General features: G+C 41.8%; 56 protein-coding genes and 1 other RNA gene (2 of these 57 cut by a window edge). 31 read left to right on the top strand and 26 right to left on the bottom strand.

Going from position 1 to position 57671, the window contains the following annotated elements:
• Positions 1–708: the end of an EAL domain-containing protein gene (locus MTF64_RS09950; protein WP_248451266.1), read on the top strand. 2313 nt of this gene lie to the left of the window's left edge; 708 of the gene's 3021 nt are visible here — the last part of the coding sequence; its start codon lies off the left edge, out of view; its stop codon occupies positions 706–708.
• Between the two features lie 73 nt (positions 709–781).
• Entirely contained in the window at positions 782–1672 is an 891-nt protein-coding gene (locus MTF64_RS09955; RefSeq protein ID WP_004589125.1) for a LysR family transcriptional regulator, read from the top strand.
• Here MTF64_RS09955 and MTF64_RS09960 read toward each other — a convergent pair.
• A complete protein-coding gene (locus MTF64_RS09960; protein WP_248451267.1) occupies positions 1669–2631 on the bottom strand; it encodes a YihY/virulence factor BrkB family protein in 963 nt (320 codons plus the stop codon). The genes MTF64_RS09955 and MTF64_RS09960 overlap by 4 nt on opposite strands.
• Positions 2632–2762: 131 nt before the next feature.
• Here MTF64_RS09960 and MTF64_RS09965 point away from each other — a divergent pair, with 131 nt between their 5' ends.
• From MTF64_RS09965 to MTF64_RS09985, 5 genes are all read left to right on the top strand, one after another.
• Positions 2763–3833 (top strand): mechanosensitive ion channel domain-containing protein, encoded by a 1071-nt coding sequence (locus MTF64_RS09965; protein ID WP_052026279.1) that lies wholly within the window; start codon positions 2763–2765, stop codon positions 3831–3833.
• Between the two features lie 521 nt (positions 3834–4354).
• Entirely contained in the window at positions 4355–5626 is a 1272-nt protein-coding gene (locus tag MTF64_RS09970; protein ID WP_248451268.1) for a dicarboxylate/amino acid:cation symporter, read from the top strand.
• Between the two features lie 33 nt (positions 5627–5659).
• Positions 5660–6721, top strand: coding sequence for a putative porin (locus tag MTF64_RS09975; protein WP_248451270.1), 1062 nt, complete (start codon positions 5660–5662; stop codon positions 6719–6721).
• Positions 6722–7213: 492 nt separating this feature from the next.
• The gene (locus tag MTF64_RS09980) at positions 7214–8920 is read left to right on the top strand and encodes a transporter substrate-binding domain-containing protein (RefSeq protein ID WP_198401352.1); all 1707 of its coding nucleotides are present in this window, start codon (positions 7214–7216) and stop codon (positions 8918–8920) included.
• Complete coding sequence (locus MTF64_RS09985) at positions 8917–10329, top strand: sigma-54 dependent transcriptional regulator (RefSeq protein ID WP_248451271.1); 1413 nt, start codon at positions 8917–8919, stop codon at positions 10327–10329. Before MTF64_RS09980 ends, MTF64_RS09985 begins: the two co-directional genes overlap by 4 nt.
• A gap of 75 nt (positions 10330–10404) precedes the next feature.
• Here the strand turns inward: MTF64_RS09985 and rnpB are convergent.
• An RNA gene (gene rnpB / locus MTF64_RS09990) (RNase P RNA component class A) lies at positions 10405–10769 on the bottom strand.
• Between the two features lie 43 nt (positions 10770–10812).
• Positions 10813–11670: a 16S rRNA (cytidine(1402)-2'-O)-methyltransferase gene (gene rsmI / locus MTF64_RS09995; protein WP_024033320.1), complete on the bottom strand. Its 858-nt coding sequence runs from the start codon at positions 11668–11670 to the stop codon at positions 10813–10815.
• A gap of 61 nt (positions 11671–11731) precedes the next feature.
• Here rsmI and MTF64_RS10000 point away from each other — a divergent pair, with 61 nt between their 5' ends.
• From MTF64_RS10000 to dolP, 4 genes are all read left to right on the top strand, one after another.
• Complete coding sequence (locus MTF64_RS10000; protein WP_055252729.1) at positions 11732–13615, top strand: penicillin-binding protein activator; 1884 nt, start codon at positions 11732–11734, stop codon at positions 13613–13615.
• Between the two features lie 12 nt (positions 13616–13627).
• The gene (locus MTF64_RS10005; protein WP_004589112.1) at positions 13628–13999 is read left to right on the top strand and encodes a YraN family protein; all 372 of its coding nucleotides are present in this window, start codon (positions 13628–13630) and stop codon (positions 13997–13999) included.
• Between the two features lie 68 nt (positions 14000–14067).
• Positions 14068–14661 carry an SIS domain-containing protein gene (locus MTF64_RS10010; RefSeq protein WP_004589111.1) on the top strand — a complete coding sequence of 198 codons (594 nt, stop codon included), beginning with the start codon at positions 14068–14070 and terminating at the stop codon, positions 14659–14661.
• The gene (dolP, locus tag MTF64_RS10015) at positions 14654–15220 is read left to right on the top strand and encodes a division/outer membrane stress-associated lipid-binding lipoprotein (RefSeq protein ID WP_004589110.1); all 567 of its coding nucleotides are present in this window, start codon (positions 14654–14656) and stop codon (positions 15218–15220) included. The genes MTF64_RS10010 and dolP overlap by 8 nt, the downstream gene beginning before the upstream one ends.
• A 71-nt stretch (positions 15221–15291) precedes the next feature.
• On the opposite strand, the gene MTF64_RS10020 is transcribed toward dolP, so the two are convergent.
• The 8 genes from MTF64_RS10020 to zapE form a co-directional block, all read right to left on the bottom strand.
• Positions 15292–15729: a ClpXP protease specificity-enhancing factor gene (locus MTF64_RS10020; protein ID WP_138684909.1), complete on the bottom strand. Its 438-nt coding sequence runs from the start codon at positions 15727–15729 to the stop codon at positions 15292–15294.
• A complete protein-coding gene (sspA, locus tag MTF64_RS10025; RefSeq protein ID WP_004589108.1) occupies positions 15729–16355 on the bottom strand; it encodes a stringent starvation protein SspA in 627 nt (208 codons plus the stop codon). The genes MTF64_RS10020 and sspA overlap by 1 nt, the downstream gene beginning before the upstream one ends.
• Before the next feature lie 80 nt (positions 16356–16435).
• A complete protein-coding gene (locus MTF64_RS10030) occupies positions 16436–17185 on the bottom strand; it encodes a cytochrome c1 (RefSeq protein ID WP_024033324.1) in 750 nt (249 codons plus the stop codon).
• Positions 17182–18447: a cytochrome b N-terminal domain-containing protein gene (locus tag MTF64_RS10035; RefSeq protein WP_248451272.1), complete on the bottom strand. Its 1266-nt coding sequence runs from the start codon at positions 18445–18447 to the stop codon at positions 17182–17184. Before MTF64_RS10035 ends, MTF64_RS10030 begins: the two co-directional genes overlap by 4 nt.
• Entirely contained in the window at positions 18447–19037 is a 591-nt protein-coding gene (gene petA / locus MTF64_RS10040) for a ubiquinol-cytochrome c reductase iron-sulfur subunit (protein ID WP_004589105.1), read from the bottom strand. Before petA ends, MTF64_RS10035 begins: the two co-directional genes overlap by 1 nt.
• 555 nt (positions 19038–19592) lie before the next feature.
• Positions 19593–19985 (bottom strand): 30S ribosomal protein S9, encoded by a 393-nt coding sequence (rpsI, locus tag MTF64_RS10045; protein ID WP_024600778.1) that lies wholly within the window; start codon positions 19983–19985, stop codon positions 19593–19595.
• A gap of 8 nt (positions 19986–19993) precedes the next feature.
• Positions 19994–20422 carry a 50S ribosomal protein L13 gene (gene rplM, locus MTF64_RS10050; protein WP_004589103.1) on the bottom strand — a complete coding sequence of 143 codons (429 nt, stop codon included), beginning with the start codon at positions 20420–20422 and terminating at the stop codon, positions 19994–19996.
• Positions 20423–20707: 285 nt separating this feature from the next.
• Positions 20708–21796, bottom strand: a complete 1089-nt coding sequence (gene zapE, locus MTF64_RS10055; protein ID WP_024033326.1) for a cell division protein ZapE — start codon at positions 21794–21796, stop codon at positions 20708–20710.
• 135 nt (positions 21797–21931) lie between these two features.
• Here zapE and MTF64_RS10060 point away from each other — a divergent pair, with 135 nt between their 5' ends.
• The 3 genes from MTF64_RS10060 (at position 21932) to MTF64_RS10070 (ending at position 25060) form a co-directional block, all read left to right on the top strand.
• Complete coding sequence (locus MTF64_RS10060; protein ID WP_004589101.1) at positions 21932–22375, top strand: YhcB family protein; 444 nt, start codon at positions 21932–21934, stop codon at positions 22373–22375.
• A gap of 149 nt (positions 22376–22524) precedes the next feature.
• On the top strand, positions 22525–23877 hold the full coding sequence (locus MTF64_RS10065; protein WP_004589100.1) for a Do family serine endopeptidase: 1353 nt from the start codon (positions 22525–22527) through the stop codon (positions 23875–23877).
• 100 nt (positions 23878–23977) lie between these two features.
• Complete coding sequence (locus MTF64_RS10070) at positions 23978–25060, top strand: trypsin-like peptidase domain-containing protein (RefSeq protein ID WP_024033328.1); 1083 nt, start codon at positions 23978–23980, stop codon at positions 25058–25060.
• 146 nt (positions 25061–25206) lie between these two features.
• Here MTF64_RS10070 and murA read toward each other — a convergent pair whose 3' ends face one another.
• Genes murA through MTF64_RS10105 form a run of 7 tightly spaced genes read right to left on the bottom strand, consistent with a single transcriptional unit; the run spans position 25207 to position 29847 of the window.
• Complete coding sequence (gene murA, locus MTF64_RS10075; RefSeq protein WP_248451273.1) at positions 25207–26466, bottom strand: UDP-N-acetylglucosamine 1-carboxyvinyltransferase; 1260 nt, start codon at positions 26464–26466, stop codon at positions 25207–25209.
• A 13-nt stretch (positions 26467–26479) separates the two neighbouring features.
• Positions 26480–26737, bottom strand: coding sequence for a BolA family protein (locus MTF64_RS10080; protein WP_004589097.1), 258 nt, complete (start codon positions 26735–26737; stop codon positions 26480–26482).
• Positions 26738–26742: 5 nt separating this feature from the next.
• Positions 26743–27036 (bottom strand): STAS domain-containing protein, encoded by a 294-nt coding sequence (locus MTF64_RS10085; RefSeq protein ID WP_138577852.1) that lies wholly within the window; start codon positions 27034–27036, stop codon positions 26743–26745.
• Positions 27029–27709: an ABC transporter substrate-binding protein gene (locus MTF64_RS10090; RefSeq protein WP_138577854.1), complete on the bottom strand. Its 681-nt coding sequence runs from the start codon at positions 27707–27709 to the stop codon at positions 27029–27031. Before MTF64_RS10090 ends, MTF64_RS10085 begins: the two co-directional genes overlap by 8 nt.
• A 5-nt stretch (positions 27710–27714) precedes the next feature.
• On the bottom strand, positions 27715–28263 hold the full coding sequence (gene mlaD / locus MTF64_RS10095) for an outer membrane lipid asymmetry maintenance protein MlaD (RefSeq protein WP_004589094.1): 549 nt from the start codon (positions 28261–28263) through the stop codon (positions 27715–27717).
• A gap of 13 nt (positions 28264–28276) precedes the next feature.
• Positions 28277–29056: a lipid asymmetry maintenance ABC transporter permease subunit MlaE gene (mlaE, locus tag MTF64_RS10100; RefSeq protein WP_024033330.1), complete on the bottom strand. Its 780-nt coding sequence runs from the start codon at positions 29054–29056 to the stop codon at positions 28277–28279.
• Positions 29056–29847 (bottom strand): ATP-binding cassette domain-containing protein, encoded by a 792-nt coding sequence (locus MTF64_RS10105; RefSeq protein ID WP_223230609.1) that lies wholly within the window; start codon positions 29845–29847, stop codon positions 29056–29058. The genes mlaE and MTF64_RS10105 overlap by 1 nt, the downstream gene beginning before the upstream one ends.
• 266 nt (positions 29848–30113) lie before the next feature.
• Here MTF64_RS10105 and MTF64_RS10110 point away from each other — a divergent pair, with 266 nt between their 5' ends.
• From MTF64_RS10110 to mgtE, 12 genes are all read left to right on the top strand, one after another.
• Positions 30114–31082, top strand: a complete 969-nt coding sequence (locus MTF64_RS10110) for a calcium/sodium antiporter (RefSeq protein ID WP_004589091.1) — start codon at positions 30114–30116, stop codon at positions 31080–31082.
• A gap of 2 nt (positions 31083–31084) precedes the next feature.
• Entirely contained in the window at positions 31085–32056 is a 972-nt protein-coding gene (locus MTF64_RS10115) for a KpsF/GutQ family sugar-phosphate isomerase (RefSeq protein ID WP_004589090.1), read from the top strand.
• Positions 32057–32608: a 3-deoxy-manno-octulosonate-8-phosphatase KdsC gene (gene kdsC, locus MTF64_RS10120; protein WP_054982306.1), complete on the top strand. Its 552-nt coding sequence runs from the start codon at positions 32057–32059 to the stop codon at positions 32606–32608.
• Positions 32605–33159 carry an LPS export ABC transporter periplasmic protein LptC gene (lptC, locus tag MTF64_RS10125; RefSeq protein WP_004589088.1) on the top strand — a complete coding sequence of 185 codons (555 nt, stop codon included), beginning with the start codon at positions 32605–32607 and terminating at the stop codon, positions 33157–33159. Before kdsC ends, lptC begins: the two co-directional genes overlap by 4 nt.
• Positions 33149–33697 carry a lipopolysaccharide transport periplasmic protein LptA gene (gene lptA, locus MTF64_RS10130; protein WP_004589087.1) on the top strand — a complete coding sequence of 183 codons (549 nt, stop codon included), beginning with the start codon at positions 33149–33151 and terminating at the stop codon, positions 33695–33697. The genes lptC and lptA overlap by 11 nt, the downstream gene beginning before the upstream one ends.
• Positions 33694–34419 (top strand): LPS export ABC transporter ATP-binding protein, encoded by a 726-nt coding sequence (gene lptB, locus MTF64_RS10135; RefSeq protein ID WP_004589086.1) that lies wholly within the window; start codon positions 33694–33696, stop codon positions 34417–34419. The genes lptA and lptB overlap by 4 nt, the downstream gene beginning before the upstream one ends.
• Positions 34420–34488: 69 nt before the next feature.
• A complete protein-coding gene (locus MTF64_RS10140; protein WP_004589085.1) occupies positions 34489–35988 on the top strand; it encodes an RNA polymerase factor sigma-54 in 1500 nt (499 codons plus the stop codon).
• Positions 35989–36015: 27 nt separating this feature from the next.
• Complete coding sequence (gene hpf, locus MTF64_RS10145; protein WP_004589084.1) at positions 36016–36303, top strand: ribosome hibernation promoting factor; 288 nt, start codon at positions 36016–36018, stop codon at positions 36301–36303.
• 4 nt (positions 36304–36307) lie between these two features.
• A complete protein-coding gene (locus MTF64_RS10150; protein WP_004589083.1) occupies positions 36308–36760 on the top strand; it encodes a PTS sugar transporter subunit IIA in 453 nt (150 codons plus the stop codon).
• A gap of 19 nt (positions 36761–36779) precedes the next feature.
• Positions 36780–37625: an RNase adapter RapZ gene (gene rapZ / locus MTF64_RS10155; protein WP_004589082.1), complete on the top strand. Its 846-nt coding sequence runs from the start codon at positions 36780–36782 to the stop codon at positions 37623–37625.
• Positions 37626–37665: 40 nt separating this feature from the next.
• Entirely contained in the window at positions 37666–37938 is a 273-nt protein-coding gene (locus MTF64_RS10160; protein ID WP_004589081.1) for an HPr family phosphocarrier protein, read from the top strand.
• Positions 37939–38197: 259 nt separating this feature from the next.
• The gene (gene mgtE / locus MTF64_RS10165) at positions 38198–39556 is read left to right on the top strand and encodes a magnesium transporter (protein ID WP_004589080.1); all 1359 of its coding nucleotides are present in this window, start codon (positions 38198–38200) and stop codon (positions 39554–39556) included.
• Between the two features lie 46 nt (positions 39557–39602).
• On the opposite strand, the gene MTF64_RS10170 is transcribed toward mgtE, so the two are convergent.
• Positions 39603–42032 carry a zinc-dependent metalloprotease gene (locus tag MTF64_RS10170; protein WP_248451274.1) on the bottom strand — a complete coding sequence of 810 codons (2430 nt, stop codon included), beginning with the start codon at positions 42030–42032 and terminating at the stop codon, positions 39603–39605.
• A 155-nt stretch (positions 42033–42187) separates the two neighbouring features.
• On the opposite strand from MTF64_RS10170, the gene MTF64_RS10175 reads away from it, so the two are divergent.
• Positions 42188–43156, top strand: a complete 969-nt coding sequence (locus MTF64_RS10175) for a class 1 fructose-bisphosphatase (RefSeq protein ID WP_248451275.1) — start codon at positions 42188–42190, stop codon at positions 43154–43156.
• 192 nt (positions 43157–43348) lie between these two features.
• On the opposite strand, the gene rpmG is transcribed toward MTF64_RS10175, so the two are convergent.
• From rpmG to radC, 3 genes are all read right to left on the bottom strand, one after another.
• A complete protein-coding gene (gene rpmG, locus MTF64_RS10180) occupies positions 43349–43504 on the bottom strand; it encodes a 50S ribosomal protein L33 (RefSeq protein WP_004587947.1) in 156 nt (51 codons plus the stop codon).
• Between the two features lie 11 nt (positions 43505–43515).
• Positions 43516–43752 carry a 50S ribosomal protein L28 gene (rpmB, locus tag MTF64_RS10185; protein WP_004587946.1) on the bottom strand — a complete coding sequence of 79 codons (237 nt, stop codon included), beginning with the start codon at positions 43750–43752 and terminating at the stop codon, positions 43516–43518.
• Between the two features lie 270 nt (positions 43753–44022).
• On the bottom strand, positions 44023–44697 hold the full coding sequence (radC, locus tag MTF64_RS10190) for a DNA repair protein RadC (RefSeq protein ID WP_024033348.1): 675 nt from the start codon (positions 44695–44697) through the stop codon (positions 44023–44025).
• A 144-nt stretch (positions 44698–44841) separates the two neighbouring features.
• Between radC and coaBC the strand changes: the two genes are divergently transcribed.
• The 3 genes from coaBC (at position 44842) to MTF64_RS10205 (ending at position 49638) form a co-directional block, all read left to right on the top strand.
• Entirely contained in the window at positions 44842–46035 is a 1194-nt protein-coding gene (gene coaBC, locus MTF64_RS10195) for a bifunctional phosphopantothenoylcysteine decarboxylase/phosphopantothenate--cysteine ligase CoaBC (RefSeq protein WP_096740186.1), read from the top strand.
• 97 nt (positions 46036–46132) lie between these two features.
• Positions 46133–46720 (top strand): nucleoid occlusion factor SlmA, encoded by a 588-nt coding sequence (gene slmA / locus MTF64_RS10200; protein WP_004587943.1) that lies wholly within the window; start codon positions 46133–46135, stop codon positions 46718–46720.
• A gap of 158 nt (positions 46721–46878) precedes the next feature.
• Entirely contained in the window at positions 46879–49638 is a 2760-nt protein-coding gene (locus MTF64_RS10205; RefSeq protein ID WP_248451276.1) for a prolyl oligopeptidase family serine peptidase, read from the top strand.
• Between the two features lie 105 nt (positions 49639–49743).
• Here MTF64_RS10205 and MTF64_RS10210 read toward each other — a convergent pair whose 3' ends face one another.
• From MTF64_RS10210 to MTF64_RS19985, 4 genes are all read right to left on the bottom strand, one after another.
• Complete coding sequence (locus MTF64_RS10210; RefSeq protein ID WP_024031368.1) at positions 49744–50901, bottom strand: ROK family transcriptional regulator; 1158 nt, start codon at positions 50899–50901, stop codon at positions 49744–49746.
• 73 nt (positions 50902–50974) lie between these two features.
• A complete protein-coding gene (locus MTF64_RS10215; protein ID WP_248451277.1) occupies positions 50975–52216 on the bottom strand; it encodes a DUF4147 domain-containing protein in 1242 nt (413 codons plus the stop codon).
• A gap of 10 nt (positions 52217–52226) precedes the next feature.
• Positions 52227–53807 carry a sodium:solute symporter gene (locus MTF64_RS10220; protein ID WP_054982291.1) on the bottom strand — a complete coding sequence of 527 codons (1581 nt, stop codon included), beginning with the start codon at positions 53805–53807 and terminating at the stop codon, positions 52227–52229.
• A gap of 185 nt (positions 53808–53992) precedes the next feature.
• Positions 53993–56434, bottom strand: coding sequence for a TonB-dependent receptor (locus tag MTF64_RS19985; protein WP_054982290.1), 2442 nt, complete (start codon positions 56432–56434; stop codon positions 53993–53995).
• A 196-nt stretch (positions 56435–56630) separates the two neighbouring features.
• Between MTF64_RS19985 and MTF64_RS10230 the strand changes: the two genes are divergently transcribed.
• On the top strand, positions 56631–57671 hold the 5' portion of the coding sequence (locus tag MTF64_RS10230) for a trehalase family glycosidase (RefSeq protein ID WP_248451278.1). It continues 261 nt past the right edge of the window; only the first 1041 of its 1302 coding nucleotides appear in the window; the start codon lies at positions 56631–56633; its stop codon lies off the right edge, out of view.

The following is a 57671-nucleotide window of genomic DNA, read 5'->3' on the forward strand; positions in this document are numbered from 1 at the left end:
GATTTGCACATTCATAAAGCCGAAGGGCTTATTCGCTGGCATCACCCTAAAAAGGGGTTAGTCTCGCCGGCGACGTTTATACCGCTTGCAGAGGAAACTAGGCAAATAAATGCGCTGGGCCAATTTGTATTTACACAAGCAATACACACCCTAAAAGAAATAAACACCACCATGGGGGAGCAATTTCAAATTAGTATAAATGTCTCTCCTGTGCAGTTATCAACAATCGATAGCGGAATTGACGATTGGTGTGAGATTTTAAAAGCAGCCAAGCTACCTGCCTCCTCTATTGTGGCCGAGATCACAGAAGGCCTTATGGTTAACCCAGAGCCACTAACTCAAAGTCGCTTAAAAACATTAGTCCAGTCAGGTGTGCAATTAGCGCTAGATGACTTTGGCACCGGCTATTCATCGCTCGCGTACCTGCAAGAAATGGATACCGATTACCTAAAAATAGATAAACGCTTTATTGATAATATTAAAGCTGGGAGCCAAGAGCTTGCTTTATGTGAAGCCATTATTGTGATGGCCCACCAGCTTGGCCTAAAAGTTATTGCTGAAGGAATTGAAACACAGCAACAAATGCAGCTACTGCTAAAAGCAGGATGCGACTACGGGCAAGGTTATTTGTTTTCAAGGCCAGTGCCTAAAAAAGAGTTTATGACGTTACTGAGCAGCAAAAAAATGGTTATTGCCAATAATAAATAAGTAGTTACGCAATAAATAGAGTGCCTACACGGTCAGGTAGTTTAATCAATAGTAAGTAGTAACAAGGTTTAAAATGGCAAAGGCAACACTCGAGCAATGGAGAATGTTTAAAGCTGTTGTAGAGCATGGTGGGTTTGCCGGTGCTAGCAGCGCGGTATTTAAAAGCCAATCAACCGTGCACCATGCAGTGCAAAAGTTAGAGTCGGCACTGCAAGTAAAATTGCTTGAAGTAAAAGGCCGTAAAGCGTATTTAACCGAAAACGGTAAGCTTATATTGCGCCGCGCTGAATTTTTAATAGATGAAGCCAGCAAAATAGAATCGGTTGCTAATACGTTAAGCGAAGGTATTGAAAGCACATTAAAAATAGCAGTAGATGAAGTGTTTCCGCAGCATTTATTGTACCAAGCGCTAAGCCATATTAATGAGCAATACCCACTGGTAAAAATAGAACTGATAGAAAGCGTACTTAACGGCGCAAACGAATTACTTACCAATGCAGTGGTCGACTTAGCAATTACCTCTATTGCGCTTTATGGCATTAATTGCCATAGCTTGTGCGATATAGAATTTATTGCCGTTGCGCACCCGGATCACCCCTTACACCAGCGCACTGAACCACTGACCTACAGAGAGCTTAAATTACACAGGCAAATAGTTGTTCGCGATTCGGCCACCCACACCAGCCACGACGACGGCTGGCTTGGGGCAGATATGCGCTGGACAGTAAGTCACTTACGTAACTCTATTGATATGGTTAGCCAAAACTTTGGTTATGCATGGCTGCCTAGTGCACAAATTAAACCTTATCTTAAAAACAACACACTTAAGCCCCTTAATTTAGAGCAAGGTACAACCCGCTCCTTAAAGCTTTATTTAATGTGCACCGACAATGACCGTTTAGGCCCCGTTGGCCAAGCATTTACTCAACATCTCATAAGCTTGTGCAATAACGAACCGGGCTAAGAGTTTGTCGGCTCATCTACATCAAGGTGATCAGCAACATAGGCGCCGCGTTTACCGCGTTCTTTAGCGGGGCCTTTGGTACTATCTTTCGCTGTTTGTTGTTCGGTTGCCGCATTTATTACCGCCCCAAGCGTAATAATATAGGCACTTATATAGAGCCACATTAGCATAATCACTACCCCGCCTAACGAACCATACGTTTCGTTGTAGCTTGCAAAGTGAGACACATAAAACGAAAAACCAATTGAGGCTAAAATCCATAATACAGTCGCAATACACGAGCCAAGTGTGATCCAGCGCCATTTAGCGGGTTTTCGGTGTGGTGCATAGCGATACAAAAGCACCAATGCAAAATTAAACATAAAGGCGAGTAATGGCCACGATATTAACTTTATTAGTAAGTCTATACTTTCTTTTAAGCCCACTAAATTAAGTACTATGGGTAAAATACCTATAATTAGCAAAGCAAAAATAGCCACTAAAATAGCCCCTACCGAAAATAAAAAACGTACTAACTGAGCATGAAAAAATGAGCGTTTTTCGTATTCATGATAACTAATGTTACAGGCAGTAATAAGCGCTTGGCTGCCTTTAGAGCTACTCCAAATAGTAAGAATAAGTGTACCAATTGCACTTAAGCTTAAACTGGCGTTAGAGGTTTGAGCCAAGCTCGAGACCTGAGATAAAATTAAATCGCTCGTACTTTGCGGTAATAAGGTAACTATTTTACTCAGGTGTTCACTAATATCGGTGGGCGATGAAAAGTACGCATACACAGAAACCATTGCAGCAATAGCAGGAAAAATAGCAAGTAAGGCATAAAACGCAACGCCCGCTGCAACCAGCGATAAGTTGTCTTGGCTCATTTGCTTAAAAATACGTTTGGCTATGTCCCACCAACCAATAACCGGAATGTGCACTGGCTGCTCGGCATATTGTCCCCGTTTAGGTTTGCTCATTGTTTGCTCCTTTTTAGCCTATTATCGAGCAAAAAGTTTGCCAAGCTGTGCTTATGGCATTGGTATTAAACTTGCTGCTTGCTAGATTATTTAAAATACCAAGGTAATACGCCATGAACAGCCTTATAACTATGCTAATTGCAGTGAACACCACGGCTGTGAATGCCTTAAACACCCCAGAAAGCGTGCTCAGTTGGCAGTATTTATACGCCCAAAGTTTGCAATTACTTCACGCAACAGCGCAAATATTACCCACTCTTTTATTAGGTTTTATACTTTTAACTATTAGCTACTTTGTCGCCAGTCCTTTGTCTAAGCTGTTAGTAAAACCGCTCATTTATATGACCGACAGTAAACTTGTGCACTTAGTGGCCAAACGCGGGATTAGCATTTTAATTTTATTGCTGGGCGTGTATTTATTTTTACGTTTAGCAGGACTTACCGAATTTGCTATTGCCATTATGAGCGGTACCGGATTAATAGGCTTAATATTGGGCTTTGCCTTTAGAGACATAGCAGAGAACTTTATCGCTAGCTTGCTGTTGAGCGTTCAACGGCCATTTAAAATAGACGATGTAATAGAAGTCGATGGCCGCTTAGGTGTGGTTAAAAAAGTCACCGCTCGCGCAACCACCTTAGTTGATTACGATGGCAACCATATACAAATACCTAACGCCACGGTTTATAAAAATACCATTAAAAACCTAACTGCAAATCCAAAAATGCGTGCCAAGGTGGTGATTGGCATAGGTTACGATAACGATATTCGTTACTGCCAAACACTCGCCCTTGAAATTGCAAACAAGCAAACGGGTGTGATTACTGAGCCACCAGCACAAGTGCTGATCAATAATTTAGGCAGCTCAACAATTAACTTTAATCTGTTTTTTTGGGTTAACAGCGAACAACATAGTCCGTTAAAAGTGGCCTCGCAGTTAATGCGTGAGCTAGTAACCGAATTTACAGCGCAAAACATCAGTATGCCAGATGATGCCCGCGAGCGTATTTTACTCAGTGCACCTGATGAGAGTGATACACAAAAGCCCACCAACAAAGCTGAGCAACCTTTAACTGCTCAGCAAAGCTCTAAGCAGCTGCAGCAGCAAAATGAAACGGTTGATGATGTAAGTAGTGATACCGACGAAATTCGTGATCAAGCCGAAAAATCACGGGATCCTGAACAGGGTAAAAATATTATCTAAGCTAAACGTATAAGAAAAAATAAAACCACATACAGCCAATTTACAACTTAATAATGTTTTAAACCCTGAAAAATCAAAAAATATGATTAATTAATGCATTAAATATAACTTTTGTTATATCAATAATAAAAGTTATACACCTATCAACTCATTGATTTTAAATGAGTTATTTATAAACCATCATTTAATCCGCCTTTAACCCGTCTTTCATTATTAATAATTATTCAAAAAGTTATATTAACAAACCGCCAACCAAAAACAATAAAATCAATAACATTCAATACGTTATTAACAAAACCGTGCTTGGCATTATTAATGCAATAACAATAATCTAACAACTTTAGAGCTTAATTATGCACGTGTACAAACAACCCCTATCGAAAAAGGCTAACGAAAGCTTGTCCATAAAATTGCAAGCCCCTTGTGTGGCCTGTGCACGTGCCAGTGCAATATACGCGTTAACGCCCTAAGCAAAAGTTAAATAGCTCCCACTAAATATTATAAATAATTGGAATAACACTATGACCAGTACAACAAGTATTAATAACAACGAGCCTAGAAAAATGGCGCTCTGGCTAAAAATACTCATAGGTATGATAACGGGTATTATTGCCGGCATGCTGTTAGGCAATAATGCTGAATATATAAAACCAATTGGCCAGCTATTTATTAGCGCCATTAAAATGTTAATTGTACCGCTTATATTTTGCTCATTAATTGTTGGTGTTACCTCAATGAAAGACACCACTAAAATGGGGCGTATTGGTGTTAAGTCAATCGTATTTTATTTAGCCACCACCGCAGTAGCTATTTCGATTGGTTTGGGTCTTGGGTTGTTGTTTGAACCTGGCGCAGGCTTAAATATGGTTGCAACCACAGTGGCTGATGCTAAACCAAGCCCTACCTTAGTAGACACCATTGTAGGTTTAGTACCAAAAAACCCAGTGGGCTCATTAGCCTCAGGTAATATTTTACAAATTATTGTGTTTGCGTTGAGCTTAGGCATTGCTTTAAACCTAATTGGTGAAAAAGGCGAACCCGCTAGCAAAATGTTTGAAAGCCTAGCCGATGCAATGTACAAGTTAACTGAGCTTGTAATGAAGCTGGCACCATACGGTGTATTTGCATTAATGGCTTGGGTATCTGGCAAGTACGGACTGGATGTTTTACTGCCACTTATAAAAGTAATTGGCTTAGTGTACCTAGGCTGCATTATTCACGTTTTAGTGTTAGGTGGCGGCTTTGTAGGCTTACTAGGCAAGCTTAATCCACAACGTTTTTATAAAGGTATTATTGAAGCGCAAATTATTGCTTTTACCACCACAAGTAGCTCAGGTACTTTACCTGCCAGCATTAAATGCGCCACTCAAAACTTAGGTGTATCGCGTACTGTATCAAGCTTTGTACTGCCAGTAGGCGCCACTATTAACATGGATGGCACCGCTTTATACCAAGGCGTATTAGCACTGTTTATTGCCCAAGCCTTTGGTATTGACCTCACCACAACAGATTACTTAACAATTATAGCTACAGCTACTTTAGCCTCTGTAGGCACCGCTGGTGTACCCGGTGCAGGCCTTATTATGCTTTCGCTAGTACTGACCACCGTTGGCCTACCACTTGAAGGCATTGCAATAGTTGCCGGTATTGACCGAATTTTAGATATGGCGCGCACTACCATAAATGTAACTGGCGATTTAATGGTTACTTTATTAATTGGCAAAAGCGAAGGCGAGCTTGACGAAACCCTTTACAACCAAGACAACACAGCGGCTCAACCCGCTAAGCAATAACCCTCGATTTAGTAATTTTATAGAGAACAAACCATGACTAGTAAACTTATATATTTACCCGTTGCATTAGGTGTTATTGCCTTAGCTAAACCTGCCCACGCAGATATTACAATTGAAGGTTTAAATGGCCTTGAAGCCGTTAAGCTATTTGGCGATATGCGTATGCGCTTTGAGCACACCGAAGGCGATACAATTGACTCAACAAGCCGCGCCCGTTTGCGTGCCCGTTTTGGTATTAAATACGCGGCTACCGAAAACTGGTCAGCGCAAATGCGCTTTAGAACAACCTCAAGCCAACACGATTCAACCCATCAAACTTTTGGTATCACCGATACCAGCGATAACGATGACTTTGGTTTAGACCGCGCCTTTATGAAGTACACAGGGCTTAGTAACACCCAAGTATATATTGGTAAAGCGGCACCCGTTTATATGCATTCATCAGAGCTGCTTTTTCGTGACGATATAGCGCTAGAAGGTGTGCAAGCTAACTGGAGTAACAATACGTTTAGCGTTAATGCGGGGCATATTATTCTTGAAGAAAATGTCGATAATGGCGAAGGCAAGCGCGATGCTAGCTGGCAACAATTACAAGGTGTATATGCTACAAGTTTTAATAACATTAACGTTAAAGCCAGTATTGGCGGAATTTTTGTTAGCGCCTCAGATACGGCCTATGCCAGTGCTGAGTCGGGTCTTGATGATGACCAAGCAGGCAACGTAATGACCTACAACCTTGATGTACGTTATGGCCCAGTGCGCTTTGCAGCCGATTACTACACAAGTGAAGCCGACAGCGAAAATACAGCGTTTACTGTACATGCTCGTTATCAAATTAATAAACAGTTTGGCCTGCGTTTTTACGTGCTACGTACCGAAGCCTATGCATTACCTATGAACGGCGCGTTTACGCAAACTAATACTCCGGGTTCTTATACCAATATTAAAGGCACACGCGTACAGCTAGATTACAAAATTGCAGAGAACCTAAATGCCGATTTAAGATGGTTTAGCGTAGATAATATTAATAACGATATACCCACTAACAACAATGGCCGCGATCGCATTCAAGTAAACCTAAACATGAAGTTTTAGTACTAAGGCATGTTGACCAATCGTGATTAAATTTACAGTAGTGAGTTTAGTATTTAGCAAAAGCGATTATTAAGCCTACTCGCTTAAAAGCCAGCGCCTTGCTTAAACTGCCCTAGCTTGAAAAACGTTAATCTACACAGGTCAACATTCTCTAAATAGGCCCAACCAATAAAAGCGATTTAATAGCCGATATTAAATCGCTTTTATTTTATTAAACAGCCTTAAAAAGACATAACTGCCTTACAAAAAACCTTAATTAACAATTAATTTATTCTTATTTAGTTTAAAGTATAAATAGATAAGACTTAAAACCATGATAAATTCGTTAGTACCTAATTTATATAAAATTAAAATACAGACTATAGTCCCCTGCTGCCAACTAAAAACAACCTTTTTGCGGCTGTAAAAGGAACATAAACGCCATTTTATTTGTACTGTTTAGACAATTTACTAACGCACTACCACAACTAAAAAATGCAGAGGTTTACTCACTTGTTTATTAAACAAAACGCTTGGTTTTATGTATTAAAAATAGCGCTACTAAGCCTACTGGGTTTCAATAGCCTAAACTGCTTTGCACAAGCTAACTTATCGCAGCCAAAACAAATTATAGTGGGCGGAGATTTTAACTACCCCCCTTATGAGTTTATTAACGAAGATGGCGAGCTTACAGGTTACAACGTAGAACTTAGCCAAGAAATAGCCGCTGTAATGGGGCTTAATATAAAAATAAAGCTAATGCCCTGGGCCGAAATAAGAGCCGAGTTTGACCGTGGAAATGTGGATATTTTACAAGGCATGGCCGCCACACCCGAGCGCACCGATCTGTATAACTTTAGCCCGCACACGTTTGTTAACCACTCTATATTTGCGCGCGACAATAGTCCTAAAATAACGCACTACAGCGAGCTTGAAAACTACCGCGTTATTGTACAAAGCAATGGCTCAGCATTTGATATGCTTAACCACTCAGGCTTAAACATTACCCTTATACCGGTTGAAACCCATGCCGATGCCCTGCGCTTGCTTGCCTCTGGCCGCTATGACTTTGCAGTGGTTTCAAACTTACCCGGTTTATATTTAAGTAAAAAATTGGGGCTATCAAACATCACTGCTATTTCTAGCCTAGAAAGAAACCGGCTTTATGGCTATGCCACTAAAACCGCAGATGAAGCGCTGTTATCGCAATTTACTCAAGGCTTAGCTATTTTAAAAAACACCGGCCGTCAGCAAGAAATTTACGACAAATGGTTTGGCCCGTTAAACGTATCACCTTGGTCAAAAGCTGGCGTAATAGCAGGTATATGTGTAGTGGTGCTGCTACTAATTAGTACCGTGGTGATAATTTGGAACAAAGCCCTGCGCAAAAAAGTAGAAAGCCGCACCAAAGAGCTACAAGCCCAGCAGTTACAGCTACTTCATGCAGATAAAATGGCCTCACTGGGGGTGTTGGTTTCGGGAGTAGCTCACGAAATTAATAACCCATGTAGTATTTTAACGTTAAATTTTCCGTTTATAAAAGAAGCCTTTGAAGATGCAACAGACATACTTGATGAGCATCAAGCACGCCAAGGCGACTTTCTTGTTGCCGGTGTAAGCTATCAGCGCTTTAAACATATGCTGCCAGAAATTTTAGACGATATGCACATTGCCAGTAACAAGGTAAAGGGCATAGTAGAGGATTTAAAAAGCTTTGCCGTAAAAGGTGAAGCATCGCATGAGAAAACTGAGCAGCTAGATTTAAACCTACTAACAAACCGCTCTATTCGCTTAGTCACAAATCAAATTAAAAACTCGACAAACCACTTAGAGGTTAACTTAGCCAACTCACTGCCTGCGTTTAAAGGCAGCGGCAGTCGCATTGAGCAGGTAATCGTAAATTTAATTTTAAATGCCTGCCAAGCGCTTGAAGACAAATCGCAAAAAATCATTATCACCAGCTATTTCCATACTAAACACAATCAGGTTGTGCTGAGCATTGAAGATCAAGGCGTAGGCATTGATCAACAGCACTTAATTAAGCTCACCGACCCCTTTTATACCACCAAACGACAATCTGGCGGCACCGGCTTAGGGCTTTCTGTATCAGCGGGGATCGTGGCAGATCACCAAGGCCAACTCACCTTTAAATCAACCCTCGGTAAAGGCACAAAAGTAAAGCTATCACTACCCTTATTACAACACGAGAGAGAACTATGAATACTAATTTATATCCTAGTTTTGAGGTCCTCATTTGTGATGACGACAACAGCTTTTTACGAAGCATATCGTTTGCAATAGAGCGCTACTGCGGCATTAACAACATTGTACAATGTAATGATAGCCGCGATGTAATTGCCAAACTAAACCAAGGGAATGTTCGCGTTGTATTGCTTGATTTAAACATGCCACATATCAGTGGCGATGAGCTTATAGCGCAAATTACAGAGCTTTTTCCGCATATTTCGGTGGTGATCATCAGCGGCATTAACCAAGTAGAAGCCGCTGTAAAATGTATAAAATTAGGTGCTTATGGTTATCATGTAAAAACAGAAGATCCAGAACGCCTAAGCAATAGCATAATGCAAGTGGTGCGTTTTCAAGAGCTAAACTTAGAAAACCAAGCCATGCGCGGCTATCTGCTAGAAAACCAAACAAGCCTGCATCCTGCGTTTTCTAAAATTATTAGTGTGGATCATCAAATGCATTCGGTGTTTAATTACATTGAGTCTATATCAAATAGCCAACAACCTATTCTAATTACCGGAGAAAGTGGCGTAGGAAAGGAGCTTATAGCCAGAGCCATTCACGAAACCAGTAGCTGCAGTGGCGAGCTTGTGTGTGTAAACGTAGCCGGCCTTGACGATAACTTATTTTCGGATACCTTATTTGGTCATAAAAAAGGCGCTTTTACAGGCGCTGAGCAAGCCCGCAAAGGCATGATAGAACGCGCATCAGGCGGGATACTATTTCTTGATGAAATTGGCGATTTAAACCTGGCCTCGCAAGTAAAGCTATTAAGGCTTTTGCAAGAAGGCGAATATTACCCAGTAGGCAGCGATACCCCAAAGCGCATCAACGCGCGCATTATTGCAGCCACCCACCAAAATTTACTCACTAAAAAAGAAAATGGCGAATTTAGAAACGATTTATACTACCGTTTAAAAATTCATCATGTAAATATTCCGCCGCTTAGAGAGCGCAAGCAAGATATAGCCTTATTACTCGAGCACTTTTTAACGCTTGCCGCACAAGAATTTAATAAACCGGTGGCAAGTATTCCAAAAGAATTATTAATTTTACTCGAAAACTACGCTTTCCCAGGCAATATAAGAGAGCTGCGCGCCATGGCCTTTGATGCAATGAGCACCCACCAAAGTGGCGCACTGTCTATGAAAGCGTTTGAAAGCGTACGCAGTGCCGTGCCCAAATTAGATATACAAGCCCAGCTTGCAAAGCCCTTATTTGAGTCAACATCAACGCTACCCACTTTAAAACAAGCTGCAGAATTACTGGTAGCAGAAGCGATGAAACGTAGCAACTCAAATCAATCAATGGCAGCGCAACTACTAGGTATATCGCAGCCAGCACTCAGTAAGCGACTTAAAAAAGGACAGCCTGAGCCTTAAAAAACAACAAAGTACTTAATCAAATTTTAGGCACAAAAAAGCCCGCAGCGTTAACTGCGGGCTTTTTTGTTGAATGAGTGAGTTAGCCATATAAGCCGGGTTCTGTCCTTTCCGAAGAAAGTGATAATCATTCGTCTAGGCCATAAATCGCTCTATGGCTCAAGCAACCTACCCGGTTCCAACGTGGGCCACGCCATAAGGAACCCTATTTGGTCTTGCTCCGAGTGGAGTTTACCTTGCAACCAACTGTTACCAGTGGCCCGGTGCGCTCTTACCGCACCCTTTCACCCTTACCAACCCGAGGGTTGGCGGTCTCCTCTCTGCTGCACTTGTCGTGGGCTCACGCCCCCCAGCCGTTAGCTGGCACTCTGCCCTGTGGAGCCCGGACTTTCCTCCCCCTGATCATTTTCGTCACAGGCAGCGATTATCTTGGCTAACTCGGCGCGCAGTATACATGAGCTGTGCCTTGTACGCAGTAAAGATTTACTCTTTTTCGTCAATAATTGTTTTATACAGGGCGTTTTTCTTCATTCCAAAGTATTCAGCAACAATACCACAGGCTTTTTTCATCGGCATTTCGCTTTCAAGTAGCGCCAGCATTTTACGCGCCTCTGGCGGTATATCATCTACTTGCTTGGGTTTACCTGGCAACATGAGCACTATTTCGCCGCGTTGCTTGGTTGGGTCATCAGTTAAAAACTGCTTTAACTCACTTACGCTACCATTAAAAAAGGTTTCAAAGGTTTTGGTTAGCTCTTTTGCAAATACCACTTGTTGCTCACTACCTAAGGCCGCTTCTAAATCATCTAGGCTTGCCATAATACGGTGGGTGCTTTCGTACATTATGCTGGTAATGCTTGAGTTTACAGCTTCTATGAAAAAATCTTGACGGGCTTTACTTTTAGCCGGTGTAAAGCCAATAAACTGAAAGCGATCTGTTGGCAGGCCTGAGCAACACACTGCAGTAATAGCAGCACACGCACCGGGCACGGGTGTTACATGCGCGCCTTGCTCGCGGCACAGGTTTACAACGGCATAACCTGGGTCGCTTATCAGCGGCGTGCCGGCATCTGAGACTAGCGCGATATTTTTGCCTTCGTTTAGCCAATCAATAATCTGCTGCGCTTTTTGTTTTTCGTTATGGTCATGTAATGCAAAGGTTTTTGCCTTTATACCAAAGTGGCTTAGTAGTTTACCGGTGTGGCGCGTGTCTTCAGCAGCGATTAAGTCAACTTGCGATAATGTCGCGATGGCACGCTGGCTTAAGTCGTCAAAATTGCCAATTGGGGTGGCAACAATGTAAAGAGTGCCAATTTTCTGTGAATTCTCCTCATTTAACATTGAGGTCTCCTGCGTCAGTCAGTAATATAAGCAAATCGCGTTAACGTATTGGGAAATCATTGTGCGACTTAAACTTGTTAGTCTATTAATTATATTGTCAGGGTTATCGGCCTGTAGCACAACCGAAAAACCAACTAAAAATAGCGATAGCATTAACACCAGTGCAAATGCGCTGCAAAATCAAGCAACCAGTGCCGATGCTATTTATAAATTAGCGCTTAATCGTACCGGTGCCGACAAAATTCAATTGCTTTATAGTGCGCGTGATGCGGCTATTTCGGAGCAAAGCTGGCCGTTACTTGAAAATATTTGTAATGAGCTTGAGCAAACCCCAAGTGTAGATAAAATTCAAAACCGCTTATACATTGCTTATGCACAAAAGCAGCAAAATAAAAACGACCAAGCGCTCGTTATTTTGCAATCGCTCGATGGCCAACTTAAACAGCCTGAACACTTTGCTTGGCATCAATATTTAACTGCTAGCATATATGCATCGCAAAACTTTCCTAAGCGCGCCGCACCTTATTTTTTTAGAGCCTCAGAAACTGCGAATAAAAACAATATTGAGATCCCTGCTCTGCAAAGTGCGCTGTGGGATAACTTAACAAAGCTGTCTTCTTATGCGCTAGAGCGCTTTAATCGTGGCTCTGTTATTCAACAAGGTTGGACTAACTTAGCTTTGTACCACCAAGTATATGCAAATAGCGGTGTAGAGCTTGACCAAGCCATTAATAATTGGCGCCGTCGCTACCCTGGGCACCCTGCCGTAGCTATTTTACCCGAGCAAGATGAAGCCCTAGCCGACCTAGCACCAGTTAATATAGAGCGTTTAGCTGTACTTTTACCGCAATCAGGCGCAAATGAGCGTTTAGGTGACGCCCTAAAAGCCGGCATTTTGGCAGGGCTTGATAAGCAAACTATTAGCGACACTGTTTTTATAGATGAAAACCTTGCAACCCAAGTGCTAAGCGAGCAGCTGAGCCAATTTAATCCAGACTTTGTGATTGGGCCATTATTAAAAGCGAATATAGATAAACTTGCGCAAGCTAAAACACTTATTGATACCCCTACATTACACTTAAATACATTTGATGGTGAGCGACTCTCGCTGCAACATTACTTTTTTGCTTTAAACCCTGAGCATGAAGTGCAGCAAGCGCTGGAGCACTTTTTAGCTAAAGGTTATCAAAAGCCTATGTTATTAGCGCCTAATAATGCCAATGGTCAGCGTTTGGTTGATTACTTTAATATTCAGTGGCAGCGCTATAGCGAAACAAAACCGCAAATTGGGTTTTATAACGATAACAAAGACATGCCAAACACAATTACAAGCTTGTTAGAGGTTGATAAATCTAAGCAGCGTATTAAAACGGTTAAGTCTTTATTTAAACAAGAAGTAGAAAGTGAAACCCGCTCTCGTAGCGATATTGATGCGATTTACATTTTAGGCGACGCTATAGAAACACGCCTGATAAAACCTTATTTAGATGTAAATGTAAGCACTTTTGCACAGCGGATCCCGCTTTATGCCAGCTCTAAAAGCCATAGTAAGCAAATAGATCGCACTGATAAAGGCGATTTAGAAGGTCTTTACTTTACAGAGCTTCCGTGGATGCTTAATGCGACAGTTAAACAACATAATTTACGCAACCAATACAACACGCTGTGGCCTGAAAATGCCGATATAAGCCAACGCCTATTTGCCATGGCTTACGATGCCGTGTCGGTGCTAAGCGACATTAGGCAATTGAGTGTAATGCCCGGTAATAAGTTTACAGGTTTAAGTGGGAAACTTTCGGTAAATACAAGCGGACACATAGAGCGTACGCTTGATTGGGCACAATACACAAATAGACGCATAAAAGCCGTACAGCTAGAAACAAAGCAGCCCGTGCCTTTATTTATGCAATCAGCCAACGAAAGCAATACGCTTACGTTTGATTAACCTGGAGCGGCTATGTCGTGGTTTAAAGAGCTGTGGCAAAATAGCCGAGAAAAAGGCCAGTACTATGAACGCCAAGCAGAAAAATACTTAACCCGTGAAGGGCTTACGCCTATTGAGCGTAATTATTATTGCCCCTTTGGTGAGCTTGATGTAATTATGAAACACGGCGATACGCTTGTATTTGTAGAAGTTAAGTTTCGTAAAAACAATGCGAGAGGCGGTGCAAATTATGCCCTTGGCGCACAAAAACAAGCACGATTAAAACGCACTATTTATCACTACTTGGCAGCAAAAAACTTAACTAATCAGCCTATAAGAGTCGACTATGTTGCCATTACAGGTGAAGGCTCTGGCAATATAAATTGGATCAAAAGCGTACTTTAACAACACGCAAACAGATTAGTAAAACGCCCAGCAACAAACAAAAATGACGAATAAATTATTGGTAGTCTATGCAAGATACAATTAAAGAAATTTTTACAGAAAGCATTCAAGTACAAATAGCAGCAGGCGAAGTACTGCCAAGCGCACTAGAGTCTGCGGCATTTACCATTGCACAAAGTTTAATTAATGGTAACAAACTCCTTTGCTGTGGCACGGCAAACTGCCATATGCTAGCGCAGCACATGGCCGGCGTATTAGTTAATCACTACGAAACAGAGCGCCCCTGTTTACCTGCTATTGCGCTATCTCAAGAAAATATCAATTTAGGGCAAAGTAGCCAAGTAGATGAGCATGATACCTTTGCTCGCCAAGTACGTGCTTTTGCACAACAAGGCGATTTACTGCTTGCGTTAGCAATTAATGGCAACGAAAAACATATTATTTCTGCTGTAGAAGCTGCACTTACTAAAGATATGAAGGTCATAGTGATGGTAGGTGACGATGGTGGAGAACTCGTTGGCTTATTAGGCCCTAATGATGTAGAAATTCGTACGCCTTCTAAGCGCCCTAGCCGCATTATTGAATCTCACTTAGTTAACTTACATTGCTTAAGTGAACTGGTTGATTTAACTCTTTTCCCGCAGGATGAAAATTATGTTTAAACGCTCTCTTATTGTTTTAGGTACTGTTGTTTTACTGCAAGGCTGTGCAGCCGCAGTGGTTGCAGGAACAGCTGGTGCAGTAACAGCAGCAAATGATCGCCGCACCATTGGATCGCAAATAGACGACAATAATATAGAAATTAAAGCCAGTATTGCGCTTAGTGAAGTTGAACGACTAGAAAAGTTCGCTAATGTAGACGCTATAAGCGTTAATGGCATTGTTTTACTGGTAGGTCAGGTTGCAAATCAAGAAATGAAAAACCAAGCTCAGCAGAGCATTGAGGGGCTCTCAGGTATACGTAAAATACATAACCAAATTAGAATTGGGTCAAATATTGGTATTACCACACAAACGCATGACTCGTGGCTAACCTCTAAAGTTAAAGCGCAGCTTTTAACAGCTAAAGATATACCGAGTAATAATATTAAAGTAGTGACCGAAAACGCTGAAGTATTTTTAATGGGATTAGTATCTGAATCTGAGTCTAACCAAGCGGTTAACATTGCACGCAATGTATCGGGTGTAGAGCGCGTTATTAAAGTGTTTGAATATTTATAAAATACATAAGAAGCCGTTTATGAGGCACATAAAAAAACCGCTTAATTAGCGGTTTTTTTTGTATTTAAGCGTTACTTGATAACGCGTAAATGTGAGCCTTTTTTCTTTTCTGGCTTTTCTGGCGGGGTCTCATCAATAGTCTCATCTGATGTTTCCACACTTTCAAGGTCAGGTGCAAAATCGTCTTCGTCCTCTAAAAACTCATCTGCAGTAAAGACTGTTCCTTCGCCATTTTCACGCGCGTAAATAGCAAGCACCGCACCTAAAGGCACATATACTTGCATTGGCTGTCCGCCAAAGCGCGCATTAAAGCTTAGTTGTTCCATATCTAACGAAAACCCAGTAACGGCAGAAGGGCTAATATTAAGCACTATTTGGCCATCTTGTACAAACTGCGTAGGCACTTGTACTGCTGGGTACTGCGCATCAACCACTAAATGTGGTGTGCAGTCGTTATCTACGATCCAATCAAAAAAAGCACGTAGTAAATAAGGACGATTAGGCGTCATTATAAACGGATCTCACGCTCTGCTTCAGTTAAAGAAGCTTGGAATGACTCACGCTCAAATAAGCGGATCATGTACTCTTTTAGCTCTTTAGCGCCAGAGCCATTAAGCTCAATACCAAACTCTGGTAAACGCCATAATAGTGGTGCTAAATAACAATCTACTAAGCTAAACTCTTCACTCATAAAGTATGGAGCTTCGTTAAAGATTGGTGCAATTGCAAGTAACGCTTCAGTTAACTCTTTACGAGCTTGTGCAGCATCTGCTGTATTGTTAATGATTTTTTCAGCAAGGCTGTACCAATCAGTATCAATACGGTGCATCATTAAACGGCTACGACCACGCATTACCGGATACACAGGCATTAGTGGAGGATGAGGGAAACGTTCATCAAGGTATTCCATGATGATGTTTGCCTGATATAAGCCAAGCTCACGGTCAATCAGTGTGGGTACTGTACCGTAAGGGTTAATTTCGTGAAGTGCCTCTGGCAAGTTATCCTTTTCAGCCAAATGAATATCTACACTTACACCTTTTTCTGCAAGTACAATACGTACTTGGTGGCTATACATACAGTTAGCACCAGAAAAAAGGGTCATTACAGGGCGCTTATTGGCAGCTACGGCCATGCCTATACCTCCATTAAATAACTAAAACAGCAATAGGGGCTTAAGCCCCTATTGCAAAATTACCTTGTAAAATGCTCAAATTAATGAACATCTCTCCAGTATTCTTTCTTAAGCATAAATGCCAAGATAAACAGGATAACTAAAAATCCAATTACCTTAATACCTAACGCTTCTGACTCAAGGCGTGTAGGTTCACCTACATACTCTAAGAAATTCGTTAAATCACGAACCGCTTGATCGTACTCATCAACGCTTAATTCGCCCTTACCATCTGTTTCAGTACCAACAACTTTAGTCACTGTTTGACCATGTTGTTCAACTTCTTCAATGATAGGTGTTGGTAAACCTTGTAGTTCTTGAAGAACATGTGGCATACCCACCGATGGGAATAACGTATTATTTACGCCAAACGGACGAGATTCATCTTTATAAAACGATTTTAAGTAAGTGTAAATCCAATCACTGCCACGCACACGCGCCACATTGGTTAAATCCGGCGGAGCCGCACCAAACCATTTAGCAGCATCTTCTTTTGCGATAGCGTTAAGAATATGGCCACCTACTTTTGAACCATCAAAAATCAATTGCTCTTTGCCAAGCTCGGTTGGAATACCAATATCACGGAAAGTACGTTCATAACGTTGATACTGCATTTGGTGACAACCAAGACAGTAGTTCATGAACAACTTTGCGCCGCGCTGCAAAGAAGGCTGATCAGATATATCGTTACCCGCTTCCATAAGAGGAACCGAAGGACCCGCAGCCATAACCATGTTAGGCAGCAAGTTTACTGATAAAGCAAATACACCAATAAGTAGCTTTTTCATCATTTCGTTAACCTCTCAGGCAATGGCTTAGTTTTTTCATTCTTACTGTATATAAATAACAGTACGAAGAACATAAAGTAAGTCACAGTACAGATTTGAGAAATTATCGTTTTCATATCAGTTTGTGGAGTTGCACCCACCCAACCTAAAAGAACGAAAGTTACAACGAAACCTGCAATGTTCCATTTGTGGAAACCACAACGGTAACGAACCGATTTAACACGACCACGGTCAATCCACGGTAACAATGCGAGTACCACAATTGACGCACCCATTGCCGCAACACCGATAAGCTTATCAGGGATTGCACGTAAGATTGCATAGAATGGCGTAAAGTACCAAACTGGGAAAATGTGCTCTGGTGTTTTAAGTGGGTTTGCTGCTTCAAAGTTTGGCGCTTCTAGGAAGAAACCATTCATCGCAGGCATAAAGAATACAACCCAACAGAACAAGATTAAGAAACCAACCACGCCCACAATATCTTTTACTGTGTAGTACGGGTGGAACGGTATCGCATCAACAATGTCTTTTTTGTCGGTGTAATACTCATGGAATTTAAATTTAGACTTATCTTCTTCAGCCACAGTGCCTTTTTTGCGTTTTATTTCAACACCGTCAGGGTTGTTAGAGCCCACTTCGTGTAGCGCAACAATGTGTAAGAACACTAAAATTACAATAACCAATGGTAGTGCAATAACGTGTAATGCAAAGAAGCGGTTAAGCGTTGCACCCGATATTACGTAGTCACCACGGATCCAAAGTGTTAAGTCATCACCAATTACCGGAATAGCCCCGAATAACGAAATGATTACCTGCGCACCCCAGAACGACATTTGTCCCCATGGTAATAAGTAACCCATGAAGGCTTCAGCCATTAATGCTAAGAAAATAAACATACCGAACAACCACAGTAATTCACGTGGTTTTTGGTAAGAGCCGTAGATCATGCCACGGAACATATGCATATAAACAACGATGAAAAACGCAGATGCACCCGTTGAGTGTAAATAACGTAATAACCAACCGTATTCAACATCACGCATGATGTACTCTACTGATGCGAAAGCGCCTTCAGAAGAGGGAACAAAGTTCATCGTTAACCAAATACCAGTAAGTATTTGGTTTACTAGTACTAACATGGCTAGCGAGCCAAAAAAGTACCAGAAGTTAAAGTTTTTAGGTGCTGGATACTGTGCAATGTGCATGTTCCAAACACGTGTCATTGGGATACGGTCGTCAATCCAACTAACAATTTTACCAAGCATTAGGCTACCCCTTTTTCTTCGCCCACTAAAATAGTGGTTTCATCAAGAAAAGTATAAGGTGGTACTTCTAAGTTCAATGGTGCAGGAACTGATTGAAATACTCGCCCAGCCATATCAAATTTAGAACCGTGACATGGACAGTAAAAACCATCATCTGTCCCTTCAACTTTTTCACTAAAGTTACCTTGGAAAAAGCCTGGAGAACACCCTAAATGCGTACAAATACCAACAGCGACAAAAATCTCTGGGCGTAATGAACGGTAATCATTTGTTGATGATTCTAGTTGTTGTGGCTCTTGCGATTGCGGATCACGAAGTTGACCTTCATGTTCTTTCATCTGCTCAAGCATTTTAGGGGTACGTGATACAACCCATACAGGTTTACCACGCCACTCGACACGTATTAATTGTCCTGGCTCAAGTTTGCTGATATCTACTTCTACAGGCGCACCCGCAGATTTAGCTCGCTCACTTGGATTCCAAGACGCAATAAAAGGAACAGCAGCCCCAGCCGCACCAACACCACCTACAACAGAGGTAGCTATGGTTAAAAAGCGACGTCGGCCATTGTCTACAGGCGCATTGCTCATCCACTTATCTCCACTATGATTCTCAACACTTGCTATATTGAGAACATCAGTTACAGCAGGTTAATTTTTCGAAATTTTTAAAATAGAAGCGATCATAATTAAAACCCTTGATTAAAACAAGGTTATTCACAGCCTCACGCTCGAATAACCCGACTTGATCAATAGTTTGATAAAGTAAGCTCGAGAATAAAGCCGAATGACTATAATAGCGCTTCTGTAAAAACAATATACTGACCAAGATCAACCCCACTACGAGGAAACAGATAAACTGTACATGGTGAGGTTGAACTTGCTCATACTACTTGCCAGCCAATTGTAGCAAAAAATTCCACCAATTAACTGATGGATTTACACTAATTGCGATAATTATTTAACTTTTTTGCAGCGAAATGGGTATTTTAAAGCTTTCGTACATTAAATACGCAGTATTTATAAAATATGATCAGCGCCTAGCCTTAAAAAAGCGGGCTTGAGGCAGGTAAGTACTTAAATTTTAATGCCAAAAACAAAAAACCCAGCATAAGCTGGGTTTTTGAATTCTTGATAACGTAAAAATTAACGTTTTGAGAACTGTGGACGCTTACGCGCTTTCTTAAGACCCACTTTCTTACGTTCAACTTTACGTGCATCACGTGTAACAAAACCTGCTTTACGAAGTTGTGGACGTAATGACTCGTCAAACTCCATAAGTGCACGAGTGATACCGTGACGGATAGCACCAGCTTGACCAGTTGTACCACCACCGGCAACGGTGATGTGAAGGTCAAATTTTTCAGTCATGTCAACAAGCTCAAGAGCTTGACGAACAACCATGCGTGCTGTTTCGCGACCAAAGTACTCTTCTAAAGAGCGCTTGTTGATTACGATGTTACCAGTGCCTGGGCGTAAGAATACGCGAGCACTTGAACTTTTACGACGACCTGTACCGTAGTATTGATTTGCCATGATAGTGCTCCTTAAATGTCTAGAACCTGAGGCTGTTGTGCAGCATGGTTGTGCTCAGTACCTGCGTAAACTTTAAGTTTACGGTACATAGCGCGGCCTAAAGGACCACGTGGCAACATGCCTTTAACAGCTTTTTCGATGATCATTTCAGGCTTTGCAGCTTGAAGTTTATCAAAAGTAGTAGACTTAAGACCACCTGGGAAACCAGTATGAGCGTAGTACACTTTATCTTTGAATTTGTTACCAGTTACAGTAACTTTCTCAGCGTTGATAACGATGATGTAATCACCAGTATCTACGTGTGGAGTGTATTCAGCTTTGTGCTTACCGCGTAGGCGATGAGCGATTTCAGTAGCGATGCGACCTAAAGTTTTACCTTCAGCGTCAACTACGTACCAGTCACGTTTTACTGTTTCTGGTTTAGCAACAAACGTTTTCATTTATAAAAATCCAATGTTTTTCAATTAAAACCACAGGCAGTTATTATTAACTACCGCTCTAAGTATGCTATAACCCCTTCGAGTTTTAGACTTTAGCGCCGCTCACAAGTGGCTAAACTATATGAGGACATAGAACGCAACGTGGCAGACGCGGGAGTATACCAGCACTTAAAACACATTGCTACCGAGCGGTTGTTTTTTCCACAAGAAAATTACAAAAATTTATGCATTTATATAAAAACAACAATAAGGCCACTTTAAAGAGTCGATACAGTCGTATTAGCGCTATGCTAAATGCTCTTTTGCTAAATACTCTAAAGACTGCATTTCTTGCAGGCGGCTAATGCAGCGCTTAAATTCAAAGTTAAGATTGCCTTGGGTATAAAGTTGCGTGATCGGTTTTTCAGCCGAAATAATTAATGTTACATGGCGTTCGTAAAACTCATCCACTAAAGCGATAAAGCGCCTAGCTGCATCATCATTATTTTGTCCAAGCTGTTTAACATTAGAAATAATAACAGTGTTATATAAGCGGCTAATTTCCATGTAGTCGACTTGGCTACGTGCGGTTTCGCACAATTCGCTAAATTCAAACATCACTACACACTTGGCCACTTTGCGTGTGTTGATTAAGCGCCCTTCTATTTCTATGGGTTGATCAAGCTCCCCCGCCTCTGGCGAGAGCTTATCAAAATATTCAAATAAGTTTTTATCGGCTTGCTCATCTAACGGGCTGTGAAATATTTCGGCTTGCTCAAGTGTACGCAAGCGATAATCAATACCAGAGTCTACATTTACTATTTCTGTGTTCGCTTTTACCAGTTCAATGGCCGGAATAAAACGCGCACGCTGTAAGCCGTTTTTATATAAATCATCAGGCACTATATTAGAGGTGGCGACTAATACTATATTGCGTGCAAATAATGCCTGCATTAAGCCGCCGAGTAACATGGCATCTGTAATATCTTGAACAAAGAATTCATCAAAACAGATGATATCGGTTTCGGCTTTAAATATGTCGGCAACAATTTCCAGTGGATTACTTTTATTATTTAGCTTTTTTAGTTCATCGTGAACTCGGTGCATAAAGCGATGAAAATGCACGCGCATTTTACGCTCACCTGGCAGCGCTTCGTAAAAGGTATCTACTAAATAGGTTTTACCACGCCCTACACCGCCCCAAAAATAAAGCCCTTTGATTGGCTCTGGTTCGCTTTTATTAAACAACTTTGCAAAAAAGCCTTGTTGCTGTGGTTTTTTATTTGTGAGGTCATCATATAAACGTTGTAAATGGCGCACTGCATTTTCTTGTGCTTGGTCATGTACAAAGTCATCGCGCTTAAGATCTTGCTGGTAAGTTTGCCAAGGAGTCATATCTAATTACATTTTAAACACAGTTTAATTTGCACAACATATTAACACGCATCTTAACTCGGGGTATATTACCCACAGGATGATTTATATTTGAATCAGGCATTATTAGATATTTTTTCCCAAAGGGGTGAAGTTATGGGCACAGTTACATGGGTAGGTTTAATTATTATTACTGCTGTAGTGGCATTTTTTGTTGGTGCATTCGTTACTAAAAAGCAATTTAAGCAAGATGAATTAAAAGAACAAGCCGAGCAAGCACAAAACGCGCTTGAGCAGTATCGCCAAGATGTGGCCGATCATTTAGCAAGCACAGGTAAGCTTGTGAATAAAATGAAAGAAAACTACGACCAACTACTCAGCCATGTTGAAGAAACCAATCAACTCTTACTTGATGATAAAAACAAAGCGCCTAGCGAGCCGTTTTTCTCTAAAGAAACAACAGAGCAATTACAAGCGTCTTTAAAAGAGCGCGAGGTTGACCGTTCATCTGCACAAGCACAACCTGCCGATTACGTCTCGGGTGAATCTGGTTTATTTGCAGGGCAAAATGGTGATACAAAACCTGCAAAAGCCTCTTAACACACTGAGCACGCTAAAATGTTAGTGCTATCTTGAGGAACTTTTTTTTGACCCCATAGTCTTTAAATGTAACAGCTTTATATTTAAATTCGAAAAGGCTGCTTATGCAGCCTTTTTGCTTTTCCTGTGATGTGGAGTACACCCTGACTATGAAAATGAAATTATCACTTATTAGTGCTGCAATCTTATCTACAAGCTTATTACTAAGCCCTATGGCCTCTTATGCAAAACTGCCTATTGCAGTTAACGGCCAACAATTACCCACACTTGCGCCTATGCTTGAGCAAATTACCCCTGGCGTTGTGAGCATTCAGGTTTCTGGCTCAAAAGAAGTACGCCGCCGTGCAGACCCGCTTGAATACTTTTTTGGTAACCCTCAACCACGTAGTCAAAAGCGCCAATTTAGCGGTTTAGGCTCAGGGGTTATTATAGATGCCGACGAAGGCTATGTAGTAACAAATAACCACGTAATTCAAGATGCCGAAAAAATGGTGGTAACGCTAGAAGATGGGCGTGAATTTGAAGCCACCAAAATTGGTACCGATAAAGAGTCTGATATTGCGCTATTACAAATAGATGCAGATGACTTAACCGAAGTTAAACTGGCAAATTCAGATAAATTGCGTGTCGGCGACTTTGCAGTAGCAATTGGTAATCCATTTGGTTTAAGCCATACAGTAACCTCGGGCATTGTAAGTGCATTAGGGCGTAGTGGTTTAAATATTGAAGGCTACGAAGACTTTATTCAAACCGATGCAGCTATTAACCAAGGTAACTCAGGAGGCGCTTTAGTTAACCTAAATGGTGAACTCATTGGTATTAATACTGCTATTTTAGGTGCCTCGGGTGGAAATGTTGGTATTGGCTTTGCCATTCCATCAAATATGATGAAAAACTTAGTCGACCAAATTATTGAACATGGCGAAGTACGCCGTGGCTCACTGGGTATTTCTGGCCGCCCACTTGATGCAGGCCTTGCAAAAGCACAGCAACTTGACGTTAAACAAGGTGCTTACGTTATGCAAGTAATGGATGATACCGCAGCAAGCAAAGCAGGTATTAAAGCTGGCGATGTTATTATTAGTATTAATGGCAGCGATATTAGTGGCTTCCACGAGCTGCGCAGTAAAATAGCAACGTTAGGTGAAGGACGCGAAGTTAAATTAGGTATTTACCGCGATGGCAAAGTAAAAACCATTAAAGTAACGCTTGATGGTGCATCGGGTGTAACCGCCGCAGGCGATGAACTGCATCCTGCATTCCAAGGTGCAACGCTTGAAAACGTGCAAAAAAATGGCACTAAAGGTATTGAAGTCGCCACAGTAGATCCGCGCTCTCCTTCTGCACGTGTTGGTCTTGAAGAAGGTGATGTGATTGTTCAAGTTAACCGCCAACGTGTAGAAAATATTCGTCAAATGAACAAAATTATCGAAGATACCCAAGGTAATATTGTACTTGGCGTTAAACGTGGCAGAGAGTCTATCTTTGTACTTATCCAATAAGTAACACGTTATAAATAAGCAATAAAAATAACAGCAGCACTTGCCGCTGTTATTTTTTTTGTGCCATCATAAAGAATTGCTCACTAACAATAAGAATCTCGTGCTGAAATTACTAAAATTTGTACTTCCCCCTTTGTTTGTCGGTTTAGGTATCGCTTTTTTAGTGGTTTTTTTCAGCCCTAATATGCGCGCCTCTTTACTCCCTAATGTTCCCTTGCCCAGTGCTATGAGCTCGAATCACCTTAGTTTTGCTGACGCGGTTAAACGTGCTGCACCGTCGGTAGTAACTATTTTTTCAGAAAGCATTTCTAAAGAGCCTCGATATAAGCAACAAAACACCGTTCAAGAGCTTGGCTCTGGCGTAATTATGGCGCAAGACGGCTACATATTAACTAACTACCACGTTATAAATAATGCAGATCAAATCTTGGTTATATTAACCGATGGCCGACGCTTTTTTGATGTGCAGTTAATTGGCTTTGACACCATTACCGATTTAGCCTTATTAAAAATTAACGCCGACCACCTGCCGGTGATCCCCGTAAACGATAATTACACCACCAGTGTAGGTGATGTAGTGCTGGCCATTGGTAACCCACTCAATTTAGGGCAAACCATCACCCAAGGTATAATTAGTGCCACCGGTAAACAAAAAATTACCGATAGCCCTTATAACAACTTATTGCAAATGGATGCTGCTATAAATGTAGGTAACTCTGGCGGTGCTTTGGTTAATTCAAATGGTGATTTAGTGGGGATCACGTCTGCGCAGTTTAAAACCCGTGAAAATCTTAATATCCAAGGAATATTTTTTGCTGTTCCCTATTCACTCGCTAAAGAAGTAATGGCAAAGCTAATACGCCATGGCCGTGTAGTACGTGGCTATTTAGGCTTTGAAGGCACTGCGGTTGATAGCACGGGCAAAGAGGTAAACGACAGCCTTACTGAGGTTGCAGGTATGCGCATCACCAATTTAGACCCATTAGGTCCTGCATGGCAAGCTGGCATTGAAGAGCAAGACATCGTTATTAAAATTGCAGGGTTAAGTGTGGCCAACCCGCAAAAAGTACTCGAAAAAATAGGCAATACACAGCCCGGTAAAGAAATAGAATTTGAGCTGTACCGTAACGGTAAAGTAGAAAAAATAATGGTTAGAGTTGCAGAGCTCGAAACTAAACTCTAACCAAAATGGCAATAAAAAGGTCGGATAGCAATACGCGTATCCGACCTTTTTTATGTCTAAAGTAAACTGTGTTTAACTCAGCGCACTTAATTTAGGAGCAAGTGTGCTCTCACCTCAAAACAAATAAATATTATTGCGAATGGGTATTAGCTACTTCTGCGCTTAATATTGGCACCTAAGCCACTGAGTTTATCTTCAATGCGTTGATAGCCTCGGTCTACGTGGTAAATACGATCGACTACCGTTTCACCTTGCGCCACAATACCGGTTAAAATTAAGCTTGCAGAGGCGCGTAAATCGGTTGCCATTACTTGTGCGCCACTTAAACTTTGCGTTTCACCACAAATAGCGGTGTGCCCTTCTAAACGAATATTAGCGCCCATGCGTTGTAACTCTGGTACGTGCATAAAGCGGTTTTCAAAAATGGTTTCGGTAATTGTTGCACTACCATTAGCCACTACATTTAACGCGGTGAACTGCGCTTGCATGTCGGTTGGAAAACCAGGGTGTGGCATGGTTTTAATATTAACGGCTTTGAGCTCACGATTACGCATATCTAAATAAATGCTGTCATCGTTTACTTCAACTAATGCATTCGCGGCACGTAATTTTTCAATAACAGGCTCAAGTGAATGAAAATCTGTTTTTTTACAAAGTACTTCACCTGCAGCCATCGCTGCTGCAACTAAAAAAGTGCCCGTTTCAATGCGGTCAGGTAAAATGCTGTGCTCACAGCCGCCTAAACGCTCTACGCCGTCAATTTCTATACGGCTTGTACCTGCACCAGTAATTTTTGCACCCATAGCAATTAGGCAATTGGCCAGGTCAATAATTTCGGGCTCGCGTGCTGCGTTTTCAAGCACCGTTTTACCATCGGCAAGTGCTGCGGCCATTAGTAAGTTTTCGGTTGCGCCAACACTGACCATTTCCATGAAAATTTCAGCGCCTTTAAGGCGACCTTCTACCTTTGCATTGATATAACCGTTTTCAACGTTTATTTGTGCGCCCATGCGCTCTAAACCTTGAATATGTATATCAACCGGGCGTGCGCCTATAGCACAGCCACCAGGTAGCGATACCTGCGCCTCACCAAAACGCGCCACTAAAGGCCCAAGTGCCAAAACAGAGGCACGCATTTGCTTAACTAAATCATAAGGAGCAAGCGTTTTCTTAACGGTCGCGCCATCAATATACAGTGTATCGCCTTGCCAATTTACAGTTGCGCCTAAGGTGCTTAAAAGCGCCTCAGTGGTCACAATATCGCGAAGGCGAGGAACATTCGTAAATGTACTTTTACCATCGGCAAGCAGTGCGGCAAACAAAATTGGTAATGCGGCATTTTTAGCGCCAGAAATAGTTACTTCACCCGCAAGTGAAGTGCCACCTTGAATTACAAACTGATCCATTAAGAGGCCTTAACTATTGAGGTAAAATAAATTTTTGTTCACGCTTCCACTCAGTTGGCGTAAATGCACGAATTGATACAGCGTGAATTGTACCGTCTGAAATAGTATTCATTAATGGGCCATAAACTAGCTGTTGCTTTTTAACGCGGCTTAAACCGTCAAAGCACTCACCTACTGCAATTACTTCATAATGGCTACCATTGGCTTTTACTTTTACTTCAGATAATTGAAGTTCGTCGCGTAATAATGTTTCGACTTGGCTAGTTTCCATAACTCTCACTCAAATAAAGTTGTTACCTGACCCAACAGCATTAAATTTTGCAATTGCTCAGGTGGATTTTGCAATTCAAGGCGTGTGCCCTGTTGCTTAAATTCAGCAAAAGAGTGAATTAACCAAGCTAAGCCCGCTGTGTCAACCCTCATTACCTCACAAAGGTCAAAATAGATGGTTTTATGCTTACTTAATGACTTGGCGTTCAGAAGCTGTTCATTGCCAATTGAGCTGCGGGTAAGTTCACCACTTACCCTATAGTGCTGCTCATCTACTTGGCTAATTGCCAATTTAGTCATTGCTGTTGTTGCCTCTAAATTGCACAGGTAACTGGCTCTTTTGCTCTAGTAATTTGCTTACGTGTGCAATACCTTGCTGGCGTAAAATACCTTGTAGCTCACTTTGTTTTGCATCGAGTAAGCTAATTCCTTCTGCAATCATATCGTATGCGCGCCACTCGCCGCTGCGATCTTCACGCACTTTAAAATCAATTTTTATGTCAGGCTTGCCATCTTCTGTAATTTTAGTTTTTACTACAACTACATCTTTGCCTTTAAATGGTTGCTCTGCGCCAAATTCTACATGTTGGTCAGTGTATTGAGTAAATACCCCCGCGTAAGTAGCAACTAAATAGGCTCTAAACGCGCCAATAAATTCTTGGATGTCTTTAATTGCTTCGGCTTTTTCGGCTTCATCGGTAATTGCACGCACTTTAGACACTTCACTACCCAACACACGAAGTGCTGCATATTTGTAGTCTATGTAAGGCATCAGCTCTTCTTCTACAATAACACGAAGGTGCTCTTTATCTTTAGTGATAAGCGGTTGATCTTTTTTAATGCGCTCAAATGTATGCTCTGCTACCTGACGCACCATTTTGTTAGGATCTGTCAGTTTAACTTCGGCTGCGCTAACACTTTGCACAGCTAGGGTTGCACCAAGTGCAATAACGGCTAAAAACTGTTTCAACATAATAATTACTCACTACCTTGGTTGAATAAAAACTGCCCAATTAACTCTTCTAATACAAGTGCAGACTTAGTATCTGTGATTGAATCACCATCACCTAACGCTTTGCTCTCTACGCCAAATAACTCATCGATTGCTTGATCTTGTGCGTTTTCGGTCACTGTCTCACCTAAACAGCGCTGCTCTGCTGCATTAGGAGAAATAACAGGGTGAATACCTAAGTACTGCTCCCCTAAAATACCCGATGTTAAAATTGAGATTGAGCTAGTGTCTGAAAAACGACATAAATACTGTGCATCTATCGTCATATTTACCACAGGCAAAAACTCCTGTGGGTGTACATAAATAGATTCAACACGGCCAATCACTACACCGCCTACTTTTACCGGTGCACGCGCTTTAAGTGAGCCGATATTTTCAAACTTTGCATTTAGCGTGTAGGTTTCGCCCGACCCGCTAATACCCGAATTAGCCACTTTAAGTGCTAACATTGCAAACGCTAAAATGCCTAATGCGACAAAAAAGCCAACTAAAATCTCTAATTTCCGTGAATTCATTATCTATACCCTATTAGCTGGTAAACATTACCGCTGTCAAAATAAAGTCAAACCCTAATACTGCCAGTGATGAGTGAACGACTGTTTCTGTTGTTGCTTTACTGATCCCTTCTGAGGTTGGGATACAGTCGTAGCCCTTATAAAGCGCAATCCAGGTCACTACCATGGCAAATACAAAACTTTTGATCATGCCGTTTAATACATCTTCTTGAAACGATACTTGCGATTGCATTATCGACCAAAAGCTGCCGGTATCTACGCCTAACCAATCAACCCCAACTAAATGAGCACCGATAATAGCAACCGCAGAAAAAATAAGTGCAAGCAATGGCATACTAATAAAACCTGCCCAAAAACGCGGTGCAATAATGCGCTTGAGAGGATCAATGGCCATCATTTCTAGTGAAGAGAGTTGCTCGGTGGCTTTCATTAAGCCTATTTCTGCCGTTAGCGCACTTCCAGCGCGACCAGCAAATAATAGCGCTGTAACCACAGGGCCTAGTTCGCGTAATAAACTAAGCGCAACTAATGGGCCTAGGCTGTCTTCGGCGCCATAGCCAACCAATACAGTGTAACCTTGCAGCGCAAGCACCATACCAATAAACAAACCCGACACCATAATAATTAATAATGATTGCGAACCAACCATATAAAGTTGGCGCACTAACAGTGGTGTGCCTTTTTTAAAGTTAGGTACATTCCACAATGCATTAAAAAGCATGTTGGCAGAGCGCCCTAATGCAGCAAAACGCCCCAGCGTTTTATGACCTAACTTTTGAAATAAATCCAACATTAAGCGTTTTCTCCTAACAGCTCATCAGCATACGTTTGTGCAGGATAATGAAATGGCACAGGCCCATCCGATAATCCTTTTAAAAACTGCTGTACTAATGGAGATTCATGATTACGCATTTCATCCGGTGTCCCTGCCCCTATTACGCCTTGATCGGCAATAATAATAACGTGATCGGCAATACTCATTACCTCCGTCACATCGTGGGTTACAATAAGGGATGATAAACCTAGCACTTCATTTAACGACTTAATAAGCTTTACCAATACGCCCATAGATATTGGGTCTTGGCCGGCAAAAGGCTCATCATACATAATAAGTTCTGGGTCCAGTGCAATAGCACGTGCAAGCGCTGCTCGTCTGGCCATACCGCCAGAAAGCTCAGAAGGCATTAAATCTTTAGCACCGCGTAAACCCACCGCTTGCAGTTTCATTAATACGACTAGTTTAATTAACGCTTCACTTAACTTGGTGTGCTCTCGCAGAGGAAATGCAATGTTGTCAAATACCGACATATCAGTAAATAACGCACCGCTTTGAAACAGCATGCTCATTTTGGTTCGTGCCGCATATAACTCTTTACGCGACATACTAGGAATACTGCCACCTTCGAATAAAATATCGCCGGCGTCAGGCTTAAGCTGCCCACCAATTAAGCGTAGCATTGTGGTTTTGCCAATTCCGCTTGGCCCCATAATCGCTGTTATCTTACCTTTAGGAACACTAAAACTCATATTTTTATATATGGTTCTATCGCCTCGCGAAAAGCTAACATCCTTGACTTCTACTATTGATTGCGACAAGTCGCTCTCCGTAACAATGTTCACTCGTGCTCCTATTTTAAGGGTTTTTTAGCCAAGATGGAAAAAACAATTCGTAAGATTTTGTAATACGCCTACAAAAAGCGCTCTAAGGCTGAAGTAAATTGCCTTAACCTTTGCTTAAGCGCATAAAATTCACGCACTGCAATAGTAGACCCTGCTCTTTTGCTTATACTTTCATGTTGGCTTTTGTTACTATTCGCGCCATCTGTATTTTGAACATCTGGCTTAACATAATGGTTACCTCGTTTGTTATTTTAATTCTTGGTTTTGCTGCACTTGTGTGGAGCGCCGACCGATTTGTATACGGTGCGGCAGCGCTTGCTAAAAACTTTGGAGTCCCTACTTTAATTGTTGGCTTAACGGTTGTTGCTATGGGGTCTTCGGCCCCTGAAATGATGGTATCGGCCTCGGCTGCTTTGGCAAATAAAACCGACACAGCGGTTGGTAACGCGGTAGGTTCAAATATAACAAACATCTTACTTGTGTTAGGTATTACTGCGCTGCTACGCCCTTTGAGTGTGTCATCAAGCACTTTAAAACGCGAAATGCCGCTTGTTATGCTGGTATCCTTGGCTACGTGGTATGTATTTTCAGACAACTACTTCTCACTCACCGAAGGGGTGGCATTGCTAGTTGCATTTGCTGTGTTTATTGGCGGCTTGATTGTGGTTTCTTTGCGCGCCAAAAATCAAGATGATCCTTTTGTTTCAGAAGCCTGCGATGAGGTTCCTAACGATGTACCAACTAAAAAAGCCGTTTTATGGCTAATTGTCGGCATGGTTTTATTACCTGTTAGCTCACACTTTTTAGTTGGTTCAGCAGTCGATATTGCTAAATACTTTGGTTTAAGCGACTTAGTAATTGGCTTAACCATTATCGCTATTGGCACAAGCTTGCCTGAACTTGCAGCTTCTGTAGCGGGTGTACTTAAAAACGAAGATGATTTAGCCCTAGGTAATATTGTGGGCTCAAATATATTTAATATTTTAGCGGTATTACCGCTTGCAGGTATTATTAACCCATCAGTGGTTGACCCGTCACTTGCAAACCGCGACATACTTATTATGTTAGGTGCTACGCTTGCGCTTATTATTATGTCATTGAACTTTAGAGGTTCTCAGCGTATCAATAGAGTAGAAGGTGGCCTATTACTCATCGCATTTTTGGCGTACCAAGGTTATATTTTTAGTCAAGTAGGGTAACAATGGCACAACTAAATTTTATAGAGCAAGGTTTACGCGTATTAAACATTGAACGCCAAGCGCTTGCTGATATTACACAATACGTTGACGAAAACTTTCATAGTGCGTGTCAGCTCATGTTTGATTGCCAAGGCCGCATTATTGTTATTGGCATGGGTAAATCAGGCCATATTGGTAATAAAATTGCTGCTACCCTTGCAAGTACAGGCAGCCCTGCTTTTTTTGTTCACCCAGGCGAAGCAAGCCATGGTGATTTAGGCATGATAACCAAAAATGACGTGGTTATGCTTATATCAAACTCGGGCGAAACCAGCGAAGTACTTAATATTATTCCGGTGCTTAAACGCCTTGGTGCAAAAATAATATCGATGACGGGCAACCCGCTCTCTACTATGGCAACACTTGCCGATGTGCACGTATGCATAAAAGTAGAACAAGAAGCCTGTTTATTAGGTTTAGCGCCTACAGCAAGCACCACAGCTACTTTAGCAATGGGTGATGCAATGGCGGTTGCGCTTTTAGAAGCACGCGGCTTTACCGCCGATGACTTTGCACTCTCTCACCCTGGTGGCAGTTTAGGTAAGCGATTGTTGCTCACTTTAAAAGATGTAATGCACAGCGGCACAAACACCCCTATTATAGGTGTAACGCAAACAATTAAAGACGCGTTAATAGAAATGTCAGCCAAAGGGCTGGGTATGACCGCTATTGTAGATAACAATCAACAGCTTGCAGGCCTTTTTACCGACGGTGACTTACGCCGTATTTTAGAGCAAAGAGTGGATATACATAGCACCGCTATTAGCCAGGTTATGACTAAGTCATGCACAACCGCCACGGCCGATATACTTGCAGCTGAAGCCCTAAACATAATGGAAAATAAACGTATTAATGGTTTAATTGTTGTCAATGATAAAAACCAGCCAATAGGCGCCCTAAATATGCAAGACCTCTTAAAAGCAGGAGTATTATAAATGCAATTTGAAGATCTCTATCAACCGCTAAGCGATGATGCCAAAGCACGCGCCAAAAAAGTAAAACTACTCATATGCGATATTGATGGTGTATTTTCTGATGGCCGAATTTACCTCGGTAACCAAGGCGAAGAATTAAAAGCATTTAATACAAAAGATGGTTTTGGCATTAAAGCGCTGATCAATAGCGGTTTTGAAGTTGCGGTCATTACGGGGCGTCACTCAAAAATAGTGCAAACTCGCATGAGCAGCTTAACCGTACAGCACATTTATCAAGGCCAAGAAGACAAACTTATTGCTTATCAAGAACTCAAAAACACTTTAAAGTTAACTGATGAACAAATAGCTTATATTGGCGACGATGGCCCTGACATGCCAGTAATGGAGCGCGTTGGCTTTGCCGTTGCAGTAAACGATGCGCACCCACTAATTAAGCGCTTATCGCATTACACTACGCAAATGCCTGGCGGCTTTGGCGCCGTTAGAGAGCTCACAGATTTACTTATGCTAGAGAACGGCATAGCGCTTACAACACAAGGCACCAGTTCATGAATGCAGCACGCGTTATACTCAGTGCGTTATTCATCGGCTGTATGGTTTGGCTTTGGTACCCTTATTTTACCCAAACCAATGTAGCGCCAGAGCAAGAACCTGAAGTAATTGCAAAGCCCGATTACACCGCTATAGAGCTTAAGCAAACAGCCTATGACGAGCAAGGCAAAATAAGCCATAAAGTCACAGCGGCTAAAATGGAGCTGTACCAACAGCTTGGTTTTACATTTTTTGAAAAACCTATTTTCACCTTGTATAACGAAAAGCAAACATGGCGAATAAATGCAGACGAAGCAACGCTTTACGAAGATAAACAACTTATTTTAGAAGGCAATGTGGTTGCTAAAAATTTAGTTGATAACGCCATGATAGATAACATCAATGCCGATAACATCGAAGTCGACATTAAAGCGCTAACAATGCGCTCTGAGCAGCCAGTGGTTGTCACTGGGCCTAATTTAAAAATTGTCGGGAAAGGCCTTGAAGCCGATTTAAAAACCGAAGTAATAAAACTAATTAACCATACGCGAACAATATATTATGACCAATAAACTCACTAAAATACTTATTATCCCATCGCTAATGCTTGCCTTTAGCGCCTCTGCTGCTGAGCCTGCTGCTCAACCGCCAGCAAATCAAATTTCTATTAGTGCAGACCGTCAAGAAGGCCAACTTAAAGAAAACGTAGGTATTTTTGAAAAGAACGTCGAAATTGTGCATGGTAATCGCAAAATTACAGCCGACCGACTCGAAGTACATAAACGTGAAGACTTAGGGGATAACAAACAACTCCTTATTGCCACTGGCAGCCCAGCCTACTTCGAAGAAAAACAAGACGATGGTACCGTAATGAGTGCCAGTGCAAACGAAGTACGTTACGACGTAGCAAAGCGATTTTTAACGCTTGTTGGCGATGCTGAAGTCGCGCAAGCCGGTCAAAAAATTAATGCTAAAAGTATTACCTACGATATGCAGCAGCAGCTTATTAGCGCAGAAAAAGACGAAAACTCCACGGATCGTGTCCACACAATTTTAGTGCCTGTTGAAGCAAAAATTAAAGAAAAAACAGGTAACGAAGGTCAACCATGAGCACCTTAAAAGCAGAACTATTAGCAAAAAGCTATAAAGGCCGCCAAGTTGTAAAAAATGTAGGCCTTGAAGTAGAAGCCGGCAGCATTGTTGGCTTATTGGGCCCTAATGGCGCAGGTAAAACCACCACCTTTTACATGATTGTAGGGTTAGTACCTAGCGACAAAGGTAAAATTTCTATTGATGATAACGACATTACGTTATTACCTATGCACAGCCGCGCCCGCTTAGGCATTGGCTATTTGCCGCAAGAGTCATCAATATTTAGAAAGCTGACAGTTTATCAAAACCTAATGGCTATTTTAGAAACGCGTAAAGAGCTCAATAAAGCCGCGCGAGAAGAAACGCTTAACAACTTACTTGATGAATTTAGTATTCAGCATATTCGCGATAGCCAAGGTATGGCGCTTTCTGGTGGTGAACGCCGCCGTGTAGAAATTGCCAGAGCACTGGCAGCGAACCCCAAATTTATTTTATTGGATGAGCCTTTTGCTGGTGTTGATCCGATTTCAGTGTTAGATATAAAGAAAATAATAGAACATCTTAAAAACCGTGGCATTGGCGTATTAATTACCGATCACAATGTAAGAGAAACCCTTGATGTTTGTGAAAAAGCCTACATTGTTTCTCATGGGGAGCTAATTGCATCTGGTACCCCAGAACACGTATTAAATGACAAAACTGTACGCGATGTTTATTTAGGCGAGCAATTTAGGCTGTAACATTTAAGCCACACCTACAAGCATCTGCTAATATTAATTATAACAACATAAAAGGATTGTTAGAGATACATGAGGCAATCATTACAGCTGCGCATGGGCCAGCAACTTACAATGACTCCACAATTGCAACAAGCGATTCGCTTGCTGCAGCTCAGTACATTGGATCTCCAGCAAGAAATACAAGAAGCACTTGATAGCAACCCGCTATTAGAAGTAGAAGAGCAAGATTACACGGAAGAGTCGGCTGGAAAAAATGAACAAAAAGCAGATACGGATGATGTAACCGTAAGCGCATCGGCTGACGATACAACCAGCGAGTACGAGCAAGACAGTGGCGAAGCTTTAAATAAAGACACCGTTAGCGATGATATGGCAATGGATGTAACTTGGGATGAGTACATGAGCGCAGCCCCTGCGGCATCCTCAGGCCCAATGCCAGAAGATGAGTCTATTTATCAAGGTGCCTCTACTGAAACGCTACATGAGTATTTAATGTGGCAGCTTCAGCTTACTCCTTTTAGCCCAACTGACGAAGCCATTGCTATTGCCATTGTAGAAGCTGTAGATGACTCGGGTATTTTAACGCTAAGTTGCGAAGAAATTTTAGAAAGCTTTAACCAAGAAAACGATGACGAAGTTGAAGTTGAACTTGATGAAATAGAAGCCGTTTTAAAACGTATTCAGCTATTTGACCCTGTAGGTATAGCCGCGCGCAGTTTACAAGAGTGCTTGTGCATTCAGCTAAACCAGTTTGATAAAGACACCCCTTTTATAGAACAAACTAAAATGATCTTAACCGATCACATTGATCTATTAGCGGCACGCGACTATCGTACATTAATGAAAAAGACTAAGCTTAAAGAAGACGAGCTTAAAGAGGTCATGACCCTAATACATACCCTCAACCCAAAACCTGCAGATACAATAGTAAGGGAAGAGTCGGAGTATGTAATACCGGATGTGTCGGTTAAAAAAATAAAAGGCCGCTGGGTGGTAGAGCTAAATCCAGATAGCATGCCAAAAATACGCGTAAATAGTCAGTACGCAGCTATGTCACGTACCGTAAAATCAAGTGGTGATAGCCAGTTTATTCGCTCTCACTTACAAGAAGCTAAATGGTTTATAAAAAGCCTTGAAAGCAGAAACGACACGCTGCTCAAAGTAACAAACTGTATTGTAAAACAGCAACAGGCATTTTTTGAACATGGCCCCGAAGCCATGAAGCCAATGGTTTTAAACGATGTTGCTGAAATGGTAGAAATGCATGAATCGACAATTTCGCGTGTTACCACGCAAAAATATATGCATACGCCACGTGGTATTTTTGAGCTTAAGTATTTTTTCTCAAGCCACGTAAGCACTGAAAACGGCGGAGAGTGTTCATCAACCGCAATACGTGCCCTAATTAAAAAGCTAATTGCCGCGGAAAACTCAGCTAAACCATTGAGTGATAGTAAAATTGCGGATATATTGGCAGAGCAAGGAATTAAAGTAGCTAGACGCACAATAGCAAAATACCGTGAATCGCTAGCTATTCCACCGTCAAATCAGAGAAAGAGTTTGATATAAGACGTAAAAAACAAAGAGGAAATGCTTATGCAACTAAACCTAACTGGTCGTCACGTAGAAGTAACTGATTCACTTAGAGACTATGTAAATAATAAATTTGCAAAGCTAGAAAGGCACTCAGATCATATTAGCAATGTGCATGTCATTCTCGATGTAGAAAAACTCAACCAAAAAGCAGAAGCGACTATTCATGTAAGTGGCGCAGATTTATTTGCCTCAACAGAGCACCAAGATATGTATGCCGCTATAGACTCGTTGATTGACAAGCTCGATCGTCAAGTCATAAAACATAAAGAGAAGCTTGCTAGACACTAATATTATGAAATTAAGTACATTAGTATGCCAGGACTGCAGCAAAGCTGCGGTCCTTTTTAGTAGTAAAAAAAGAATTTTAGAGTTTATCAGTGAGCTAGCTCATGAAAAGCTCCCCTACTTACCACAACAAGATATTCTTAATGCGCTGGCAAGCAGAGAAAAGCTAGGCAGTACTGGTATTGGCCGGGGTATCGCCATTCCTCATGGCAGAATGGGTGGCGTAGAAGAGCCGCTGGCTTTAGTACTTGTTAGCGACACGCCTGTTAACTTTGATGCTATTGATAACTGCCCTGTTGATATTTTTGTTGCACTCATCGTACCAGATGGCGATAACCAACAGCACCTAAAGACTCTGGCAACCATAGCTGATAAACTGAGCAACAAAGAATTTTGTAAACAGCTGCGTAGTGCTAAAACCGATGCAGAGCTGTATCAAGTAATTGTTGATCAATCGTAGTAAATACTAAGGGCTATAAATGGAGTTAATTATCATAAGCGGCCGTTCTGGTTCAGGTAAGTCGGTTGCTTTACGCGTGGTTGAAGATTTAGGCTATTATTGCGTAGATAATATTCCGGTCAACTTACTGCCCTCTTTAGTGCGAAGTGTTTCAGATAACTATGACAAAATAGCCGTTAGTATAGATGTTCGTAATATCCCCAAAGAACAAGACGAATTTAACGATATTCTCGAGTACCTTCCTGACTTTGCTAAACCCACACTGTTTTATTTAGATAGTGATGATCAAACACTGATCAAACGTTTTTCAGAAACACGCAGATTACACCCTTTATCCATCGATTCGCTGCCGCTTGATTTAGCAATAAAAAAAGAAAAAGAACTGCTTGATGTACTCGTAACGCGCGCTGACTTTATGCTAGATACCACCGATTTAAGTGTGCACCAATTAGCAGAGTCAATTCGCGAAAAAATACTGGGTAAAAAAGATAAGCAACTTATTGTAACGTTTGAATCGTTTGGCTTTAAACACGGCATACCTAAAGAAGCTGATTATGTTTTTGATGCTCGCTTTTTGCCAAACCCCCACTGGGAGCCTGAACTCAAACCGCTTACGGGCCTTGATCAACCAGTAAAAGATTTTTTGGCAAATCACAGCATAGTGCAAAAATTCACTTGGCAAATTCAAACCTTTGTACAAACTTGGCTGCCACACTTAGAGCGCAATAACCGTAGTTACCTCACTATTGCAATTGGCTGTACTGGTGGTCAACATCGCTCGGTTTATTTAGCGCAAGCCATTGGTGAGAGCTTTGCTATGACGCATCCGAATGTCAAAATTCGTCATCGTGAGCAAGAAAAGTAACCTTAAAATAATAACCTGTTCAGTTTAGGTATAGTAATTTATGCGCTGTGAAGACACATTTTTAATAAAAAATAAATTAGGCTTACACGCCAGAGCGGCAACGGTCCTTGCGCAATTAGCTGTGCAGTTTGATGCTAAAATCACCTTACACCAAGATGATAAAGAAGCCGCAGGCGACAGCGTATTAGCTTTAATGCTACTTGAAAGCAGTAAAGGTAAAGAAGTTAAAGTAGTCTGTGAAGGCCCTGATTCAGAGCAAGCTTTGCATGCGGTTGGGCAATTAATTGCCCAACGATTTAACGAGCAAGAATAATTTAAAGCACCATAGCCTTATAAGTTAAAGACTTATCTGGCCAAATTATAAAGATTTAGTAAATTAGGGTATTCCGACTCGCCTAATTTAGTGCTTTAATTTAGGATAATAAAGCCATGCCCCTGCTAAATTTGGTTACTTAATTTTAAACACTAATTTAGTCCCAGCATTGGGTTTAGCACAAAAAATAAAGAAAATAACAGTGGGCAACTCCACTTACTAAACACCTTTCCATTACACAAAAATATTTAGGATGCCAATGCCAGAAGCGTTTGAACAAGACTATCCACTACAGCAACTAAAACAAGTGACTAAATCACTTAATAGTGGGCAATTTGTTCAAGTAAGACGCATGCTAGCAAAAACAGCACCTTGTGATACAGCACTGCTGCTTGAATCCTCTCCGCATAAAATTAGACGCATGCTTTGGCAACTGGTTGACCCAGATGTGCAAGGGGATGTGCTAGAAGAGCTCTCTGAAGATGTACGCTTAGGTATCATTGCACAAATGGAACCTGAGCATATTGCCGCGGCCACTGAGGATATGGGCCACGATGATTTAGGTGAAGTCCTACGTAGCCTACCTGATACCGTGTACAAAGATGTGGTTAGCGCTATGGATACGCAAGACCGCGAACGCGCTACACAGGCCTTATCTTACCAAGAGCGCTCTGCAGGCGCGCTAATGAACACCGATACGGTGACCATTCGCCCAGACGTTACACTTGATGTTGTGCTGCGTTATATTAGGCTACGCGGTGAGCTGCCAGAGGGCACCGATGATTTATACGTTGTTGATAAACATAACTGTTTTTTAGGTGCATTATCACTTAGTACACTGTTAACTAATCCGCCTGAAAAAATTGTTCAAGATTTAATGGATGAAGACTGTGAGTCTATCCCTATTTCGATGGATGAAAGTGAAGTTGCTCAGTTGTTTGAGCGCCATAACTGGATATCGGCCCCTGTAGTCGATGATAACGCCCACTTGCTTGGGCGTGTCACTATTGATGATATTGTTGATGTTATTCGTGAAGATGCAGAGCACAGCTTATTAAGCCTTGCCGGTCTTGATGATGAAGAAGATACCTTTGCACCTGTTTTAAAAAGCTCAAAAAAACGCTCAGTATGGCTTGGCGTTAACTTACTCACAGCCTTAGCTGCCGCCTTTGTGGCCAGCTTTTTTGAAAGCACCTTAGATATATTACCTATTTTAGCTGTACTCAATGGCATTGTGCCCTCAATGGGTGGTGTAGCAGGTAGCCAATCTTTAACTCTGGTTATTCGCGGTATTGCCGTGGGCCATATTAACCAAACTAACCAACGATTTTTAATGGCTAAAGAGCTGGCGATAGGCGCATTAAACGGGGTTATTTGGTCAATACTTATAGCCAGTGTAATTGCGCTTTGGCAATGGGATTTTATGCTTGGCGGCGTGCTCGCATTTGCAATGTTTATGAACCTTGTAGTGGCTGGTGTTGCTGGCGCATGTATTCCTATTTTATTGAAAAAAATGAATATAGACCCTGCACTTGCCGGTAGTGTTGTACTTACAACAGTAACTGATATTGTCGGTATTTTTGCCTTTTTAGGCACCGCAACGTGGCTACTTATTTAGCAACCTGAACTGAGGTTAAGTAGCCACTACACACTAAAACATATAATTAAATTGGTGAGCCCGGTGGCATTGGTAAACCACTGAAGTTTTCAGGCCACTTACCTACTTTTAAAAACTGTTTTATTTGCTCTGCTAAATACTGTTTAAATGCGCTTTCTCCTACACTGGTATTACTTAACATTGAGTTTTGATTGTACTCTTTGCTTAGTTTTACCAAGTAGAAACGTAACTGCGCCTGCACCTCTGGACTTACCTTGTCGCTAGTGACTAAATCAGCCATATTTTTTGCAGTTAAAAATTGCACCCGCTGGGTGATTTTGCCTTTCATTGTATTAGGTGATGACACATTAAACACCTGGCTGTAAAGCTGCTCTAGCAACTCATCTAAGCTATAAAAATTATAATTACGTACTTGTTGTTGAGCTAAACGATTTAAACGCTGTGGGTTTAATAATAACGATAAACTATGCTGCGTAGCTACTTCTGGCAAGGCCATCGCATCAAGTGTTATACCCGTACGCCCTGTTATGCTTTCACGCGATTTAGACTCGCCATATGCTTTTGGCGGAATAAGCGCTAACACCGACTCAGGCAAAATTAAATTAGCCGGTTTTAATGTTGTTAAAATAGCACTAAGCGCCGCTTGCTGCTGCGCTTTTGCAACCACTTGTGCGCCCTTAGCAGGTGAGCCGTTACGTGTTTCGTATTCGTAGTTAACCCCCGCAATTAGCTTAACTGCAGCCTCTACTTGATAGCGATGAAATAAATAAAGCGGCACGAGTTTTTCTTCTAACTGCGAGAGTGCATCGCCCATTTTAATGTTGTTAATACCAAATTGCGAAAGCGCTTTTTTACGTACATCAAGCACTCTAAGTAACTCTTGCGCTGGGTTAGTACCGTTATCCCATAAGTGCGCTGTAGGGTGTGCCCCGCCCTTTGCGCGTGCGTCGCTATCAGATATAAACTCAAGGCCCTTTGTTTTGTTCTCTTTTAATATTGCTGCAAGCTCAGCACTTTCATCTTGATTAGTAAAGTCGCTGTAACCATACTTAATAACTTGGGTATCCCATACGCCCATACCGCTTGCATAGCCGCGGGTTACATCAAGCTCGCCTTGCTCGTTAAAGCTAAGTAGTGGGTGCGGGTAATCCATAACTGACGCTCTATCCCCCACCGAGGCTGCAAAGTTATGTGCAATGCCCAGCGTATGGCCAATTTCGTGTGCACTTAACTGGCGAATCCTATCAAGTGCCATTGCCTGTAAGTTTTTAGCCACCTCGTTACCTTTTAAATAAGGCGCACCAAGGGCTTCTGCAATTAAAATATCTTGGCGTACACGCAATGAGCCTAGTGTTACATGCCCTTTGAGTATTTCGCCGGTACGAGGGTCTATAACAGAGCTTCCGTAAGACCATCCACGTGTAGCACGATGCACCCACTGAATAACGTTATAGCGAATATCCATAGGATCAGCATTGCTCGGCAATACTTTGACTATAAATGCGTTTTTATAGCCTGCTGCGCTAAAGGCATCATTCCACCACTTACCGCCTTCAAGTAACGCGCTTTTAACCGGCTCAGGCACGCCAGGGTCTAGGTAGTAAGTAATGGGCTCAACGGGTTCACTAATCGGTAAACTTGGGTCTTTTTTAGCTAAGCGATGACGCGGTATATAGCGCACAAACATAGATTCACCAAGGGGGGCTGCATAGTCTTTATGCTCAATGCTCCAATATCCTGATTGCGGGTCAAATTTGCGTGGCGTGTATTTATCATCAGGTAATTTAATAAGTGAGTGGTGCATATGTACAGTAAGTGCGTATGCATCGGCGCTTACTTGGCGCACAAATTTACCTGGTTTAGTACCCTTAAACGTTAATACTGCTTCAAGCTCGGTATTTTTTACAAACGCTTTTGAGCGATTCATATATACAGCGCTGCGTGATTCATCAAGGCTAAAGCTGCCTTGCTTGCGCGCTGCAAGCGTACGGCTTACCCCGTGTACATCGCTTAATAAATAGGGTGTGTAATCAATCAGGAGCGTTTTTTCGCTTTGCGCTACCACTTTAAAGCCCGCTAAAATACTGGATGCAAAAGCCTCTTTAATACTTTGCTGCTCAGCTTTGTTAGTGGTATTAGCGCGATAATATGTATTTAGCGCGCGCAACATTACTTTATCGCCAAAACGCTCAAACTGAACTAAATGCGTGTTACCAAGTTGGCCTCTATCTAAGCCTATATCGTTAGAGCCAACACCATAGGGTAAGCTTTGCTGAAGTAAAAATTGCTGCTCTAATTTATCTACTTTTAAAAATACTTTGCCGTTTTGAGTATCGTAATAAAACGAAAAGTACCCAGGAAAGTGATTCATTTGCGCAGTAAATTCATCTATAGGCTTAATTGCTGCGTGCGCTTGGGTTATCATAGAGCACAGCACAGTAAAGAATATGTAACTTATTAGTGGTATTTTTTTCATAATCTTATCTTTGTTATTGGCGTTTTAAGTACGATTAGGTGGCACCATTATTACAGTGCTATTTAAACAATACAGGTATTTAAGACGAAATTCAGCGCACTAAGTTAATCTCTCTCACATTTAGATTAGCTAGTACACGTTATCAGGAAAATAGAATGCGTAGACTCCCACCAGTATTACTAGAAGACGGTTGTCCTAGAGAACTTTTATCGTTAATTAGAACCATTTTAGCAGCATGTAAAGAAATTTCGTTTCGTGTTGGCCAAGGTGCGCTTTCAGGCGTATTAGGCTCAACGCTTGATGAAAACATTCAAGGCGAAACCCAAAAAAAGCTCGATGTACTCTCTAATCAGCTTTTAAAAGATATTTTACTGGAGTCTGGGTCAGTTAAAGCCATCGCCTCAGAAGAGGAAGACTACACAGTAGCTGGCAACCAAGACGCTAAATACATTGTGGCGTTTGACCCGCTTGATGGCTCATCAAATACCGATATTAACTCGCTAGTGGGTACTATATTTTCAATTATGGAAGCCCCAGAAGGCTCAGATGCCGCCGATCAAAGTATTTTTATGCAGCCAGGCCACAAACAAGTTGCTGCAGGTTACGTGCTTTACGGCCCATCAACTATGCTTGCACTTACTACAGGTAAAGGCACACGCATGTTTACGCTAGATAAAACCCAAGGTAGCTTTTTACTGACACAAGACTTTGCCACTATCCCTGCTGATACAAACGAATTTGCCATTAATGCGTCAAACCAGCGTCATTGGCAGGGCGCAATGCAAAACTATATTAATGACTTACTCGCTGGCGATACCGGCCCACGTGCTAAAAACTTTAACATGCGCTGGATTGCCGCTATGGTTGGCGATGTGCACCGTGTACTTAGCCGTGGTGGTTTATTTACCTACCCAACCGACACCAAAGATGCAAATAAACCTAATAAGCTACGTTTACTGTACGAAGCCAACCCCATGGCTATGCTAGTTGAGCAAGCAGGTGGTATCGCCTCTACGGGTACTGAGCGTATTATGGATATTCAACCCGATGCAATCCACCAGCGTGTGGCGGTAATATTAGGCTCTAAAAACGAAGTAGAAACGTGCTTGAGATATCATAAGTAAACAAGTTGCTATTGCCGGCACAGTAAGCTGTAAAAATAATGACCTTGTGGGTTTTACCTGCAAGGTTTTTTTATGCCTAAATTATATCTGTTGATTTAATAAAATATTTTAGGGGCTGTTTAATATTGATAAGTGCTAAAAACAAAAAACCCAGCATAAGCTGGGTTTTTACAATTCTGAAAGAAAACTAAATTACTTGATTTTAGCTTCTTTGAAAATCACATGTTTACGAGCCTTAGGATCGAACTTTTTGATTTCCATCTTTTCAGGCATGTTACGCTTGTTTTTGTCGGTAGTGTAGAAAAAACCAGTACCAGCAGTTGAAACTAAACGGATTTTATCGCGCATGATTCAGTTCCTTAAACTTTTTCGCCGCGAGCACGGATATCTGTAAGTACCGCGTCGATGCCTTTTTTATCGATAATACGCATACCTTTAGTAGTAGTGCGTAGTGTTACAAAACGTTTTTCACTTTCAACCCAAAAACGGTGTGTTTGTAGGTTAGGTAGGAAACGACGTCTAGTCGCGTTTCTCGCGTGTGAACGGTGATTACCAACCGTTGGACGCTTACCTGTAACTTGACATACTTTAGACATGTCTATATATCTCCAATAACTTCGCTCGAGCTTAATTTAACCTAAGGCCATGTATTTGTGCCCTAGATAAATCGAAGGGCGCTCTTTATACAGCTTTTACAGGCAAAGATCAAATACTGATCTATCCAACCAGCTCATATGTAAATTTGATAGCGGCTAATTATAAAGATCGAATGCCCTTAGGGAAAGTAAAAACTGCATTTAAATTAAACTAATTTACTAAAACCGTCCAAACCGCTCATTTTTAACACACTTATTCATCAAGCAACCTTAAATCAAGCCTCGCTGTGCAAAAGAAACACACGTTTCTCCTCCTACAATGATGTGATCAAGCACATTTATGTCTACTAATTGCAGTGCTTGTTGTAATTTATTAGTGATAAGTTTATCTGCTTGGCTTGGTTCAGCAATCCCGCTTGGGTGATTGTGTGCCAAAATAATGGCCGCAGCATTATTTTTTAAGGCCGCTTTTAGGACTTCTCTGGGGTAAACGCTGGCTGAGTTTATCGTGCCATAAAACAAAATTTCGTCTTTTACTAAACGGTTTTGGCTATCGAGATAAAGCACCATAAACACTTCTTGCTGTAGCCCACGCATTTGCAGCGTTAAATATTCATACACCGCATTTGGCGAATTAAACACCGCATCGCGCTGGCAACGCTCCTGCATGTAACGCTGGCTCAGCTCAAGCACCGCTTGCAATTGCACATATTTTGCCATCCCTAACCCTTTTTGTGCGCAAAACTCATCTTGGCTGGCGTTAAATAAATTATGCAATGTTTTGTTTTCGTTAAGCAGGTGCTGTGCAAGCTCAATCACATTCATACCGGGTAAGCCCGTACGCAAAAATATCGCTAATAACTCAGCATCGGTCAATGCTTTAGGGCCTTTTGCAATGAGTTTTTCGCGTGGGCGAAGTGAGTTAGGTAACGATGTTAATTGCATTATTCATCCTTGATGATTAAAAAACAGTCTTATAACTGTAATGCAATTTTTAAAATTAGCCTGATTATTTAATCCTAAAAACTTAGCTCAAAGCACAAAGATTTGTTATTTTAGCCTGCATATACACTCAAGCAAAAAACACTCATGACTAACTTAACAAACAAAAAAATCGTACTTGGCATCACCGGCGGCATTGCGGCCTATAAATGTGCCGAGCTCGTTAGGCGCTTAAAAGAGACAGGTTGCGAAGTAAAAGTAGTTATGAGCGAGTCAGCTAAACATTTTATAACCCCATTAACCATGCAAGCGGTGAGTGGTGAAATGGTGTCTGATTCATTACTTGACCCCTCAGCAGAGGCTGCAATGGGCCACATAGAATTTGCCAAATGGGCTGATTTAATTTTAGTCGCGCCTGCAACGAGTAATACCATTGCCAAAATGGCCGCCGGCATAGCCGATGATTTACTTACCACACTATTACTGGCAACCCCTGCTAAAGTGGCAATAGCCCCAGCAATGAACCAGCAAATGTATGCACACCCTGCAACACAAGCAAATTTAGCCACTTTAAAAGCACGTGACGTACTTATTTGGGGCCCAGGCAAAGGCGAGCAAGCCTGTGGCGATGTAGGAGCTGGGCGCATGCTAGAGCCGCATGAGCTTGTGGCTTTGTGCACTGCTACAGATCAGCCGCAATTATTAGCAGGTAAAACCATTACAATTACGGCTGGGCCAACCCGCGAGCCACTTGACCCTGTACGTTTTATCTCTAATCACAGCTCAGGAAAAATGGGCTTTGCCCTGGCTGAGGCCGCTTTAAAGCTTGGCGCTCATGTCAATTTAATTTCAGGGCCTGTCACTATCAAAGCCCCTGTTGGCGTTAATTTAATAAACATTGAAAGCGCTGAGCAGCTATTAAATGAGTCATTAACCTATGCCCCACTCTCTGATGCTTTTATTGGCTGTGCAGCCGTAGCCGATTATAGAGCGGCTAATGTAGCAACTCAAAAAATGAAAAAACAAGGCGATGAGCTTACCCTCACCCTTGTTAAAAACCCCGATGTAATAGCCGCCGTGGCAAACTTAACGCAAAACCGCCCTTACACTGTGGGTTTTGCTGCTGAAACGCAAAATGTGGAGAGCTATGCAAAGGGTAAACTTAAAAATAAAAATCTCGATATGATCTGCGCTAACGATGTATCGCAAAGTGGTTTAGGGTTTAATTCCGATCACAATGCTTTAACACTTTACTGGCAAAATGAGCAGTTAGCACTTGCGGTAAATAGTAAAACACGCATTGCTCTTGAGGTAATTAAACAACTTGCCAAGCAACTATAAAGTGCTGGAAACAAACTGAATAAAACATTAACATAAGCCACTCATTTGAACAAAAAATGATTAGCAGCTAAAAATAACAAATAAAAAAGGAAGGTTCATGCCTGCGACAAAAAGAAGTAATCGCAAAGAGCAAATACTGCAAGCCCTCGCGCAAATGTTAGAAACCAGCCCAGGACAACGGATTACAACTGCAAAGCTTGCTGCTGAAGTGGGCGTGTCTGAAGCTGCGCTTTACCGTCACTTTCCAAGTAAAGCACGCATGTTTGAAGGCCTAATAGAGTTTATCGAAGACACGCTTTTATCGCGCATTAACCTTATTTTAGAAAACGAAAAAGAAAGCCAAACACGCGTTTATAATATTTTGTTGTTGCTACTAACGTTTGCAGAAAAAAACCCAGGTATTACACGCATACTTACCGGCGACGCCCTGCAAGGCGAGCAAGAGCGTTTACGAGAACGTGTACAAGGGCTATTCGAAAAGCTAGAAACGCAATTTAAACAAGTACTGCGCGAGCGCAAACTTCGTGAAGGTAAAACCTTTCAAAGTGACGAACTAACCCTTGCTAACTTTTTACTTGCCTATGTTGAAGGTAAAATGAACCAGTTTGTGCGCAGCGACTTTAAAGTAAAGCCAAGTTCGCAATTTGAAAAACAATGGCCTGAACTACAAAAAATTTGGTTATAACCTTACTTTATTATTTTACCGTTAGCGCTAGTTAATCGCGCTAACGTTTACCCTTTCGTCCCTTTTCTTATACCGCTTATCTGATCCGCTCGAAATATAAACCAAACTCGCTACAATACTTATTACATTAAAAGTACTGTGAAAAACGAGAATCAATAATGAAAACAACGCTCACCTTTTTAAGCTCTGCACTGCTTGCAAGCTTAGCGAGCCCGGCTGCTTGGGCTCAAAAGCCGTTAGAATTTAAAGACGTATTCGATTTTAAGTACGCAAAAAACACCCAACTTTCAGATGATGGTAAAATCCTCAGCTTTAGCGCTAAACCCTACCGTGGCAATGCAAATGGGCAGGTTTATGACTTAACAACAAATACCCTTATTAGCACCGTGGAGCGCGGCACCAAGCCCGTTATTAACAAAGCGGCTAATTGGGTGGCATTTACACAAGTACCCACCCTGCTTGAGCAAGAGACCAGCGAGAAAAAGTCATCACTTAAAAATAACCTCATTTTAGTCAATACCCAAACCGGCGAGAAACAGCAATTTGCCGACGTAAAAGACTATGTTTTAGGTAACAATGGCCAGTGGCTTGCTTATCGAGTTGATAAAAAAGCAGAAAAAGACACACCTGCTGAAGATAACAGCGAAGAAAAAAGCGCTATCACACCAGATAAAAAAGATAAAAGCTTTGAGCTAGTAATAATAAACTTAAAAAACAGCACCACCCACAGCTTAAATAATGTATTTAGTTATGCGCTAAGCCCAAGTGGCGCACAGCTACTTGCCAACCAAAGCTTTAGTGATGGCAACAACAATCAGCTTGTACTGCTTGAACTTAATAATAACTTTGCGCAAAGCGTATTAATTGATGAGCCAGGCGTGGTTGCACAATCAATTAGTTGGCACCCTGATAAAGAAATAGCCGCATTTAACCTCGGTAACTACGTAAACGATGATGAGCGTCGCAGACAATACTCTCTAAAGCTTTGGCAAAATAACACCCTTAGCACTATTGACTCCCCTAATAAAGAGTGGGTAATAGGTAAAACAGCATCGATTAGCTGGTCTGAAAATGGCGAGCGCTTATATTTTGAAAACCACCCAAAGCTGGCCGCTAAAATAAAAGCAAAAGAGTACACCGACGAAGCATCACTGTATGACTTTGACACGATTCGTGAACATAAAGCGCTAAACGTGTGGCACAACAACGATGCCCAAATAAAACCACGAGAAGAACAACAGTGGAACAAGGTTAATAAAAACCGCCATTACAGCGCTGTTTTTCATTTAAAAAGCCAAAAAGCAGTACAACTAAGCAATGAAAAAGTCAGCGATTTAGCGCTTAACACTAATCGTAGCCAAAGTGTATTAGGCTATTCTAACCAAGCCCACCTAGAAAAAATTATGTACGGTGGCTTTTTTGCCGACTACTACAGCATAAACATTAATACCGGTGAGCAAACTCCCATTATTAAAAACTCACCGTTTACACCAAGCCTTGCACCTAATGGGCGCTATGCAGCGTACTTTGCACAAAGCCAAGTACAACTTAAAGATTTAAAAACCAACAAAGTTACCGCTCTTAGCAAAGCTATTAATGCCACGTTTGCCGATGACAAACACGACTATCCATCACCGCAACCTGGCTATGGGTTTGCCGGTTGGTTAAATAACAGCAGCCAAGTATTGGTTTATAGCAAATACGATATTTGGGCGTTTGATGTCAACACTCAACGCGCTGAGCGTTTAACTAATGGTAAACCAAGTAATACGCAATATCGCGTTATTAAGCTTGATAAAAACCAAGTAGGCTTTGCCCAAAACGATACATTACTTGTATCAGCCGTTAACTTACAATCAAAGCAACGTGAAGTAGCCAAGCTTGATTTAGCCTCACAAACGGTTACTAATGTACTGAGTGGCAAAAAACGTATTGATGTAGTTAAAAAGGCAAAACATGCCGATAAATACCTCTTTACCGAGCAAACTTATCATCAGTTTCCTGATTACTACCAAAGCGACTTTAGCTTTACAGCACCTAAAAAAGTCACCAACTTAAATCCACAAATGGCGGATTTTGCCTGGGGCGAAAAGCCAGAGCTAATTAGCTACAAAGGCTTTGATGGCGAAGACCTACAAGGGGTATTAATTAAACCTGCAGGCTACAAAAAAGGCGATAAAGTGCCAGTTGTTGTGTATTTTTACCGCTATATGAGCCAGCGCATGTATGACTTTCCTAAAATGGAGCTAAATCATCGTCCTAACTTCCCTATGTTTACCTCAAATGGCTACGCCATCTTTTTACCTGACATTCGCTTTGAAATAGGCCACCCAGGTAAATCGTCAACGCAAACCATGATCAACGCCACGCAAAAGCTTATAGACCTAGGCATAGCCGACCCTGATAAAATAGGCCTACAAGGGCATTCATGGGCAGGTTATCAAAGTGCGTTTATGATCACCCAAACAGATATGTTTAAAGCGGTTGTATCGGGCGCGCCGGTATCAAACATGACCAGTGCATACAGCGGCATACGTTTAAAGTCGGGCCTTGCGCGTCAATTTCAGTACGAAACAGGGCAAAGCCGCATAGGTAAAAATTTATTTGAAGCACCCGAGCTATGCATCGAAAACTCACCAGTGTTTTTTGCCGATAAAGTAAATACCCCTATTTTAATTATGTTTGGGGATAAAGACGACGCAGTACCTTGGCACGAAGGTGTGCAATATTACTTAGCCCTGCGCCGTGCGGGTAAAGACGCCACTTTTTTACAATACGAAGGTGAACCACATCATTTGAAAAAGTTTCCTAATCAGGTCGATTTTTCAGTGCGTATGATGCAGTACTTTGACCATTACTTAAAAGGCAAGCCAGCCGCTAAGTGGATGACAGAAGGTGAACCGTTCGTTGAAGAGTAAAACCCATTCGCAATAACACTTAGTTAAGGAATAGGTTTAAATACTAAAAAGCCGATATTGTATAAATCAATATCGGCTTTTTGTTTTAAAGTTTCTATTATTAAGCTACAAACACAGCTCTCTAAATGGCAAAGTGGCTGCACCAATGGAGACCGGAAAGTTATTAATGTTTGAGACCACCAACTTAGGCATTGGGCGTTTAGCACCGCGTCTAAATTGTGCGTAAACCTCAGTACGCGCTATCACTTTTTCAGCCAGCTCTTTAGGTATATGGCCGCCAATAATAATCGCTTCTGCATCTAATAGCGCCGAGCAACAAGTTGCTACTAAATCAAACGAGTCTTGAACTTTAAATAGCCACTCTTCTACGCCTGGCCATTCGGGGTCAAAGTTATCGTGCAGGTCGTAAATTGAATCAACCGCTACACCATTTTTTTTCAAAATACGCTTTAGTAACTCTAAATTGGGATGAGCGTATAACTTTGGCGGTAACATATCGCCAAGCTCGCCAGCATTACCGTAAGTACCGCGCAGTACATCGCCGTTATTTACGATTCCGCCACCAAATGCGGCCGATACAAACATATACACAAAGTTTTTATACTCGCGGCCTATACCTGCAACCCCTTCGCCAGCGGCGGCGCCTGTGGCGTCATTCACCACCCACGTAGGGAGTTGAAAATGCTTAGAGACAATATCGATAATATCAACCTGCGACCACTCCTCTAGCATATGGTGGGTATTCATTTTACCGTCCATAGAACTAAAAAAGCCCGATATACCCACGCCCATACCCAGCACTTTTTCGCTCGCAATATTATGCTCTGCGCTTATATCGTCCACCAGCTTTTGCGCACTTTTAAGCACGTTATTAATACTCATGTCTGACATAAGCTGCATATGGGTGTAAATAACTTTGCCAGTAAAATCCATGACCGCTACAGAAATAGCATCAAGCAAAATAGCTAAACCAAAGGTAAAGCCATATTCGGGGTTAAGCGCAATACCAAACCCAGGCTTACCCTTTTTATTAGGGATAAGCGTATCGGTTTGCATTATTACGCCATGCTGAGTTAACGATTTAAGTAAACGCGAGACAGTTTGCTGCGGAATTCGGGTGGCGCTCACAATATGACTTTGTGTTACACACTGCTCCCAAAACACCACCTTAATAATATCACGTTCAATGTCTTGAAAAAGTTTATCGCCTTTTCCAAGCTCAAATCCTGAGCGTAATAAGTTACTGTTATTTAGCGAAAACATAGCTATTAACCCTAATAAAATTGGAGCACAAGGTTACGTTAAACCACTTTAAAGAACAAGTAGGCGAGCGCGCCTACTCAACCACTATCACTCTAAAATCGTTAACGTTAGTATTTGTTGGCCCAGTAATAATTAAATCATCAATGGCTTTAAAAAACTGATGGCTATTATGGCCTTCTAACTGAGCGTGTAAGTTTTCGCCAACATCAAGTGCGCGCGCAATCGTGCTGCTATTTATATACGCACCGGCAACATCTTTACTGCCATCTACACCATCGGTATCACAGGCTATGGCATAAATACCCGCCTCGGCGTTAAGTGCCTCTGCCAATGCCATTAAGTACTCTTGATTAGGGCCGCCATCACCATAAACATCGGCTACTGTTACTGTAAGCTCACCACCAGAGAACAACATAACGCGCTTACCTTGCGCTTTTTGCTCAAGGGCAATTTTAGCATGTGCGCGGGCAACCTCTTTTGCCTCACCTTGAATGTCGTACCCAAGTACTTGCGTATCCCAGCCTTGGTGCTGCGCTACATCAATAGCACTGTCAATCGCGAGCTGGGCATTAGCCACAATAAAGTGTTTGCCTTGGGTATCAGCTGCGCGTGGTTGCTCAGGCTTTAATAAATGCGCTTCAATTTCGTTAATAACCGGCCAGTTGTACTTTTGTAAAATAGCCAGCGCATCGGCTTTAGTGCTGTTATCGCTAATTGTGGGGCCTGATGCAATGTCACTTGGCTTATCCCCTACTACATCCGAAATAATCAGCGTGACATAATCCGATTTAGCCGCTTGTGCTAACTTACCGCCTTTAACAAGCGAGAGCTGTTTGCGCACAACGTTAATTTCATCAACGCTTGCACCGCTTTTAAGTAAAAACTGATTAAGCGCCTGCTTTTGCTCAAACGGTACATCATCTACCGGCAAACACATAAGCGACGAGCCGCCGCCTGATATAATAAACAAAATAGGAATATCGGCCGGGTTATTTTTTACAAGCGCCAATAACTCTTTACCTGCTGCTAAGCTGTTATCATCTGGCGTTGGGTGATTAGCACTAAGTACTTTAATGCGCCCAGTATCGCCGGCACTTTCGTAGCCGTAACGTGTCACTACCGCACCAAAGCATTTATCACCATAAAAACGGTTAACCTCTGCGGCCATTTCGGCGGCGGCCTTACCGGCGCCCACCACACATAAACCATTACTGGCATCTATATTTTCCAAGTACTTGCTCATACACGCACTGGGTTTACAGGCATTTACCGCCGTGGTAAATAAATCGATTAAAAATGACTTTTTAGAATCCATGGGTTAACGCTCACGAAAAAATTGATGGAATAGCAAGGCAAATTAATACCATCACAACAAACATGCTAAGCAGCATAACGATATCTTTACCGGTTAAAATTGAGTTTGAGATAGTCTCAGCGTTTTGCGCTTTAGCAACCTCGTTTACTTCGCGTGGAATCGCAATGCTTGTCGTAAGGGTAATCACCGCTGTAGCCACAAAGCCAATAAAGTTCCACCAAAACCAAAATACGTCTGGCGCAAATACCGACACCAACAAGTTAATTAACACACCACTAATTAAGCCTATGTTTGCATGCAGCGCAGCACTGCGCTTACTAACTACGGCAATTAAAAATACCGCCAGTATTGGGCCATAAAATAACGAGCCTACTTTGTTAATGGCTTCAATAATAGTTGGCGCTATATCACCGGCATAAAGCGATAAAATTAACGTAATTGCACCCCAAATAAGCCCTAAGTATTTAGCCAATTTTAAGTAGGTTGGTTGGTCTAGCTCTTTATTTGAAATACGGCTGTAGTCTTCAATACTTACCGCCGAAAGCGAGTTAATAGCAGAGCTAAGTGATGACATAGCCGCAGATAAAATAGCCACCACTAATAAACCAATTAAGCCATGTGGTAAGTAATCTAAAATAAAGATTGGCATCATCCAATCTGGGTTATCGGCTGGAATTTTGGCTAAAAATTCAGGATTGCTCATAGCCAGTGTGCCTACAATTAAGCCCGACACACAATATAAAATAGTAATAGGAAAACGTACTACGCCGTTGGCTAAAATCATGTAGCGTAAGTTTTTAGGATCTTTTGCACTAAGTGCACGTTGCGCTTGTGTTTGGTCACACCCATAGTAAGAGGCGTAAAGCACCACACCACCAAAAATCATAGGTAAAAAGCCAAAACCATCGCCACTAAATCCAAACGAATCAAATTTTATGGCTTCTAATCGGCTCGAATCAACATTAGCAATAAAGGTATCAACCCCACCTAAGTGATAAAGTCCAAAGCCAATACAAGCAATAGTACCTAGTACAATGATGATCATTTGAATTGCATCACCATACACCACGGCTTTCATACCGCCTTGCAGTGAATATAACACCGTGATCACGCCGGTAAGCACAATGGCTTGCCATGCTTCTATACCCATAGTGCCCTGGAGAATAAGCGATACCGCATAAATCATAATACCGGTGGCAAATGCGCGGCTAAACTGAAACACCACACTAATAAGCACACGGGTAGAACGACCAAAACGCATTTCTAAATAATCATAAATACTTACAATGCCGCTTTTATAAAGCTTAGGTAAAATAGTCGCTAAAATTAAAATCATCGCCAGCGGCACACCTAACTCATACGAGAGCCATTGCATACCACCGCCTTCACGCAAACCAACAAATGCAGGAGCCGAAATAAAGCTAATAGCCGAAAGCTGAGTGGCCATTACCGACAAAGCTAAAGGTTTCCACCCTAAGCTTTTGCCTCCTAAAAAGTAATCACTTTTATTGGTTTGTTCGCGTAGCATAAACCCCATTACCAATAAGGCACCAAGGTAAAGAGCAACTATTGAAAAATCTAATATATTCATAATTATTTCGCGTATTCACATTAAGAAAACACAGCGCCTTCTCAAAAATAAAAAACTAAACAGCTATATGCTTACTTCTAAAACAGTCCCTAAAAACAAGCCTATCGCTAACTTAGCTGAAAAATGCATCACAATGCAAAAAGCCTATTAACCCCAAAACAGGTTAATAGGCGTAAAGCATTTATTTAAAAGTCGTATTTGACTCTAAATGTAACGCGTCGTGGGAGAATTGGACGGCCTACAAAGTAAGGATTGTCTGACGTTTGGCTATTACCTAAACGCGGCGAGCCTTCGGTAACACCATCAGAGTCAAACAAATTAAATACCCCTACGCTTAAACGTACGGTTTGCTCTGGGGCGATTTGCCAGTTATAACCCGCATCAAATCTAAACAAGTGGAATGAATCAAGCTCTACAGAGTTTGCATCGTTAGCAAAGTTTTTACCTGTAAAGTTATGATACAAAGCAGCATCCCAATTATCTGCGGTGTAGCTTATAGAAGAGTTAAATAATACTTTTGGTTTACGACGTAACTCGTTACCAATAATAGAAGGGTCTGAGTCAAACTCAGTAAATTCGTGGTCAGTGTAGGTCATGTTGGCATCAACCGCCCACTCGTCGGTAATATCGTAGCGACCCGTAAGCTCCACACCCGTTGCTTTGGTTGATTGCATAACAGGCAGCTCTAATACCCCACCGTTGCCATCGTTAACAAAGTCTACGCTGCGCCTGTCTTTTAAGTCGGTTCTAAATAACGCGATGCTACCGCTAAAGTCGTTATCAAAAAACTTAATACCAAGCTCGCCTTGTTCAACAATTTCGGCTTCGTAGCTGGCAGGCTCACCTAAATCATTAAACTGAATCCCTCTAATTTCTGGGAAGAAAAACCCGCGAGATGCATTTGCATATACGTTTAAGTTATCGGTTAAGCGGTATAAGGCTGCACCCGATACTGCAAATTCAGAGGTGTCTACTTCGCCGTAGGTCATTACACCACTGCCCGTGGTGTTTACCTGTAAATTAGGCGCAAGTGATGGATCATCAGAAATTTGTACAACTTGGCTGCCTTCACGGCTAATTTTGCCGTCAATTTCTTCATAGCGTACACCAAAGTCGATAATCCAATCATCGCTTTCCATTTGGTCCGCTATATAAAGCGCACGACGGGTAGCGCTAATTGTTTGGTTGGTGTAAGAAATACCTGGGCCACTAATACCATTTTGTGTGTACTGAACAACATCACCATCGGCATTGGTGTACGTTAAATCAACCAGTTCTGGGTTATTGTTAAATTCCCCCAAGTAGGTCGTAATAACGTTATCGTCATCGGCTTCACTGTGAGAGAAAAACGTACCAACGGTAATATCGTGGCTAAAATCGCCAACAAAAATACTTTTAACAATATTAAATTCGGCCGAGAAATCCTCTGCTGGGCGGTCTCTATCTAAAATACGATTAGCAAATAATAAGTCATCGCTTGCCAGTGCCTGCCCCGATGCAGTGTAAGTAAACGCTGCATCGCTTACATCACCTAAACCACGGTTAGCTAAAAACTCTTCCTGGCTCTCAGGTACATTAATAATACCGTCGCCATCTAAAAATAGATTAAATTCGTGTTGGTACTTTGCGTATTTACTGCGCATGTTAATAGCAAAATCGTTAGCGAGCTCTTTTTCAAATACGACCGAGATTGAGCCACCTTTAGTTACCACCCCATCGCTAATTGGCGATTCATAACGACCATTGGCAGTATCGTAAGACAGGTTAGACACATTAGCAGTTTGTAATGACTCCACCTCGCGTCCATCGTTACCTGTTAAGCGCTCGCGGCTGTCGCCATCAAGCGGAATAGGCAGGTAAAACTGCGCTTGGTCGTCAATGTATTGGCCATACACCGTAAATGAGCCAGAGCCGTCATCAAATTCTTTACGAATATTACCGCGCAGCTGAGTGCCTTTAGTCTCAAGCCCCGTATCTAACGGGCCCTCATCGTAACGGTAAAAGCCCGACAGCGCATAATAAAGGCCATCTTCGTTTAGCGGCCCGCTTGTAGCAAAATCTAAACGGGTACGACCCTGATCAGAAAGCTCCATTTGCACAGTACTTTGCGGATCATCGCTGCCCGTTTTAGAAATATAGTTAATAATACCCGCTACAGAGCCTTGACCAAATAAGTTAGACACACCGCCACGCACAAATTCTACACGCTCAATACCTAAGTCGTTTCGGTAGTACACATCAAACGCCGATGAGTTTAAGCCAAAAACACTCAAACTAGGTGAACCGTCATACGACAGTGGCGTAAACTGAAACTGACCCGATGAAGGTAAGCCTCTTACTTGTAGGTTTGTTCCAACCTCACCACCGCCCCCTTCTACTTTAATACCTGGGATATAACGTAATACATCTGCTTGACTGCTTGATGAAAGCTTTATTAACTCATCTTCGCTAATAGAGGTTACTGACTGTGGGGTATCTGAAATAACGCGTCCTTTGCTGGTACCAGAGACGATAATACGTTCAACGTTATTTTCTTTTTTTGCTGTATCTGGCGCAGTCTCTTCTGCGGCAAACGCGCCTTGTGTGAGGCATAAAGATACAATAGAGGCGATCGTAGTTTTATTCACGGGTATTCTCCAATTGTGCTAGTTGTCTGTGTGTAATTACTTAGAGTGTGGCTAAGTAAGTGCGAAATAATCAAGTATACATGTTAGTTTTTTGTTACTTCGAACAGGATTTAAGCACAGAAAAAAAACATTTACAACCCATAATGAGTGCTTTAATATTATCCAAATCGAAAATAACACACAAAGAGCACCCAATATGACTACTACAATCAACGGTAAACTTGATGCAGCCACAGCGGCATCGCTTACAGAACTTGCTACTAAAACACTTATAGCAAACGATTTAGGTGGCTATACCGTCCCTACGCATGGCCTTTACCCGTTTCAGTGGAACTGGGATTCAGCGATTACAGCCCTAGGGTGGATGAAGTCTGACGAGAGCCGTGCGTGGCAAGAAATTGATGTGTTATTTTCAGGCCAGTGGGATGATGGCATGGTGCCACATATCTTATTTCATAAAGACTCAACTACCTACTTCCCTGGCCCAGATGTGTGGGGCTCTGATAAAAAAATTAAAAGTACGTCTATTTCGCAGCCACCGGTTGTGGCAACAGTAATGAAAGAAATGCTTGCTAGCGCACAAGATAAAACCCTTGCAGAGCAGAAAGTTAAAGCATTATTTTCTCAAGTTGTTGATTACCATTTATGGTGGTACAACGACCGCGATCCTGAAAACACAGGCTTAGTGGTCACTTACCACCCGTGGGAATCGGGTATGGATAACAGCCCATCGTGGGATGATGCCCTTGAAGCTCTACCTGGTGTTGATTGGGAATACACCCGCCGCGACACCAGCCATGTTGATTCGTCGCAGCGCCCGCATAAAAGCGAGTACGACCGTTTCTTATACCTAGTAGACTTTTTTAAACGTAACAATTTTGATAGCAAAGTAATTTACGAAACCTGCCCGTACAAAATGAACGACCTAGGTATTATTACTATTTTGCACCGTGCGACAAAAGATTTACTCAAAATGGGTGAACAACTCGGTTTAAACGATGCACGTACCGATTATTTAGCACAGCGTCTAGAACTAACTCAAATAGCAATTAACACGTTATGGTGTGAGCAAAGCGAATACTTTTACTGTAAAAACGTGTTAACCAACAGCCTAGCGAAAGTTAAAACATCGGCGGCACTACTAACCGTTTATGCTGGTTTAACAACTGACGAGCAAACGCGTATTATTAATACCGCAACAGAAGATTTTATTGAGTCGAGTCAATTTAGTGTGGCA

Source organism: Pseudoalteromonas sp. 2CM41L (genome assembly GCF_023161905.1).
Taxonomy (GTDB): Bacteria; Pseudomonadota; Gammaproteobacteria; order Enterobacterales; family Alteromonadaceae; genus Pseudoalteromonas; species Pseudoalteromonas atlantica.

What these genes read in the sequence shown, in the direction of transcription:
- MTF64_RS09970 (WP_248451268.1), top strand. Translation starts at nt 4,355, where the DNA reads ATGACCAGTACAACAAGTATTAATAACAACGAGCCTAGAAAAATGGCG.
- rapZ (WP_004589082.1), top strand. Translation starts at nt 36,780, where the DNA reads ATGGAGTTAATTATCATAAGCGGCCGTTCTGGTTCAGGTAAGTCGGTT.
- MTF64_RS10090 (WP_138577854.1), bottom strand. Translation starts at nt 27,709, where the DNA reads ATGTTGAAACAGTTTTTAGCCGTTATTGCACTTGGTGCAACCCTAGCT.
- rsmI (WP_024033320.1), bottom strand. Translation starts at nt 11,670, where the DNA reads ATGTTAAATGAGGAGAATTCACAGAAAATTGGCACTCTTTACATTGTT.
- petA (WP_004589105.1), bottom strand. Translation starts at nt 19,037, where the DNA reads ATGAGCAATGCGCCTGTAGACAATGGCCGACGTCGCTTTTTAACCATA.
- MTF64_RS10210 (WP_024031368.1), bottom strand. Translation starts at nt 50,901, where the DNA reads ATGTTTTCGCTAAATAACAGTAACTTATTACGCTCAGGATTTGAGCTT.
- MTF64_RS10080 (WP_004589097.1), bottom strand. Translation starts at nt 26,737, where the DNA reads ATGGAAACTAGCCAAGTCGAAACATTATTACGCGACGAACTTCAATTA.
- dolP (WP_004589110.1), top strand. Translation starts at nt 14,654, where the DNA reads ATGTTTAAACGCTCTCTTATTGTTTTAGGTACTGTTGTTTTACTGCAA.
- murA (WP_248451273.1), bottom strand. Translation starts at nt 26,466, where the DNA reads ATGGATCAGTTTGTAATTCAAGGTGGCACTTCACTTGCGGGTGAAGTA.
- MTF64_RS10140 (WP_004589085.1), top strand. Translation starts at nt 34,489, where the DNA reads ATGAGGCAATCATTACAGCTGCGCATGGGCCAGCAACTTACAATGACT.
- mgtE (WP_004589080.1), top strand. Translation starts at nt 38,198, where the DNA reads ATGCCAGAAGCGTTTGAACAAGACTATCCACTACAGCAACTAAAACAA.
- MTF64_RS10005 (WP_004589112.1), top strand. Translation starts at nt 13,628, where the DNA reads ATGTCGTGGTTTAAAGAGCTGTGGCAAAATAGCCGAGAAAAAGGCCAG.
- MTF64_RS09975 (WP_248451270.1), top strand. Translation starts at nt 5,660, where the DNA reads ATGACTAGTAAACTTATATATTTACCCGTTGCATTAGGTGTTATTGCC.
- MTF64_RS10205 (WP_248451276.1), top strand. Translation starts at nt 46,879, where the DNA reads ATGAAAACAACGCTCACCTTTTTAAGCTCTGCACTGCTTGCAAGCTTA.
- lptC (WP_004589088.1), top strand. Translation starts at nt 32,605, where the DNA reads ATGAATGCAGCACGCGTTATACTCAGTGCGTTATTCATCGGCTGTATG.
- rpmG (WP_004587947.1), bottom strand. Translation starts at nt 43,504, where the DNA reads ATGCGCGATAAAATCCGTTTAGTTTCAACTGCTGGTACTGGTTTTTTC.
- MTF64_RS10020 (WP_138684909.1), bottom strand. Translation starts at nt 15,729, where the DNA reads ATGACGCCTAATCGTCCTTATTTACTACGTGCTTTTTTTGATTGGATC.
- MTF64_RS10220 (WP_054982291.1), bottom strand. Translation starts at nt 53,807, where the DNA reads ATGAATATATTAGATTTTTCAATAGTTGCTCTTTACCTTGGTGCCTTA.
- MTF64_RS09965 (WP_052026279.1), top strand. Translation starts at nt 2,763, where the DNA reads ATGCTAATTGCAGTGAACACCACGGCTGTGAATGCCTTAAACACCCCA.
- MTF64_RS10175 (WP_248451275.1), top strand. Translation starts at nt 42,188, where the DNA reads ATGCGTAGACTCCCACCAGTATTACTAGAAGACGGTTGTCCTAGAGAA.
- MTF64_RS10085 (WP_138577852.1), bottom strand. Translation starts at nt 27,036, where the DNA reads ATGACTAAATTGGCAATTAGCCAAGTAGATGAGCAGCACTATAGGGTA.
- mlaD (WP_004589094.1), bottom strand. Translation starts at nt 28,263, where the DNA reads ATGAATTCACGGAAATTAGAGATTTTAGTTGGCTTTTTTGTCGCATTA.
- mlaE (WP_024033330.1), bottom strand. Translation starts at nt 29,056, where the DNA reads ATGTTGGATTTATTTCAAAAGTTAGGTCATAAAACGCTGGGGCGTTTT.
- MTF64_RS09985 (WP_248451271.1), top strand. Translation starts at nt 8,917, where the DNA reads ATGAATACTAATTTATATCCTAGTTTTGAGGTCCTCATTTGTGATGAC.
- MTF64_RS10215 (WP_248451277.1), bottom strand. Translation starts at nt 52,216, where the DNA reads ATGGATTCTAAAAAGTCATTTTTAATCGATTTATTTACCACGGCGGTA.
- MTF64_RS10035 (WP_248451272.1), bottom strand. Translation starts at nt 18,447, where the DNA reads ATGCTTGGTAAAATTGTTAGTTGGATTGACGACCGTATCCCAATGACA.
- rplM (WP_004589103.1), bottom strand. Translation starts at nt 20,422, where the DNA reads ATGAAAACGTTTGTTGCTAAACCAGAAACAGTAAAACGTGACTGGTAC.
- MTF64_RS10115 (WP_004589090.1), top strand. Translation starts at nt 31,085, where the DNA reads ATGGCACAACTAAATTTTATAGAGCAAGGTTTACGCGTATTAAACATT.
- coaBC (WP_096740186.1), top strand. Translation starts at nt 44,842, where the DNA reads ATGACTAACTTAACAAACAAAAAAATCGTACTTGGCATCACCGGCGGC.
- rpmB (WP_004587946.1), bottom strand. Translation starts at nt 43,752, where the DNA reads ATGTCTAAAGTATGTCAAGTTACAGGTAAGCGTCCAACGGTTGGTAAT.
- hpf (WP_004589084.1), top strand. Translation starts at nt 36,016, where the DNA reads ATGCAACTAAACCTAACTGGTCGTCACGTAGAAGTAACTGATTCACTT.
- sspA (WP_004589108.1), bottom strand. Translation starts at nt 16,355, where the DNA reads ATGGCCGTAGCTGCCAATAAGCGCCCTGTAATGACCCTTTTTTCTGGT.
- zapE (WP_024033326.1), bottom strand. Translation starts at nt 21,796, where the DNA reads ATGACTCCTTGGCAAACTTACCAGCAAGATCTTAAGCGCGATGACTTT.
- MTF64_RS10065 (WP_004589100.1), top strand. Translation starts at nt 22,525, where the DNA reads ATGAAAATGAAATTATCACTTATTAGTGCTGCAATCTTATCTACAAGC.
- MTF64_RS09960 (WP_248451267.1), bottom strand. Translation starts at nt 2,631, where the DNA reads ATGAGCAAACCTAAACGGGGACAATATGCCGAGCAGCCAGTGCACATT.
- lptB (WP_004589086.1), top strand. Translation starts at nt 33,694, where the DNA reads ATGAGCACCTTAAAAGCAGAACTATTAGCAAAAAGCTATAAAGGCCGC.
- lptA (WP_004589087.1), top strand. Translation starts at nt 33,149, where the DNA reads ATGACCAATAAACTCACTAAAATACTTATTATCCCATCGCTAATGCTT.
- MTF64_RS10110 (WP_004589091.1), top strand. Translation starts at nt 30,114, where the DNA reads ATGGTTACCTCGTTTGTTATTTTAATTCTTGGTTTTGCTGCACTTGTG.
- radC (WP_024033348.1), bottom strand. Translation starts at nt 44,697, where the DNA reads ATGCAATTAACATCGTTACCTAACTCACTTCGCCCACGCGAAAAACTC.
- MTF64_RS10160 (WP_004589081.1), top strand. Translation starts at nt 37,666, where the DNA reads ATGCGCTGTGAAGACACATTTTTAATAAAAAATAAATTAGGCTTACAC.
- MTF64_RS10150 (WP_004589083.1), top strand. Translation starts at nt 36,308, where the DNA reads ATGAAATTAAGTACATTAGTATGCCAGGACTGCAGCAAAGCTGCGGTC.
- slmA (WP_004587943.1), top strand. Translation starts at nt 46,133, where the DNA reads ATGCCTGCGACAAAAAGAAGTAATCGCAAAGAGCAAATACTGCAAGCC.
- MTF64_RS10010 (WP_004589111.1), top strand. Translation starts at nt 14,068, where the DNA reads ATGCAAGATACAATTAAAGAAATTTTTACAGAAAGCATTCAAGTACAA.
- kdsC (WP_054982306.1), top strand. Translation starts at nt 32,057, where the DNA reads ATGCAATTTGAAGATCTCTATCAACCGCTAAGCGATGATGCCAAAGCA.
- MTF64_RS09955 (WP_004589125.1), top strand. Translation starts at nt 782, where the DNA reads ATGGCAAAGGCAACACTCGAGCAATGGAGAATGTTTAAAGCTGTTGTA.
- MTF64_RS10030 (WP_024033324.1), bottom strand. Translation starts at nt 17,185, where the DNA reads ATGATGAAAAAGCTACTTATTGGTGTATTTGCTTTATCAGTAAACTTG.
- MTF64_RS10060 (WP_004589101.1), top strand. Translation starts at nt 21,932, where the DNA reads ATGGGCACAGTTACATGGGTAGGTTTAATTATTATTACTGCTGTAGTG.
- MTF64_RS10170 (WP_248451274.1), bottom strand. Translation starts at nt 42,032, where the DNA reads ATGAAAAAAATACCACTAATAAGTTACATATTCTTTACTGTGCTGTGC.